Below are 57,106 nucleotides of genomic sequence, written 5' to 3'. Positions count from 1 at the left end.
GATCGCTCCGACGACGACTGGTCGATGCGGTGTGTCCGGCTCTCGGCCAGGGGCGGCCAGCCTAGAGCGCGAGTGATCGTCAGACGGCTGCTCGCCTTATTCAGATCTCAAGGAACGCGTGGCCGATGCGGCTGCAGGTAACGCGTGCGCAATGGCGTGTCGTTGTGTGCAAGCGTGGCTACTGACCGCCAGCGAAATTCCATTGCCGCCAGGCTTCGAACACCATCACTGCGACGGTGTTGGACAGATTGAGGCTGCGGTTGTCCGGGCGCATCGGCAGACGGAGCCGGTGCTGCGGCGGAATCGACTCCAGCACCTCGGCTGGCAGGCCGCGGGTTTCCGGACCGAACAAAAACGCATCGCCATCGGCAAATTGCGGTGTGTCGTAGCGCACCGTACTGCGGGTGCTCAGTGCAAACACGCGCCTGGGCGCGATCGCGGCCAGTGCGCTGGGCAGGTCGGCGTGCACCTTGAGCGGTGCGTATTCGTGATAGTCCAGGCCGGCGCGCTTGAGTTGCTTGTCGCTGAGGTCGAAACCGAGCGGCTCGATCAGGTGCAGGCGCGCGCCGGTGTTGGCGCACAAGCGAATCACATTGCCCGTATTGGGCGGAATTTCGGGCTGAAACAGGATGACATCGAGGACGGGTGCTGACATGCGCGCAAGTGTAGCTGCGCGCGTGCTTAAAGGCGGATGGCAGCGTTGACCAGCGCTTCCATCTCGGCCGGCGAGGGCTGCAGCGTCGGTGCCGGCAGGTTCACGAGGACCCGGCCCATCAGCGCGCCGATGGCGCCAGCTGCCTGGCTGGAGGCGGTCTGTGCGCTGGCGGCGGCGCTGCGCACGACGAGGTCGGCGCGCTGTTCGGCCGAAGGACGCACCTGCACCGCCGCCAGGGTGACGATACGCGGGCCGGCCTGTTCGGCTGTCAGATCCGCCAACTGCTCGGCCGACGGACGCACCTGTACGGCGGCCAGGGTGCGGATGTCGCTGTTGCGCTCCAGCGTCTGCTGGGCGATCTGGTCGGCGGCCGGGCGCACCTGGACGGTCTCCAAGGTAGTCAGGTTGGCGGCCTGGGCAAACCCGGCCAGGGTGGCGCCTGCGAACAGGGCGGTGGAGAGGGCGATGCGGAGAGTCTGGGTGTTCATGACGGAGTCTCTCGGTGTTGTTTGCAAGTAGTGTGGTAGTAATGTATTACACCGTCTCGCTACGAGCAAGAACTTTCGTGGTGCTTTTTGTTTTATTCAGCAAAAAGTCATTTTCAGGTGTGGCAATGGCTGCGAGAAACACCAGAGCAAACGGTGTGTCAACGAAAGAGCGTTGTTTCTAAAGAGTTTTTAGGCTCGTAAAAGTGTCCGCGTCCGGACACCCGGACGCGCCACAGGACGGCGGACATCGCCGCCAAGCGGTCTCTGCGTTCAAGCACAAGAGTGGTTCAGTGCGCTGAATGGGCGTATTGCTGGTACCGCTGCGCGTCGGATTGCCGGCAGGCAACTGCGGCACAATCCGGCTTTGCCCTTTTAGGTGTGGATGACTTATGCGCGTGCTGATGCTGTCTGTTCTGGTTGCCACCACCACCGCGGCCTGCACCTGGGTGCCGATCGAGCAAAGCGGCAAAAGCGTGCAGGTGCTGCCTGCAGGCCCGGTGCCGGCGGGGTGTCAGCAGCAGGGCGAAGTGGTGGTGACGGTCAAGAGCAAGGTCGGTTTCTACAACCGCAACCCGCTGCGCGTGCAGGAAGAACTGGAAACCCTGGCCCGTAACGAGGCGCCGGGCGCCAACGCCAACACCGTGCAGGCGCAGGGCCAACCGGCCGACGGAAGCCAGCGCTTCAGCGCCTTCCGCTGCCCGCCGCGCTGAACCGTTGGGCTGGGGCGGGCGTCATTCAAATGTAAAGATGCGGTAAAACCAGCCAGCGGCTAGACTAGCGCCCCCTCGCCTGACGCCATGGCGCTACTTCGATGCTCTTCCAGAATGTCTCCATCGCGGGACTGGCGCATATTGATGCGCCGCACACGCTGACTTCCAAGGAAATCAACGAGCGCCTGCAACCGACCTACGACCGCCTCGGCATCAAGACCGACGTGTTGGGCGACGTTGCCGGTATCCATGCACGGCGCTTGTGGGACCAGGATGTCCAGGCATCGGACGCCGCCACCCAGGCCGCGCGCAAGGCGCTGATCGATGCCGGTATCGGCATCGAGAAGATCGGCCTGCTGGTCAATACCTCGGTGAGCCGAGATTACCTGGAGCCGTCCACGGCCTCCATCGTGTCCGGCAACCTGGGCGTGGGCGACCACTGCGTCACCTTCGACGTGGCCAACGCCTGCCTTGCCTTCATCAACGGCATGGATATCGCTGCACGCATGCTTGAGCGCGGCGAGATCGACTACGCCTTGGTCGTCGATGGCGAAACCGCCAACCTGGTGTACGAAAAGACCCTGGAGCGCATGACCTCCCCGGACGTCACCGAAGAGGAGTTCCGCAACGAACTCGCCGCACTGACCCTGGGGTGCGGTGCAGCAGCCATGGTGATGGCGCGCACCGAGCTGGTGCCCGACGCGCCCCGCTACAAAGGCGGCGTGACCCGCTCGGCCACCGAGTGGAACAAGCTGTGCCGCGGCAACCTGGACCGCATGGTCACCGACACCCGCCTGCTGCTGATCGAAGGCATCAAGCTGGCCCAGAAGACCTTCGTTGCCGCCAAGCAGGTGCTGGGCTGGGCGGTGGACGAGCTGGACCAGTTCGTCATCCACCAGGTCAGCCGTCCGCACACCGCCGCGTTCGTGAAGTCCTTCGGCATCGACCCGGCCAAGGTCATGACCATCTTCGGCGAGCACGGCAACATCGGCCCGGCCTCGGTGCCGATCGTTCTGAGCAAGCTCAAGGAACTGGGCCGCCTGAAGAAGGGCGACCGGATCGCGCTGCTGGGCATCGGGTCGGGGCTGAACTGCTCGATGGCGGAAGTGGTTTGGTGAACCGCACGGCCATCCCAGAGATGGGATGGCCGCTTTCTGGCGAGCGGTCGCCACGTTTCATCCCGCTCCAGGCACTGACTGCGCTCACGGCAGTCTCGCCAGGTATGAGATTCCAGTTTTTTCGACATGACGCTGGCATCATGTCGATTCCGTCGACATGAGCGCATCGCATGGATCCCCAGCGTCCGTATAACGAGCTGCCTCCGTTGCCGCCTGCGGTGGAGCTTGAAACCCGGGGGTTGCTGAAGGCGTGTATTGAGGCGCACAAGGCATTGGCATCGCTTCGCCAGGCCACCGGACATTTGCCAAACCCGGCCGTGTTGATCAATACCATTCCTATCCTAGAAGCACAGGCGAGTTCGGAGATCGAGAACATCGTCACCACCACGGATGAGCTGTTTCGCTACGCCGAGCATCAAGACGCTGCCAATCCAGCAACGCGAGAAGCCTTGCGCTATCGCACCGCGTTGCAGGAGGGCTTTATTTCGCTGCGTACGCGCCCGCTCTCCACCCGCACAGCAGAGATCGTGTGCACTCGCATCAAGAATGCAGAAATGCAGGTGCGGCGTGTACCTGGCACGGCATTGGCCAATCAGCAGACCGGTGACGTGATCTATACGCCCCCAGTCGGCGAGGCGGTGTTACGCGAAAAGCTGGCCAATTGGGAGCGCTTCATCCATGAGGCGCCCGAGATCGATCCATTGATTCGCATGGCAGTGGCGCACTATCAATTCGAGGCTATCCATCCGTTCACCGACGGCAATGGGCGTACTGGACGTGTGCTCAATCTCTTGATGCTGGTCGAGCAGGATCTGCTGGACCAACCTGTGCTGTACCTGTCGCGCTACATCATCGAACGCAAGGCGGATTACTACCGCTTGCTGCTGGCCGTCACGCGCGACGGCGCATGGGCCGAATGGGTTGCTTACATGCTGGATGCGATTGCCGATACCGCACGCTGGACCGGCGCCAAGATTGAGGCCATTCGCCAACTGCATGAGCATGCATGTGATTGGGTTCGTGCAGAGCGTCCGAAAACCTACAGCCGCGAACTGGTGGATGTGCTTTTCAGCCAGCCTTACTGCCGCATTCAAAACGTCGTGGATGCCGGTATCGCCAAGCGCGAAACTGCGGTGCGTTATCTTCGCGACTTGGTGGATATCGGCGTACTGCACGAGCAGCGCATGGGGAAAGAGAAATTGTTCCTGCATCCGGCGTATCTGCGCCTGTTGTCCGACAATGCGCGCGCAGCGCAGCGGTATACGTTGCCACAAAGAGTTCAGCACTGATGCCGAGTAAGCAAAGTAGCGAGCTTGCATCGCCTGTCTTGCTGGAGCTTGCCGACATGCGCGAAGCCGTTGCTGTACATGTGCCAGGTCAGCGTCTGAGCCGTGCAGACCCTCTTGAAACACATCGGATACGTTTTTCATGAACTACCCCGGCTATCCCTTTACTCCCAAGCGCCTTGAGGTGCGTCCCGGCGTTGCGATGTCGTATCTGGACGAAGGTCCACGCGATGGCGAAGTGGTCGTGATGCTGCATGGCAATCCATCGTGGAGTTATCTGTGGCGGCATCTGGTGAGCGACCTGTCCGATCGCTACCGCTGCATCGTGCCCGACCATATCGGCATGGGCTTGTCCGACAAGCCGGACGATTCGCCCGATGCGCAGCCGCGCTATGACTACACTTTGCAATCGCGCGTGGACGATCTGGATACGCTGCTGCGGCATCTGGGCATCACCGGTCCGGTCACGCTGGCGGTGCACGATTGGGGCGGCATGATCGGGTTCGGCTGGGCGCTGTCGCATCACGCGCAGGTCAAGCGTCTGGTGATCACCAACACCGCTGCGTTTCCGCTGCCGCCGGAGAAACCGATGCCGTGGCAGATCGCGATGGGCCGGCACTGGCGGCCGGGCGAGTGGTTTATCCGCACCTTCAATGCGTTTTCGTCCGGCGCATCCTGGTTTGGCGTATCGCGACGGATGCCGGCCGCCGTGCGTCGCGCGTATGTGGCGCCATACAACAATTGGCGCAACCGCATCTCCACCATTCGCTTCATGCAGGACATTCCGCTGTCGCCGGCCGATAAGGGCTGGTCGTTGCTGGAACGCTCGGCGCAGGCGCTACCTTCGTTCGCGGATCGCCCGGCCTTTATCGCCTGGGGTCTGCGCGATGTCTGCTTCGACAAGCACTTTCTGGCGGGGTTTCGTCGCGCATTGCCGAACGCAGAAGTGACCGCATTCGACGATGCCAATCATTACGTGCTGGAAGACAAGCACGAGGTGCTGGTACCGGAGATTCGCGCGTTTCTGGAGCGCAATCCGCTGTAACGCCTCACCGGCAGCAGAGGGCGGATGCGCATTGGTGCACGGCACTCGAGCACTGACGTGACTGCATTGGCGTCCGATGTAGCAGTAATACCGGCAACGTGTCTGACGACGTTGTTGCCAGCAATCCACACGTGCTGCGCTACACCGGCGGCAACGGGTTGCGTTGCGCATCGTCCACGCCCACCCAATCGGCGTCGGTCAGTGCGTGCAGGCCATGCGCCAAGCGCGACTTATCGCATTGCGCACTACGCTCGCCGAATTCCAGCGAGGCTGGCACCGCAGCGCAGGACGAGGGGCGGCGGTCGTGGATGCTGCAGCGGCTGTAGCGGCCGATGTCCGCATCCAGGGCGATGCAGCGCGGCTGCGATTGCGAGGTGCCGCGCATGACGCGCTCGTGCGTGCGCAAGGAGTCGGTCAGTTCGATCGGCACCCTGCCGCCCAATGCGGGGTCGGCTTCGCTCCAGTGAAAACTGACGCGGAAATAGGCGCAGCAGGCGCCGCAGGTAAGGCAGGGGTGTGCCATGGAATGCCGGGCCTGGCGCGGCGAAATCGCGTGGAGAGCGCGGCATTCTGACCGAACCACGCCGCGATACAAGTGGCGCGCAGCGGTGGCCGGTTAGCGATTCAGATGCGCCCTGCAACGCATGGGCGCGCCACGGCCGGTGAGTGAGGTTGCGGCTGTGGCATGCAGGACGGTCACGCTGCAGTCGCATGGCCGGTGACTGCCACGCATCGATGCGCCATGAAGCTGCGCGCCGATGGTCAGCGCTCTCGCTGCAGCGTTCTCAGGTTTCCTCTAAACCGACTGCAAACGGTCGGCGCCATTGGCGCATGGGTAATAATGCGCAGATGACGACCCTCTGCAATATCGCCGCCACCCTCCCACAACTGGCGCGCGAGCGCCCCGATCAGATCGCCATCCGCTGCCCGGGCGGTCGGGGTGCCAACGGGTTTGCTGCCTACGATGTGACCCTGAGCTATGCCGAGCTGGACGCGCGCAGCGATGCGATCGCCGCCGGTCTGGCACGCCACGGCATCGGGCGCGGTGCACGTGCGGTGGTGATGGTGCGGCCGTCGCCGGAATTCTTTTTGCTGATGTTCGCTTTGTTCAAGGCTGGCGCGGTGCCGGTGCTGGTGGATCCGGGCATCGACAAACGTGCGCTCAAGCAGTGCCTGGATGAAGCGCAGCCACAGGCATTTATCGGTATTCCTTTGGCGCAACTGGCGCGGCGCCTGCTGCGCTGGGCGCGCTCGGCAAAGCAGATTGTCACCGTCGGCGGACGTTACGGCTGGGGTGGGGTGACGCTGGCGCGCGTGGAGCGCGATGGTGCCGGCGCCGGCAGCCAACTGGCCGACACCGCGCCCGACGATGTCGCGGCGATCCTGTTCACCAGCGGCTCCACCGGTGTGCCCAAGGGTGTGGTGTACCGGCACCGGCATTTCGTCGGGCAGATCGAATTGCTGCGCAATGCGTTTCACATGCAGCCCGGTGGCGTGGATCTGCCGACGTTTCCCCCGTTCGCCTTGTTCGACCCGGCGCTGGGGTTGACCTCGGTGATTCCGGACATGGACCCGACGCGCCCGGGCAGCGCCGATCCGCGCAAGCTGCATGATGCGATCGCGCGCTTCGGTGTCACCCAGTTGTTCGGTTCGCCCGCCTTGATGCGCGTGCTGGCCGACGATGGGCAGCCGCTTCCCAACGTACGCCTGGCCACCTCCGCCGGTGCGCCGGTGCCGCCGGATGTGGTGGCGAAGATCCGCGCGCTGCTGCCGGCCGATGCGCAGTTCTGGACCCCGTACGGCGCCACCGAGTGCCTGCCGGTGGCCGCGATCGAAGGGCGCACCCTGGAAGCGACGCGCGCCGCCACCGAAACCGGTGCCGGCACCTGCGTGGGCCATGTCGTGCCGCCCAACGAGGTGCGCATTATTGCGATTGACGATGCGGCCATTGCCGACTGGAGCGGCGTGCGCGAGCTGGCGATGGGCGAGGTCGGCGAGATCACCGTTGCTGGCCCCACCACCACCGACACCTATTTCAACCGCGATGCGGCCACGCGCATCGCCAAGATTCGCGAGCGCCGTAGCGATGGCAGCGAGCGCATCGTGCACCGCATGGGCGATGTGGGTTACTTCGATGCCGAAGGACGCCTGTGGTTCTGTGGGCGCAAGACCCAGCGCGTGGAGACCGCGCAAGGCCCGATGTACACCGAGCAGGTGGAGCAGATCTTCAATGCGTTACCGGGGATGGGGCGCAGCGCGTTGGTGGGCCTGGGCGAGATGGGCCGGCAGCGTCCGGTGCTGTGCTACGAACCGGACGCCTACGCCTGGATGTCCAGTCCAAGGGAACAGGAAGACTTCAGGCAGCAGCTGCGCACTACCGCTGCGGCACATCCACTGACCGCTGGCATCGCCGATTTCCTGTGCCATCCAGGCTTCCCGGTGGATATCCGCCATAACGCCAAGATCGGCCGCGAGACGCTGGCGGTGTGGGTGGCGCAGCAGCTGCATAAGAGCGGCTAACAACAGGTAGCGCGCAGTCGTCAGGCGAGCGTGGATGGCGCACTCAGAAATGGCAGTGTGCGAGTGGTCGGTTCCGAGCACCGGACACGCCTGCCTGGCGGTAAGCACAGTCGTTCGTTGGTAGCTCCTGGTTTCAGACGGCAGACTGCACGGCCGCGTGTCCACGCAGGATCGCCAAGTCGGGTGTGGCCGGCTATGGTGTCGTCCCTCAGAGGCGAGGTCTGGTGCGATGAAGGTATTGGTAACCGGTGGTGGCGGCTTTCTCGGCCAGGCGTTGTGCCGCGGCCTGCGCGCGCGCGGGCACGCGGTGGTGAGTTTCCAGCGCGGCGATTACCCGGTGTTGCAGACGCTGGGCGTGGGCCAGATCCGCGGCGACCTGGCCGACCCGCAGGCGGTGCGGCATGCCTTCGCCGGCATCGATGCGGTGTTCCACAATGCCGCCAAGGCCGGTGCGTGGGGCAGTTACGACAGCTATCACCAAGCCAATGTCGTGGGCACGCAGAACGTGCTCGACGCCTGCCGCGTCAATGGCGTGCCACGGCTGATCTACACCTCCACGCCCAGCGTCACCCATCGCGCCACCAATCCGGTGGAAGGGCTCGGTGCCGATGAAGTGCCGTATGGCGACAATCTGCGCGCCGCCTACGCGGCAACCAAGGCCATTGCCGAGCGTGCAGTGCTGGCGGCCAACGATGCCCAGTTGGCGACGGTGGCGTTGCGTCCGCGCCTGATCTGGGGGCCGGGTGACAATCACCTGGTGCCGCGTCTGGCAGCGCGTGCGCGTGCCGGACGGCTGCGCATGGTCGGCGACGGCAGCAACCTGGTCGACAGCACCTACATCGACAACGCCGCGCAGGCGCATTTCGATGCGTTCGAGCACCTGGCAGTCGGCGCTGCCTGCGCAGGCAAGGCGTACTTCATTTCCAACGGCGAACCGTTGCCGATGCGCGAGTTGCTCAATCGTTTGCTCGCAGCGGTGGATGCGCCCGCGGTGACGCGCTCGCTGTCGTTCAAGACCGCGTATCGCATCGGTGCGGTATGCGAAACGCTGTGGCCACTGTTGCGTCTGCCAGGCGAAGTGCCGTTGACGCGGTTCTTGGTAGAACAGTTGTGTACGCCGCATTGGTACAGCATGGAACCAGCACGTCGCGATTTCGGCTATGTGCCGCGCATCAGCATCGAAGAAGGCCTGCAACGGCTGCGATCCTCATCTTCCAACGACATCCCCGTCACTCGCTAAAGACCGGCACATCCTCAAGATACGTCTGCGCCGATTCGGCACGACAACTTTTGGAACCCTTGCCATGCTGCATTACGCCATCATCTTTTTCGTCATCGCCATCATCGCTGCTGTGCTGGGCTTCAGTGGTATCGCCGGCGCGGCGACCAACATCGCCTGGATCCTGTTCGTGGTGTTCCTGATCCTGGCAGTGATCTCGATGTTCCGTCGCGGCAAGGTGTAACGCTTAAACGCGATACGTCACGGCAGCGGCGCTGCTGATCGGCGCTACATGGCCCGCTTTCGCAAGGAAGCGGGCCATGTGCGTTTACGGCGGGATAGAAACAAGGTTTCGCCGGCGACAGGCGCTTTTCCAAATATTGCACCTACTTGCCATTGGCCAGCACTGCATCGCCGATCGCAACGAAGCGCAGCGGCGATGCCGCGTGAGCGATCTGGGATTGGCAGGGATCACATTGACCTTGCACACGAATGGCAGCTGTCCTGTTGCACCTGCTTTTCGGATGAGTCCGTCATATAGCCGCGTGGCAATACCACCCCGACGTGCGTGCGCGGCAATGACGATGCGATCGACAAACACAAGCCGTGCAAAGCGAGCGGCCCTCCAGACCAAGCGCGCGTTGGCATACGGCGCGTCTTGATCCAGCGCACGCAGCAGGCACTCAGCCGATGTGGCATGCATGCGTGTCAGGCGATCTGCAGCAAGGCAGTCAGGCCGTCGACGTCGGGCAACGACTATTCGGCGGCATGCGCATGAGCGAGCGCCAGCACTCCGGCGTGGTCGTGCGGTTGTACGGCGCGCAACTGCGGCAGCGCCATCAGTGTGGCTCGACCGCGCTACGCAACAGGCGATCGTCGGCGTGGCGTTGCAGTGCCAGTTCGATCAATTGCGTGATCAGGCTGCGATAGTCCAGCCCGCTTGCCTGCCATAATTTCGGATACATGCTGATGCGGGTGAAGCCCGGCAGCGTGTTGACCTCATTGATCACGATGCGTCCGTCTGCGCACAGGAAGACATCCACGCGCGCCATGCCTGCGCAGTCCAGTGCCTGATACGCCTGCACCGCGATCTGCCGGATGCGCTGCTGGGTCTGCGCATCGATGGCGGCCGGGATCACGATCTCGGCACCGTGGTCGCTGATGTATTTGGTTTCGTACGAATAGAACGCATCGTGCACCACCACTTCGCCGCACACGCTGGCCTGGGGTGCGGCATTGCCGAGCACGGCGCATTCGATTTCGCGCCCGGCAATGGCCGCTTCCACCAAGACCTTGTGGTCATAGGCCAAGGCCAAGCCGAGTGCAGCGGCGAACGCGTCTGCCGTGCGCACCTGGCTGACGCCGACCGACGAGCCCTGGTTGGCCGGTTTGACGAACAGCGGCAAGCCCAACTGTGCGATCAACGCATCCACATCGGCCTGTGCGGCGGTGTGGCGGTTGAAGCAGACGAACGGTGCCACCGCCAGCCCGGCATCGCGCAACACGCGCTTGGCCATGTCCTTGTCCATCGCCACCGCCGAGCCGAGCACGCCGGAGCCCACGAAGGGCAGGTTGGCCATGCGCAGCAGTCCCTGCAGCGAGCCGTCTTCGCCCAGCGTGCCGTGCACGATGGGAAACACCACATCGATCTGCGCCAGCGCCTGCTCCGGCTGGATGGGGCGCAACTGCTGCTGTTGCGCGCCTGGCAGCAGTGCCACACCGCGACCACTGCGATGCAGCGCAATGCGTGCCGGGTCGTCGGCATGCAGCAGGAAGCTGTCGGGGTCGTTGACGTGCCACTGGCCTTGCTTGTCGATACCGATCAGCACCGGCTCGAAGCGCTGCGGGTCCAGCGCATCCAGGATGTTGCGTGCCGATTGCAACGAGACCTCGTGCTCGGCCGATTTGCCGCCGAAGATGAGGCCGACCCGAATCTTGCGCATTGCCCGCTCCTGCCATCGTCAATGGAAGGCGCCAGGATGCCCGTGGCATGCGTACCGAAGGAAGTGCTGCAACGCCAGTCAGTGCTGCCACAGCGTCGTCAAGCAGCTGCGACATGCAGGGACGGTAGAATGCAGGCATGCCCGGATCACTCTTCAATTCACTCAAGCCGCTCGCCGGCCAGGCCCTGCAGGCAGCGCTCAACCGTGCGCTGGCGCTGGACCCGGATACCCGCGACGCCCTGCTGCCGCTGGAAGGCCAGCGCATCGCGCTGACCCTGGACGCGCCCGCGCTGGCCCTGCAGATCCGCGTGCACGAGCGCCGCTTGCTGGTCGGTCCGGTCGATCCGGCGCAGGAACCCGATCTTGCAGTGCGCAGCAGCCTGGCCGGCTTGCTCGGGCAACTGCCGTTCCTGGCCAACGCACGTCGCAGCGGTGCGCCGGCTGGCCGGCTCAAGGTGTCTGGCGATGCCGAGCTGGCGCGCCAGCTACAACAGCTGGCCGGTCGCTTCGACCCGGATTGGCAGCTGCCGTTCGTGGCGGTGTTCGGCGAGATCCTCGGCGTGCAGATCGCCGGTGGGGTGCGTGCAGCGCTGCAGCAGGCGCGTCGCAGCGCAGTGGATCTGGCGCACAGCGCGGCCGAATTCGTCACCGAAGAATCGCGCGATGTGGTGCCACGCGCCGAACTCGACGCCTTCCACGACGATGTGGACGAGCTACGCGACGACGTCGAACGGCTGGCCGCGCGCGTGAGCCGCCTGCGCGCGAGTGGGGGCGCGGCATGAAGGCGATCCTGCGGGCCAGCCGCATCGGCCGGGTGATTCTGCGTTACCGCCTGGATGCCTTGCTGGAAGGTACTCCGGCCGAGCGCTGGTTGCGCCTGGCCAAGCCATTCGTGCCGCGTGCCAGCGCCGAAATCGCCGCGCAATCGCGTGGTGCGCGGTTGCGGCTGGCGCTGCAGGAACTGGGGCCGATCTTCGTCAAGTTCGGGCAGATTCTTTCCACCCGTCGCGATCTGATCCCCGCCGATGTGGCCGAAGAACTCACCTTGCTGCAGGACCGGGTCAAGCCGTTCGATGGCGAGGCCGCGCGGCTGATCGTGGAAGGCGCGCTCGGCCTGCCGGTGAGCGTGGCGTTTGCCAGCTTCGACACCGTGCCGCTGGCCTCGGCCTCGATCGCGCAGGTGCATGCGGCCACGTTGCCGCCGGATGCCGACGGCGTGCGCCGCGAGGTGGTGGTCAAGGTGCTGCGCCCGGACATCGAGCGCCAGATCGATGCCGATATCGCGTTGCTGCACTCGCTGGCCACGCTGGTGGAACGTACCCATCCGCGTGCCGACAAGATCCGTCCACGCGAGGTGGTGGCCGAGATCGAAGGCACGCTGTCGGCCGAACTCGATCTGCAACGCGAAGGCGCCAATGCCAGCGTGCTGCGTCGGTTCTGGGAAGGCTCGGACGATCTGTACGTACCGGAAGTGATCTGGTCGCACACCGCCGAGCGCGCGCTCACGCTGGAGCGCGTGTACGGCATTCCCTCCGACGACATCGCCAAGCTCGATGCCGCCGGCATCGATCGCAAGGCGCTGGCAGCCAAGGGCGTGCGCGTGTTCTACACGCAGGTGTTCCGCGACAATTTCTTCCACGCCGATGCGCACGCCGGCAACATCTGGGTCGATTCGGATCCGGAGCGCCGCCTCAATCCGCGTTTCATCGCGCTGGATTTCGGCATCATGGGCCAGCTCTCGCAGGAGGATCAGTATTACCTGGCCGAGAACTTCATGGCGATCTTCCACAAGGATTACCGACGCATGGCCGAGCTGCACGTGGAGGCGGGCTGGATGCCGTCCAACGTGCGCATCGACGAACTGGAAGCGGCCGCGCGCTCGGTTTGCGAGCCGTATTTCACCCGGCCGCTGTCGGAAATTTCGCTGGCGCAGGTGCTGATCAAATTGTTCCGCGTGGCCCAGCGCTATGAGCTGACGCTGCAGCCGCAGTTGATCCTGCTGCAGAAGACCTTGCTCAACATCGAAGGCGTGGGCCGTCAGCTCGACCCCAAGCTGGATATCTGGGCGGTGGCGCGACCGGTGCTCGAACGCATCCTGCGCGAGCGTTACAGCCCGCGCCGTGCGTTGCGCGAGCTGGGCAAGCGGCTACCGGAAATCATGACCCATGCGCCGGACATGCCGCGTCTGGTGCACAGTTGGTTGGAACAGCAGGTGGAAGGCCGGCATCAGATCGATATCCGTTCCAGCGAATTGCGCGCGTTGGACCTGAGCCTACGCAAGCTGCAGACGCGCGTGGTCACCGCCATCACCGGCAGCGGGTTGTTGGTGGTCGCCGCTGTGCTCTACGGCCTGCACCCGGATGGCTGGTACCTGGGCACGGTACCGGTGTGGAGCTGGATCAGCGGCGGCGCCGGCACGGCCGCGTTGCTGGTTGCGTGGCTGCGTCGCTAGCCATCGCGTCGCGCGCGACACGCATGCCCATCAGTGTCACTGACGTGGTGGCTCGCCATGCACGCGCCGCGGGACACCGGTGACAGCCCATCGCACGCGGGTGATGGTGAGCGTCTGCAAGGAGTCGCTGCAGCGCTCTGGCAGCGGCAACCGGTTGCGTCGACACGGCGGGGTCACCGACGCATGCCGATACCGCGCCGGACAGAGGTACATGTCCGGCCACGCTGCGCGTAAGGTCGGCAGGCCCTAAACCGCGTTGGCGGTCAGCAGCGGCACGCCCCGCGCGCGCACCGGCCTTGCACACCATTGCATCAAGGTGCGTGGTCGGCGTGCGCCACGTGGTCGAAGAACTGGTAGATGCCGTCGTCGCTCATCCTGCGCGCATTGGCCAACTCGCCGGCACGCGTGGTGTAGAGCAGCTTGCCTGCGGGCGATACCACCACGGCGGCCGGGATGCCGTTCTGGATCGGGTCGCCGTAGCGCTGGCTGATGTCCAGGTTGCGGTCGAAATTGCCCACGTCCACCTTGACCACGACGAACGACCGATCGATCAGTGGTGCGTTCTTGGCGGTATGCAGCGAGGTGTCCAGCGCACGGCAGTCATGACACCAGTTTGCGCCGAAGATCACCAGGACGGGTTTGTGCGATGTCTTACCGGCTGCCAGCGCATTGCGTAGCTGCACGTTGACATCTGCGTGTTCGTCGTAAGGCAGGTTCGAGGCCTGGGCCAGCGGAACGACCGCCAGCAGGCAAAGCAGGAGCCAGGGACGCATGGCACGCTCCGCGAAGGGGAATCTGCATGCTCCGCCAGTACATCGGTGTGGTCAATGGGTGTGGTCAATGGGCCCATGTCCGCCGCGACGCAGTGGCATGCGGTGTCAGCGATGCGGATAATCCGCCGGTGAGCATATCCCCCAAGCATCTGCAGATTCTTTACCAGGACGATGTCCTGGCCGTCGTCGACAAACCCGCGGGCCTGATGGTCCACGACAGCAAGCTGGCGCGCGGAGAAGACGACTTCCTGGCCGACCGCCTGCGCGAGCAGTTGGGCAAGCCGATCTTTCTGGTGCACCGGCTCGACCGCGCCACCAGCGGTTGCCTGTTGCTGGCGTTCGACCGCGATAGCGCCAGTGCGCTGGGCAAGGCCTTGATGGCCGGTGAGGTGGATAAACATTATCTGACCGTGTGCCGCGGCTGGCCGGCTGAGGAGCGCTTCATCGTCGACCATGATCTGGATGGCGGCCCTGGCAAACCGGTCAAGAAGCCGGCAGTGACGCATTTCCAGCGTCTGGCCACCAGCGAGCTGGAGATTCCTTCCACCGGGTTCGCCACCTCACGCTACGCACTGCTGCGCTGCCAGCCCCAGACCGGCCGCTTCCGGCAGATTCGCCGGCACATGAAGCACCTGTCGCACCACATGATCGGCGACACCAGCCACGGCGACGGACGCCACAACCGCAGCTTCCGCATGCTTGGCATCCACCGCATGCTGCTGCACGCCGAACGCCTGGCATTTCCGCATCCGGCCGAAGGCAGGCGTATCAGCGTCATCGCGCCGCTGGATGCGGAATTCACCAAGGCCTGCGCGTTGTTTGGTTGGGACATGGCGCAGCTGCAGGCGACGGCACAGGCATAGTGCTGGTGGGCCGTGACCCGAGGCGGGTGGGCGCTGTGCGCGCAAACGCTCCACGTGTCAGGCACTGCACCCGTCTCCAGTTCCGCCGGTGCTTCAGCCGCGCAAGCGTGCCGAGTCAAGCGAGGGTCGTGGCGGGCACGCTAGCCCTGTCATGCTGCATGCGAGGCGCATGGTCAGCACCAGCGGTCGTTTTCCGCAGCGGTCGTTTTCGCAGCACACGCGCGATCACCGAAGCCGTCGCTCCCTTCTCACACTGGGACATGTCCTCCTTTATTGGGGAGAAGGTGCCCCGCAGGGCGAAGGAGGGTACGGAGCGAAGCCATGCGCGTTCGCATTCTGCGCGGGCTTCGCCTTCCGACCCTCACCCCACCCCCTCTCCCGCGGGGAGAGGGGCTTGGCATGCGCGAGTCGTCGTCCACTCATCAGGCGGCAGGTTCTCGAGCAACGCGCTTGCCACTCTTCACGACGGATCTAGACGCACCAGCACAGCACGCTCTCACGATTCCCCAATCCCGATTCCCCGCCCATCAGGGCTTCTTGGCCGGAGCAGGTTCGTTGACGATCTTTTCCAGATCCTTCTGCAGGTCGGCAAACAGCGGCAGCATCTTCTGCTGGATCGCGCCCATCAGGTTCTGGGTCAGCGCCGGGGTCTTGTCCAGCAGGCTCTGGCCGGCCGAGCTCTCGTAGAACTCGGCCATGGCCAGCACGTCCTCGCGCGAGAACGAGCGCTTGTAGATGTCCACGTACATCGGGCGCAGTTCCGACCAGGACAGCGCCTTGCGCACGGTCTGGCGGGTGCGTTCCTGGATGCGCTGCAGCTGCGCCTGTTGCTCGGCATCGAGCTGGCGTTGCGCGGTGAGCTGGGCGAATTGCTGCTGCTGCATCGCTTCGATCTGCGGCAGCATCGTGTCCAGCATGGTCTGGGCGCGCGAGGCGGCCAGCAGGCGGTTGATGTCGGCATCGCTGGGCGCCTGCGCCAATGCGGCCGGGGCGGCCACGGCCAGCAGGGCGGCCAGCAGCAGCCGGCGAGCGAGGCTACGCACGGCAAAGAGCGAAGAAGTCGGTGTCATCGGAGCATCCTGCAAACGGGAGACCGGCCGCAGCATACGGGAAGCCGGCATTCGCGCGCGTCCACGCCGCTGCCGATACAATCGGCGCACATGGCCAGCGACCCGATCCAGATCAGCCCCAGCCTGACGATTCCGCCCAGCGAACTCGTCGAACGCTTCGTGCGTGCCAGCGGCGCCGGTGGGCAGAACGTCAACAAGGTCTCCACCGCGGTGGAACTGCGTTTCGACGTGGCCGGCTCGCCGTCGCTGCCGGAGCCATTGCGGGCGCGGCTGCTGTCGCGGCGCGACCGCCGCATGACCGCCGACGGCGTGCTGGTGATCGACGCGCAGCGCTTCCGTACCCAGGACCGCAACCGCGACGATGCGCGCGAGTGGCTGGTCGACATCATCAGTGCGTGCCTGTCGGTGCCCAAGCGCCGGGTCGCCACCAAACCGAGTCATGGCGCCAAGCTGCGGCGATTGGATGCCAAGCGTGAGCGCAGCCATATCAAGCGTGGACGCTCTGCGTCCCACTGGGAGTAAGTGTGAGTCAACCCGACCCGTCGTTGCCACCGGTAACACAGGCCAACATCCTGCTGCAGCCATCGCCGCCCCGAATGCCGCGTGCCCATGGCCGCTTCATCCGCTGGCTGGGCCGCACCGTCTTGCGTGTGGCCGGTTGGCGCCTGTTGGGGCGGCTGCCCGACGAGCCCAAGCTGGTGATGATCGTGGCCCCGCATTCCTCCAACTGGGACGGCTTCCTGGGCTTTGCGGCCAAGTTCGCGCTGGGCTTCGAGGTGCGCGTGCTCGGCAAGTCGCAGTTGTTCTGGTGGCCGCTGGGCCCACTGCTGCGCAAGCTCGGCGCCATCCCGCTGGACCGCAGCTCGCCGCAGGGCACCATCGGCCAGGCGGTGCGGCTGATCCGCAACTCCGAGCAGATGTGGTACGTGATCACGCCAGAAGGCACGCGCAAGCGGGTGGAGAACTGGAAGGCCGGTTTCTGGAAGATCGCCTCCGATTCCAAGGTGCCGATCCTGCCGGTGTATTTCGACTACCCCAGCAAGACCGTGGGTATCGGTGAGCCGTTCTGGACCGGGCCCGACATGGCTGCCGACATCGCCGCCATCCGCACCTGGTACCGGCCGTGGCGCGGGAAGCATCGCGATACGTTGTGAGGCCGGCGGCGCGCGGTTGCCGGATCGCTGGCGGTGATTGGCGCATCCGGTAAATCTGTCGTCGAATGTTCACCTGTCGGGAAACCGCATGATGGCCCTGTCTCCACGCGCGTTGTGCCTATCGCTCTCGCTGCTGCTCATCGCCGGCCCCGCGCTCGCAGCCACGCCGATGCTGGTGATCCATGGCGGTGCGGGCGTGGAGAAATCCAGCCTTTCCAAGGACGAACAAGCACAGGCACGTGAGGCGATGCAACGCGCGCTGCGCGCCGGGCATGCGGTGTTGAACCGCGGCGGCAGTGCGGTGGATGCGGTCGCCGCTACCATCACCGTGCTGGAGGACGCGCCGCAGTTCAACGCCGGGCGCGGTGCAGTGTTCACTCACGACGGCAAGAACGAGCTGGACGCGGCCATCATGGACGGCGCCAGCGGCAAGGCCGGTGCGATTGCCGGCGTGCATACGGTCAAGACCCGATCCTGCTGGCGCGCCGCGTCATGGACCGCTCCAGGCACGTGATGCTGGTCGGCGACGGCGCCGAGCAATTCGCGCGCGAGCAGGGCATCACGCTGGTGGACCCGAGTTATTTCCGCACCGACAAACGCTGGCAGCAGCTGCAGAAAGCGCTCAAGGCCGAGGCCGGCGACCGCCAGGCGCAGGCCAACCTGGAGCTGGAAACCGCCAAGCATTTCGGCACCGTCGGCGCACTGGCGCTGGACCGCGACGGCCATCTGGCCGCTGGCACCTCCACCGGCGGCATGACCAACAAGCGCTACGGCCGCGTCGGCGATGCGCCGATCATCGGCGCCGGCACGTATGCCAACAACCAATGCGCGGTGTCCGGCACTGGCTGGGGCGAGTTCTACATCCGCGCCGTGGCGGCCTACGACATCTGTGCGCGGATGAAATATGCCGGGCAATCGCTGCAACAGGCGGCCGAGACCGTGATCGATCAGGACATTCCCAAGGCCGGCGGCGACGGCGGCGCCATTGCGCTGGATGCGCAGGGCAATGCCGCGTTTCCGTTCAATACCGAAGGGATGTACCGCGGCTGGATCGGTGCCGACGGCACCCCGCATGTGGCGATTTTCAAGGACGAGACGTTGTAGCGATCCTGCTCGGTCGCGATTTCCCAGCGGTCCAGCGCGACCACGATCCCCGACGTAACGCCACCCGCGCTACGGATGCTGCCCAGCGTCGCGCACCATCCCCAACCGCGCCAGTCCAACCAATCCAACGGCACATGCCAGCCGCTGCAAAACCCGCTAGCGTAGCTGGCTGCACTACCCACTCAGGAATCACACGCCATGTCGCGTACCGTCGTTCTGGCCGCTGCCATCACCCTGGCACTGGCTGCTTGTTCTGGAAAAGAGTCGTCCGGCCAGGAGTCCACCACCGTGCCCGAGAAAACTGCCCCGGCCCCGGCCGCAGATGCTGCATCCAACCCGCTGCTGACCGCCAGCACGCTGCCTTTCCAGGCGCCGCCGTTCGACAAGATCAAGGACGCCGACTATCTGCCGGCCTTCGAAGAAGGCATGCGCCTGCATCTGGCCGACATCCGCAAGATCGCCGATAACCCCGAAGCGCCCACCTTCGACAACACCATCGAAGCGATGGAGCGCAGCGGTGAAACGTTGACGCGGGTCTCGCGGATTTTCTTCGGGCTGGTGCAGGCCGATACCAGCGACGCACGCCAGAAGATCCAGGAAGAGATCGCGCCAAAGATGGCCGCGCACCAGGACGAGATCAATCTCGATCCCAAGTTGTTCGCGCGGGTCAAAACCATCTACGACCAGCGCGACACACTGAACCTGGACCCGGAGCAGAAGCGCCTGGTCGAACGCGATTACCAGCAACTGGTGCGCGCCGGTGCGCAGTTGTCCGATGCCGACAAGGACAGCCTGCGCAAGCTCAACGTGGAAGAAACCACGCTCTCCACACAGTTTCATACCCGTCTGGTCGCCGCTTCGGCTGCCGGTGCGGTGGTGGTGGACGACAAGGCCAAGCTCGACGGCCTGAGCGAGGGCGACATTGCCGCCGCGGCCGATGCCGCCAAGGCACGCAAGCTCGACGGCAAATATCTGCTCGCCCTGCAGAACACTACCCAGCAGCCGGTGCTGGCGTCGTTGAAGAATCGCGAGATGCGTGCCGAGGTGTTGAAGGCCTCCGAAACACGCGCAGAAAAGGGCGATGCCAACGACACCCGCCAGACCATCCAGCGTCTGGCCCAGCTGCGCGCGCAGAAAGCCAAGCTGCTCGGCTTCGACAACTACGCTGCCTACAGCCTGGGCGACCAGATGGCCAAGACGCCGGACGCCGCGCTCAAGCTGCTGACCGACACCGTGCCGGCCGCCACTGCCAAGGCACGCCGCGAAGCGGCCGAGATTCAGAAGGTCATCGACGCGCAGAATGGTGGCTTCAAACTTGCCGCTTCCGATTGGGACATGTACGCCGAGCAGGTGCGCAAGGCCAAGTACGACCTGGACGAATCGCAGATCAAGCCGTATTTCGAGCTGGACAACGTTCTGCAGAACGGCGTTTTCTACGCCGCAACGCAGCTGTACGGCATCACCTTCAAACAGCGCACCGACATTCCGACTTACCACGCCGACATGAAGGTGTATGAAGTCTTCGATGCCGACGGTACCTCGATGGCGCTGTTCTACACCGACTATTTCAAGCGCGACAGCAAGTCCGGTGGCGCGTGGATGGACGTGTTCGTCGAGCAGAACGGCCTCACCGGTGCCAAGCCGGTGGTCTACAACGTCTGCAACTTCACCAAGCCCGCTGCCGGCCAGCCGGCGTTGCTGAGTTTCGACGACGTCACCACGCTGTTCCATGAGTTCGGCCACGCGCTGCACGGCATGTTATCCAAGGTGAAATACCCCTCGATCGCCGGCACCAGCACCTCGCGCGACTTCGTGGAATTCCCTTCGCAGTTCAACGAGCACTGGGCGTCCGACCCGAAGGTCTTCGCCAACTACGCCAAGCACTACCAGACCGGCGCGGCGATGCCGGCCGAGTTGGTGGAAAAGATCAAGAAGGCCAAGACCTTCAACAGCGGCTACGCCACCACCGAATACCTGTCGGCGGCGCTGCTGGATCTGGCCTGGCACACCCAGCCGGCCGACGCGCCGTTGCAGGACGTGAGCAAGTTCGAAGCCGACGCGCTCAAGCGCTTCAAGGTGGACCTGGCCGAAGTGCCGCCGCGCTACCGCAGCAGCTACTTCGATCACATCTGGGGCGGTGGTTATTCGGCCGGGTACTACGCGTACTTCTGGTCGGAAGTGCTCGACGACGATGCGTTCCAATGGTTCAAGGAGCACGGTGGCCTGACCCGCAAGAACGGCGACATCTTCCGCGCCAAGATCCTCTCGCGCGGCAACACCGTCGATCTGGCCACGCTCTACCGCGATTTCCGCGGCAAGGATCCCAGCGTCAAGGCGCTGCTGGAAAACCGTGGGTTAACCGAGTAAGACAGCCGCGTGCACGACGCACGCGAATGCCGACGATGATCCAAAACGGGATGGCCTTGCGCCATCCCGTTTGCTTGCGTGGTTTTTGATGCATCGCAGTAGATGCATCGCAATCGTGGGCGCCGGATCAGGCAGGCGGCGGTGCCCGATCGTCTCCGATCTGCACGATCACCTCGTGCGCCTGCGATGTGGACGCCACGCCTGGACGCAGCTGTTCCACCGCCTCCGGCAGGGTCAGCGAGGGCGTGGCATGCGTCGCAGATGACGAGGCCTCGGATGGCTGGGTGAGCGCTTTGGCTTGACTCAACAACGCTTCCACATCGCTGTTTTGCACCAGCGCATTGATGGCTCGACTCGCCCTGGTCGCCCGCCGTTGGGACAGCGCTTCGCTGGCGCCCCCCATCACGCCGCGCAAGACTTGCCGCTTCAATCCGATGTCCGTCTCGCCTTCGCGGCGATTGTTCTTGACGGTGATGGCGGTGTGCTGATTCAACGCGCCGACCGCAGCCATGCCTCCCGACAGGGCGGAGATCCCCAGTGTCTGCGCGGTCGGCACGTTGCGGGTTCCGCCCTGCGCCGCGGAGCTGGCCTTGCCGATCACCGAGGAGGCCGCGCTGCCCAGCACGCCGAGATGGAACATCTGGCCAATGCGTTGGGCGGTCTGTGCCGAGAACTCGCGTGGGGTATATTTCTTCACGATATCGTTGATCAGTTGCTCCGATACCACCGATTTCTCGGCGCCGAGAAGCAACTTTGCCGCGATGCCGTCCGGCTCCAGTTCGTCCAACCTGCCTTCGCGCAAGGCGGTCAGATCCTGGTTCAGCAATTTCAGTTTCTTCGCCAGGCCGGCGCCGTGGCCCGCTTCCAGATCCAGATCCTCGTCGCCCGTCGTCGCCTGCGGCGTACCCGACGCGGCGCGTTTCGCCTGGCGCTCTTGTTCCGCCTTGAGTTCTTTTTGTATCTCCTTTTCCATCGCCACCAGTCCGTTGGTGACGCGTTTCACCAGCGCCTGCGTCGGCGATTGAATCAGTTTGCGCAATTTGCCCTGATCGATCTCCTCGGCCGCCACTGCCTCACCGCGTGCAAATTTCGACTTGCCCGTCTCGGTCAATACATCGGCGTACAGCAGATTGAGCTTGTTGTTGTAGTCCTGTTTTGCCTGTTCGTCGAAGCCAGCGGCCACGTGCTGCGTCGCGGTCATCAGCAGGGCACCGATGGTCTGCGCGGTCGGCGACAGCGCCCGCATTGCGCCGGTCTTGCTGATCAGGCCCAGCGAGCCCGCCAATGGCGAGCGCAGAATGCGCGGGACGGCCTGCCAGCGATTACCCATCCATTGCCGTTCGTGCGCGCCCTGGGTCATGACAAAGTCGTGCTGTGCCTGATGCAAGCGCGTTTCGGCTTGCAGCAAGTTGTGAGCCGCGGCGATGAAGTCGGCAGTTGCCGGCGCCGCGGGGTTCTGGTCTGCGGCGGCCTTGAGTTCACGGAACCTGTCGCAGCACCCGCCGAATTCTTCGATATGCCTTTCCAGCGCCTTCGCAAGGTCCGGTAGCCAATGCTTGTCGCTGATCTGCGCCTTGTCCGGCACGATGACGTGACCGCCATGCTCGCGGATGGATTCGCACAGGCTCACCACCGCCGACTGCTGGGCCGCATTCATGGGCGCGGCGAGGGCCGCTGTCCCAAAGCCGAATCCCGCGCCTATCCAGGGCTTACGGGTTGCGTAGTTGATCCAGGGCGAGACGATGTACTGCATTGCATTGTTGAGAAAACTGCCACTGGGGTTGGGCATGCCCGACAGCAATGCGGTGCGCCGCAGGTTGGACACCTCGCTTTCGCTCAATCCCTGCGCCCTGTACCACGCCATCGCATCCGTTTCGCGGATGCGGCCCAACAGATCCGCGTGTGTTGCTGCGCGTTCCTCCGGGCCGGTGGCATCCGGCAATTTCATCGGCCTCACCTTGTTGATGAGTTCGGCGGCCAATTGCGGCTCGACCGGCCGCTGCTTGTCGGCGGCCAGTTGCTCTTTGAGTCGCACCAGCGACGCCGTGGCGGGGTTTGACGACGTTGCAGGCTGGGACACCTGCAGATCAACCACGTTCGCTTGGCTAGCCGTCTGGGATGCATGCGCAGCGGCATCTGCGGGCTCCTTGCCGCGCTTGCTCGGGCGGCGCGAGAGCATGCTCAGTGCAGCATCGGGCTGCGCAGACGAAGGACTGGGCGATGTGTGCGGGGAAGCTTCTTCCTCAATCTCATGGGTGCCCGCAGTTGACACTGACACGGGGCGAGTGAGCGGATTGGCGGATGCAGCAGGTTTCATCAGATTTCTCCCGGTGCTTGATGCAGTGGCAGCATCGGTCAACGGCCGGTGCCGATGAATGCGATCGTCCACCAACCTGGAGTTGGGCGCATTGTCCAGTGGCGGCGTCGTCGCGATGGCGCAAAGGGAGCACCGCGTTCAACCACGCGACGCAGCCGTTGCAGACAGGAAAGCCCAAAGCGGCAGACCGCATTGCATCAGCATTGAATCAAACAGCGTGAGCCATCTTGGCCGCACAACAGAATTGACGTCGCTGCATCCGAAACCTTCGGATTGGCGGCTTGCCCCTGGCAGGATGAGGAACCGTGTCACGCGCATCTGCGTGCGTGGTGCGTCATCAAAACGTGATGGCAACGCATCGGCATGCCCCAGCCAGTTATCGGGGCGCCCCCAACCCTTCCGACGCTTGCGCCGCAGCGTCCTGCCGCCACCAGCGCACGCGCTTGCCGGGCGCAGTCAAATCCACCCGCTCGCCCATGCACGGTGTGGCCAGGGCAACGCCAGCGACGTCGGCCAGCGCCACGCTGCGGTCCAACGGTTCCTGCCACGCATGCATGGCAAGATCGAAGGTGCCGTTGTGGATCGGCAGCAAGGTGCGTCCGCCGACATCGATAGACGCCTGCAGGCTCTGCTCCGGTTGCATGTGCACGTCCGGCCACAGGTGGTCGTAGGCGCCGTTTTCGATCAGCGCCACATCGAACGGCCCCAGGCGCTGGCCGATCGCCTTGAAACGCGGGCCATAACCCCCGTCGCCGCTGAAGAACACGCGCAGGTCGGCATCCTGGATCGCCCACGAGCACCACAGCGTGCGGTCGCGGTCGAACAGGCCGCGGCCGGAAAAATGCCGCGACGGCGTGGCGGTGAGCGTGAGGCCACCCACTTCCACCGATTGCCACCAATCCAGTTGCCGCACCTTCCCCGGATCCACGCCCCAGCGCACCAGCAGATCGCCCACGCCCAGCGGCGCGACGAACACGCCGACGCGGTCGGCCAACGCACGGATGGTGGCGCAGTCCAGATGGTCGTAATGGTTATGCGACAGGATCACCCCGGCCAGCGGCGGTAGCGCGTCCAGTGCGATCGGCGGTGCGTGGAAGCGCTTTGGCCCTGCAAACGGAAACGGCGAGGCGCGCTTGGAGAACACCGGGTCGGTCAGCCACAAGCCGCCGCGCAGCTTCATCAGCACCGTGGAATGACCCAGCCGGAACAGGCTGCGATCCGGCGCGGCCTGCAGTTGCGCCGCGCTCAGTGGTGCGACCGGCAGCGTTTGCGACGGCACGGTGTGCGCGGGCTTGTTGAACAGCACCTCCCACAACAGGCGCAAGCCGCCCAACACGCCGGGCTGACTCAAGCGGGTGGGCAATGCGTTGCGGAACCGGCCATTGCGGAACTGCGGCGAAGCGACATGCGAGGTGGGGCGTGGCAGGTGACGGGACTGGGTGAGCACGACGGCTTCCATCGTTTGAGGGCGGGCGAACCGGCGTTGCCGGTGGGATTTTTACACTACACAGTGTAGTTTTATCTTGGGAAATGTAAACTCGGCGGTGTAACATTGCGCCATGTCCAGCTCATCCGACGCGGCGCCGGCGCCGCAGCGGCTCACCGACCGCAAGCGCCACGCCATTCTCGAAGCGGCCATCGCGCAGTTCCGCCAGCACGGGTTCCAGGCCACCAGCATGGACCGCCTGGCCGCCGCCGCAGGCGTGTCCAAGCGCACCGTCTACAACCATTTCCCCAGCAAGGACGCGTTGTTCGGCGAGATCCTGCGCGGGCTATGGCAACGCAGCGCCGATGCGGTGAGTCTGGCCTATCGCCCCGACCAATCATTGCGCATGCAGTTGACGCACTTGCTGCAGCAAAAGCTGCGGTTGCTCGACGATGCAGCATTTATCGACCTGTCGCGCGTGGCGATTGCCGAAGGTATCCACTCGCCCGAACGCGCCCGTGCACTGCTGGCGCAACTGGGCAGCAAGGAGGAGGGCACCACCACCTGGCTGCGTGCGGCGCAGGCCGATGGACGCCTGGCCGAGGTCGACCCGGAATTCGCTTCGCAACAGCTACAGGCGCTGGTGAAGGGGTTCGCGTTCTGGCCGCAGTTGGCGATGGGCCAGCCGCCGCTGTCGCCCGCCCAGCAGACACAGGTGGCGGAGTCGGCGGTGGAGATGTTTCTGGGCCTTTACGGGCGCGAGTAAGTGCTGTGGTAGCACGGCGGCGCCTGCGCCAGGCGGCGTGGCCGATGCCCGGAATCGGCACTGTTGCCCAAACACTGTCGCTGTTCCGGGTGATCCTGCGCACCTCACTCACTCCCGCTCTGTTCTGTTGGCCGCTCAGCTGCGCCCGTGCACGCGGGCAGGCGTGACCAAACGCGCAGTGTCATCGCGTGGCGCATGCGCGCGCACTGCCGACGCAGACGGGGATCCCGAGTAAGCCCATGCAATTCATCGCGCGTGCGACGGTTTCTTGCAGGCGGTGTCAGGGTGTTGGAGATCATCAGCGTCCGGCGCGGTGCGAAGGCGACGCTGCGCAGGGAATCGTCAAAGCAGTCATCGCTGGTCGCGTCGCTTGTTGCGAGCGCGTTATTGCTAGCGTTCCGAATCGCCGCTTTCGTCGTACCCGCGTGGCGTGAACAGATCCGGTTGGATCAATTCGATAAACGCGCGTGCCTGCGGCGACAGATACTTGCCCTTGCGTACCACCACGCCATAGCTGCGGGTGGGGAAATATTCCTTGAGCGAGCGCGTGGCCAGCTTGTCGCGATCGGCATCGGTCACGCAGATCGCGGTGACGATGGAAATGCCCATGCCCATCGCCACGTATTGCTTGATCACCTCCCAGCCGCCGACTTCCAGCGCCACGGTGTAGGGCACGCGCGCCTGCTGAAAGATCAGATCCACCAGGCGGTAGGTCACCTGCCGGCGCGGCGGCAGGATCAACGGATACGGCGACAGATCCTGCAACGAGACCTCGGCCTTGCTGGCCAACGGATGGTCGGGTGGAGTGATCAGCAATTGCTCGAAACGGTAGACCGGCGCGTAGTTGAGGTCGGCCGGCACGTCCAGCATCGAGCCGATGGCCAGGTCCACCGCATCTTCGCGCAGCAGGTCGGTGCCGTTGGCACTGATGGCGTTGTGCAGGGTCAAGCGCACATCCGGATGCCGCGCGCGGAAGTTGGCCACGATGCGCGGCAGCAAATACAGGATGGTGGAGCTATTGGCGGCAATCGTGAGCTCGCCGGCGTCCAGCCCACGCACCTTTTCGCGAAAGCTGGCCTCCAGCCCATCCAGGCTCTCCACCAGTGGTAGCGCCATGTCGTACAGCAACTGGCCCTCGCGGCTGGGCGCCATGCGTCGCCCGGAGCGTTCGAACAGGGGCACACCCAGATCGCGTTCCAGGGCCTGCAACTGCAGCGTCACCGCTGGCTGACTGACGTAAAGCGCCTCAGCCGCCCGCGAGACCGAACCCAGGCGGACCGTCTGGCAAAATGCGCGCAGCGGCTTGAGACGGTCGGATTTGTAGGAAAATCGGGGGGTTGGCGCCATTTAAAGCAACTTCCCGGCATAAGTATAAGCCCGGCTTATTTACAGAATTGATAAAACTGCTTTGTCAAATAGTTGCCAGAAGAGCACGGTGGAGCTCCGGATGCACAAGGACCTTCACATGGCTGCCATCGCGTTTGCTTCCCGTTCCACCGACCACGCCACGCCCGGCATCGCGTTGACCACCCAGGTCGCCGGCCAGGCAGAGTTGCTGCCGGCCGCTGCCCTCGCCCTGCTGGTCTCGCTGCACCGGGCGATCGAGCCCGGCCGTCAGCAGCGTCTGGCCCAGCGGCGTGAGCGCCAGGCCGCGTTCGACGCCGGTCAGCTGCCCGACTTCCGTACCGACACCCGCGCCATCCGCGCCGGCGATTGGCGCGTGGCGACCTTGCCGGCGGCGCTGCAGGACCGCCGCGTCGAAATCACCGGCCCCACCGACCCGAAGATGGTCATCAACGCGCTGAACTCCGGCGCCAAGGTGTTCATGGCCGACTTCGAAGATTCCACCGCGCCGACCTGGCGCAACCTGCTGGCCGGCCAGCGCACGTTGGCTGCCGCGGTACGTGGCGATCTCAGCTTCGATGCGCCCAACGGCAAGCACTACGCCCTGCGCCCGGAAGCCGAACGTGCGGTATTGATCGTGCGCCCGCGCGGCTGGCATCTGGACGAAAAGCACGTGCTGATCGACGGTCAGCCGCTGGCCGGCGGTCTGTTCGATGCGGCGCTGTTCGCTTTTCACAATGGCCGCGCGCTGCAGGCCAAGGACCGCGGCCCGTATCTGTATCTGCCCAAGCTGCAGAGCATGGAAGAAGCCGCACTGTGGGACACCGCGCTGGCGCATATCGAAGCGATGCTGGGCCTGCCGCATGGGCAGATCAAGGTCACCGTGCTGATCGAAACGCTACCGGCGGTGTTCGAGATGGACGAGATCCTGCACGCGCTGCGCGATCGCATCGTCGGGCTGAATTGCGGACGCTGGGACTATATTTTTTCCTACCTGAAAACCTTTCGTGCGCACCGCGACCGCGTACTGCCCGAACGCGGTCAGGTCACCATGACCCAGCCATTTTTGAAGGCGTATTCGGAGCTGTTGATCAAGACCTGCCATCGCCGCGGTGCGCATGCGATGGGAGGCATGGCTGCACAGATTCCGATCAACCACGACGAAGCCGCCAACGAGCAGGCCAGGGCCCGCGTGCGCGCGGACAAGCTGCGCGAAGTGACCGCAGGTCACGATGGCACCTGGGTGGCGCACCCGGCGCTGATCCCGGTGGCCATGAAATTGTTCGACGAACACATGCCCACCGCGCATCAGCATCATGTGCTGCGCAGCGACGTGCAGGTGACGCGCGACCTGTTGATCGCCCCCTCGCCAGGCAATGTCACCCGCGTCGGGTTCGAAGGCAATGTCGAAGTGTGCGTGCGCTATCTGGCGGCCTGGCTGGACGGCAATGGCTGCGTGCCCATCCACAACTTGATGGAAGATGCCGCCACGGCCGAAATCAGTCGCGCGCAGCTATGGCAGTGGTTGCATCACGGCCAGCATCTGGACGATGGCACGGCCATCGATCAGCACCTGCTGCAAGCCACATTGCGTGCGCTGCCTGCGCGGTTGGGAAGCGCTCCTGCACTGCCCGGCGCCGCACGGATCGATGAAGCGATCGCCTTGCTGGAAGAACTGAGCCGCGCCGATGAATTGGCGGATTTTCTCACCGTGCCGGCCTACCGCCTGATCGACTGATCGCACCGCTGCAGCGTCGCCTCGCCATAGGCGTCCCCGCAGTCCTCACTTGAACGTATGACACCGCCCGTTGCGCACACACGCGCAACGACGGCTTCGCCATGCCGCATGCCTTGGCACACCCGCCATTGCTTCCTCGTTCCATCCGTCGTCCCTCTCAGGAGAACGCAAGATGAGCACCACACTGCAAAGCACCGAACAACTGCAGCAGGACTGGGCCAAGAACCCGCGCTGGAGCGGCATCACCCGTAATTACAGCGCCGCCGATGTGGTGCGCCTGCGCGGCACCGTGCATGTCGAGCATTCGCTGGCGCGGTTGGGTGCGGAAAAATTATGGACGTCGTTGCACGCAACGCCGTTCGTCAACGCGCTGGGTGCGTTGACCGGCAATCAAGCGATGCAGCAGGTCAAGGCCGGCTTGAAGGCCATTTACCTGAGCGGTTGGCAGGTGGCAGCCGATGCCAATCTGGCCGGGCAGATGTATCCGGACCAGTCGTTGTACCCGGCCGATTCGGTGCCGGCGGTGGTCAAGCGCATCAACAACACCTTGCTGCGTGCCGATCAACTGCATCACGCCGAAGGCAACGATGCCATCGACTTCCTGCAGCCGATCGTGGCCGATGCCGAAGCCGGCTTCGGCGGCGTGCTCAACGCCTTCGAACTGATGAAGGCGATGATCGAAGCCGGTGCGGCGGGTGTGCATTTCGAAGATCAACTGGCGTCGGTCAAGAAGTGCGGCCACATGGGCGGCAAGGTGCTGGTGCCCACGCGTGAGGCGATCGAAAAATTGAATGCTGCGCGTTTGGCCGCCGACGTGCTGGGCGTGCCGACGGTGCTGATCGCACGTACCGACGCCGAGGCGGCGGATCTGATCACCAGCGATGTGGATGCCAACGACCAACCGTTCACCACTGGCCAGCGGACGGTCGAGGGCTTCTTCAAGACCCGCAATGGCCTGGGCCAGGCGATCAGTCGCGGCTTGGCTTATGCACCGTATGCCGATCTGATCTGGTGCGAAACCGGCAAGCCGGATCTGGAATTTGCGCGCGCGTTTGCGCAGGCCATCCATGCCAGGTTTCCCGGCAAATTGCTGGCCTACAACTGCTCGCCGAGCTTCAACTGGAAGAAGAATCTTGACGACGCCACCATCGCCAAATTCCAGACCGAGCTGGCGAGCTACGGCTACAAGTTCCAGTTCATCACCCTGGCCGGTTTCCACGCGTTGAATCACAGCATGTTTCAGCTGGCGCACGGCTATGCGCGTCGGCAGATGAGCGCATTCGTGGAGTTGCAGCAAGCCGAATTCGAAGCGGCGCAGATGGGATTTACCGCAGTCAGGCACCAGCGCGAAGTAGGCACCGGCTATTTCGACGCAGTGACGCAGGCGATCCAGCAGGGGCAGTCGTCCACCACCGCGTTGCGTGGTTCCACCGAAGAAGCGCAGTTCCACGGAGACAAGGCCGCCTGACCGCCGGCAACACGGCAAGGTCGCCGGGCGTGCGTTGAGCGTTGAAGTGCCGCAATGCCGCAGCGCTTGAGCGCCTGGCGAAAACGGCTGTCGTTACAGCACCGGACGAAGACGCGGATGCAACAGGTGCGATCTGCGCCACCCTGGAAGGAAGAGGGCTCGGGAAACCGGGCCCTCTTTCATTCATGAAATACCCGTCCAGTCGTCTCTTTTGCGTTGAGAAATAATGTGACCTGGTGCTGAACAAGGGGGTCCTGTAGGCTAATGTCGCAGGCTGGCCTAGGGAAAAACTGATGACTTGCCACAACACCGCGGGCGTAGGTGAGCCGTCGGGGAGCGTTGCCAAGACGCTCCCCGACGGGCTGCATGCGCTGATGACAGCTGAAGAACTGGCGTTTTTCGCCCGTTTCGGTCGTTCGCGCGAAGTGTCTGCGGGCCAGTCGCTGTTCGATCGCGGTGAAGTCGGCACGCAGATGTACATCGTTGTCAGCGGCCAGATCGATCTGGATTTCGGTGAAGATCTGATGCTCAAGCATCTCGGCCCCGGCGAATTCTTCGGCGAGCTTGGCCTGCTGATCGGCGACCACGCGCGCAGCGCGGGCGCCAGCGCCAGCACCGATAGCCGCCTGATCGAGCTGGGACACGCCGATTTTCAGCGCCTGGTGAACCAGGACCCCTCGATGGTGGCGCACTTCCTGCGCCGCTCCATCGTGCGGGTGGTCAACAACGAACAACTGCTGATCCGCCAGTTGCGCCGCCGCAACCACGATCTGGAAGCGGCGCTGGACAATCTCTACGTCACCTCGCACCAGCTCAACCATACCGAAGAACTGAGCCGCACCGACGAGCTCACCGGCTTGCACAATCGACGTGGGCTGGCGTTGCACCTGCAGGAATGCCGGCGCGCCGGCCAGGTGCCGGGCGTTGGCCTGATCCTGATCGACTGCGACCGCTTCAAGCGCATCAACGACGAGTTCGGCCATCTGGCAGGCGACCGCGTGCTGCAGAACGTGGCGCATGCCTTGCGTTCGGTGATCGCCGAAGGCGATCTCGCCTGCCGCCTCGGCGGCGATGAATTTTGCGTGCTCGTCGCACAAGGCACCAGCGAGTTGGTGCACCACATCGGCGAATGCATCGTGCGGGCGGTGGAAGCGCGGCTGTGCAACGGCCAGGGCGAACAGGGCTGCTCGGTCAGCGTGGGCTTGTGCATCATCGATGCGGACGCGGCCTGGAACGACTGGTACACACTCGCCGACCGCGCCTTGTACGAAGCCAAGCGGCAGGGCGGCAACGTGCTGTGCATGCAGGAGACGCTCGCCCTGAATCAACCGCCTGCCTCGGGTCATCGCTGAGCGATGAGCAACCGCACCCACGCACGCAAGGACGCGTCGTCGGAAGCGATCCAGGCGCCGCGTCTGCGGACCTTGCTGCTGACCGATCTGTGCGATTCGACCGCGCTGGTCGAACGTATCGGCGATAACGCTGCTGCTGCTCTGTTCCGCGAGCACGACCGCCTGGTGGTCAAGCTGCAGCAGCACTGGCGCGGCCGGCTGATCGATCGTTCCGACGGCCTGCTGCTGCTGTTCGATCGCCCCATCGATGGCCTGGGTTTTGCGCTGGATTACGCGCGTGGGCTCAAGACGATGGGCGATGCGCACACGCTGACGCTCCGCGCCCGCCAGGGCCTGCATGTCGGCGAAGTGCTGACCTGGCGCAACAGCGAAGAAGCGGTCAGCATCGGTGCCAAGCCGCTGGAAGTCGAAGGCCTGGCCAAGCCCACCGCCGCACGCCTGATGTCGATGGCACGGCCTGGGCAGATCCTGATCTCGGCGGTAGCCGAATCGTTGACCCACCACGCCGCACGCGAACTCGGTGGTCGCGCCGAGCGGTTGTTATGGAAATCGCACGGCCGCTGGCGCTTCAAGGGCATGCCCACCGCGATGGAGATCTACGAAGTCGGCGACGTCGGCCTGACCCCTCTGCGCCTGCCGAAGAATTCGGCAAAAGCCTGGCGCGATGTGCCGCTGTGGCGCAGACCGGCCGCGTTGGCGGCCGAGCTGGGAGTGGTACTGGCGGTGGGAATCGCGGTGTGGTTTTTCATTCGACCGCAGCCTGCGATTGCGTTTGGCGAGCGCGATTGGGTGGTGGTTGGCGATGTGCGGAATCTCACTGGAAATACACTGCTCGATGGCGCGCTGGAACAGGCGCTACGCGTCAGCCTTGAGCAGTCGCGGTACGTCAATGTCCTGAGCGCCATGAAGGTGCGCGATACCGTCGCACGAATGAAGCGCGATCCCAGCACGGTTTTTCTCGATCGCAGCGTAGCGTCGGAGGTAGCGTTGCGTGATGGCGCCCGCGCTGTTCTTCTGCCGACCGTGGCTGAAGTCGGCGGGAAATTACGTCTCAGCGTAGAGCTGGTGGATCCGCGCACGCAAATAACCGTGTATTCGGAGTTTGTACAAGGAGACGGCTTGCCGTCTACCCTGTCTTCGGTGGATCAAATCACCCGTAAGCTCCGGCTGGGGCTGGGCGAGATGGTTGCGTCGATCGACAAGAGTTCGGTGCCATTACCGGCAGTCACAACATCGAGCCTGGACGCGTTGCGTGCGTATGCTCTCGGCGTGGAAGCCACTGCAGACGGTCGTTGGCGTGAGGGCTTGGAGCTGTTCGATCGCGCGGTCAGGGTCGACCCGACGTTTGCGTTAGCGTACCTGGGTGCGGCGCGCATCAAGGTTGCGGTGTCCGACCGCAAGGGCGCGCTTCCGTATCTGGATAACGCGGTTCGGTTACGCCAGCGCTTGCCGGCGCGTGATCAGCTCTATCTAGATGCCTGGATCGCCGAATTGCGGGCGGTGAACACCGCATTGCCACTGTGGAGAACCTTGGCGTCGCTGTATCCGGACAATTTTGCCGGCGCCGCCAATACGTCGTGGCATTTGTTTGTGGCCAACCGCTTTGCCGATGCTCTGCCATATGCGCAGGCTGCCGACGTCGTCCAGGATCCGCTGCGCTCCATTGCATCGGATCGGATCGGACGCATCCTGCTGGCGCAAGGGAAAGTCGAGGCCGCGTTGCAGCGCTTCGAAAACTTGGCCGATGGGGATCGGGCAGGTCCGCTGCGCCGCAAAGCCGATACCTTGGCAGTGCTGGGTCGTTATGCCGATGCACGGCGAGCCCTCGACCGAATTGTAGAGAATGGCTACGCCAATGACGACGTGGTGCCGCTGATCGACCGCACCAGCATCGCGCTGGATCAGGCGAATTGGGCGGATGCGAATGCTGCGATGGCACAGGCCCTGAAACGCAGCAAGCGCACTGATGATTTCAACTATCGTCAATTCCTGGTGATTGGGGCGACTACCGCCGCCATCACTGGCGAAACGGTACCCGTGGGCCCGAAGATGAGTTCGGCGTTTGATGCGCTTGTGGCTGCAATAACGACCAACGGCCCGGCCGAGCCAAACCTGCAGGATGACGCCGCGATGGTGCTGGCCCTGGTTAGCCAGGCCCAGCGTAATGGCGACGATCAGTTCACTGCACGGGCGCTTTCGGCGATCAAGCCTGCGCTCGCGCATGAAACACCTGTACTTGCCGAATTACGCGCGATCGTCGAAGCCCAGCATCTGGCGCTGTCAGGGGATCGCGCAGCAGCCCTGGCCCGCCTGCCTGTCAGGCCTGACGATCTGCTGCAGACACGCGTGACCTTGTACACGTTGTTGCATGACAGCGGACGGCATGCGGAGGCACTGCAGCAAGCACGCTGGCTGTCTCTTCAGCGCGGGCGCGCTTATATCGAAGCGAACGCGTCGCAGACGCTGCAGCCGCTCAATGTGGCGCACACGCGGTTAGCCCAGTTATGGGCCGCCGAGTCGTTGTATGCACTGGGCCGTACCCAGGAGGCCCGCGAGCAGGCGCAGGCGTTCGTGAACGCCTGGCCTGCATCGCGTCTACCTGCTTACCTGCGCAGCAGGGTAGAGCGAATACTTTCGGATTCGAAAGCGAAGATGACGGTGTGATTGGTCGTCTCCGTCAGATAGCTCTGTAACTCGGCACGCGCCAGCGCAATGTCCTCCTTGGGAGCGAGCTGACCGGTCGTCATGCAGTAATAGGGTTCTCCTGCACTGGGCACGCCCTTGTCGGCACTCGCGCCGGCAACCCCGATCTGGGCGAGCGCCTGCGCTGGGTTGCATTGAAAGCGGTCGCGAAAACTGTCGTCGTTGGACAGCAGCTCCAGCAGCCTGTCGGCAGTGGATGCATCGAACGGAAGGTGCGCATTGTCGGCTGAGTCAGTCATCGTCTTGTCCGCAGGGTGAGGGGGCATGTGTGATGGCATACCTGAGACAATATCGACCATGCTCATGTGTCCTTGAGATGTCTCCATGCAGATTCGTCGCTGTGCCACGCTGTTCTTCGAGCTTCGCGACGATGCGACGTTCGATCTTGCCCAATTGCTTGCGGGTGGTGATGGTCTGCGCCGCCGTACCCGTTGGCTGGCGCTCGCTCCCCACCTTGATGACGAAGTGGAAGTCGCGACGCACGAGCGTGACTGGTTAAGTCAACTCAGTCCTACACGCTGGCAGCCGGTCGATCCCTTGCAATCACCGCCAGCCTGGATGGGGCGTCTGCTCGATCAAGGTCTTGCGATCAGCGATCAACCCGAGCACGCAACCCACCGGCAGCATGACGAGCGGGTTCAGCAGCAGCGCTGGTGGCCGTTGGCCGCGCTTTGGCATCGTTCTGCACGCTGGAAAGGTGAGGACAGCGTAGCGACGATGGAAGCGCAAGGCCTGACAACCGCCGAGGGGATGGTGGATCGCCTGGGCGCACCGCCTGCCGAAGTCGTGGAGCGTGGCGTAGGAGGTGATGCTGCACGGATCACGCTGCCGCGTGCGACACCCGGCACCTTCGATGACCTGTTGTCGCGCCGTGTGACCTGCCGCAATTTCGATACGCAGCGCGCGCTATCAGGCGAGTTGTTGAGTCACATGCTCCAACGTAGCGTCATGGCGAGTGCGCGCGTTGCGGTGGGACAGGGGACCGCGTTTTTAAAAAAGCCGGTGCCTTCGGGAGGAAGTTTGCATCCCACGGAGACCTATCTGTTGATTCAGCGCGTCGAAGGCATGCCAAGCGGGCTGTACCACTACCGTCCAATCGACCATGCGCTGCAGCCCATGGCGACGCCGCCTGAGCCGCTGCCAGATCTCGCGCGTCGAGCGCTCTCCGGTCAGCACTGGTTTGCCGAAGCGCCGGTGCTGCTGATTCTGGCGCCTCGTTTTTTGCGTAGCTTCTGGAAGTATCGAAACCACGCCAAGGCTTATCGCGCGATGATTCTCGACGTTGGCCATATCGCGCAGACGCTCTATCTGAGCGCCACCGATCTGGGGCTGGGAGCATTCGTGACGTCGGCCATCAATGAGGTGGACATCGAGCAGGCATTGGGCCTGGATGGCTTGCAGGACGGTCCACTGGCCATCTGCGGATTCGGTTGGCGCGCCGAAGAGATGACGAACACCGAGCTGGATCCCAATGGAGCCGTATGGCAGTCCGATCGCGCTCGGGATCTATCCAACGACCTTGAGCAGCATTAACAGATCTTCCAGATCTCGCGGCACATGACCAATGCAGGGCGGCTGTCTTCGAGTTTGGAGTTGCTGGGCTGTCAGCAGTAAACGCAGCGATGCAATCGAATTGCCTTGGCGCTGATTTGTAATCCAAGCTTCGATAGGTGGGCCAGCGATAGCGTTGCCTGGTCAGAGCATACGCAATCCAAGGGGCAGTCCTCGCGGTAACAGCGAGGACTGCCTTGCACGCAACGCGGGGGTGACCCAGGTCGCCTACTTCCGAATCGCCTGCGTATGCGTCTTCAGGGCATCGCTCAGAGCGTTGATCTTGTCGGCGCCCTCCGGGACGGTGATGCTGGAGCCTTCCAGATCCGCACCGATCGGTTGCACGCGTCCGCCCAGGCATTGGCTCAGGAAACTTTCGGTCACCGCGTTGAAGGCCTTGCTGTTTTCCGGGCGGCGGAAGCCGTGGCCTTCGTCGGGGAACAGCACGTAGGTGACCGGAATGTTCTTGGCCTTCATCGCGTTGACGATCTGGTCGCTTTCGGCCTGTTTGACGCGTGGGTCGTTAGCGCCCTGGCCGATCAATAGCGGCTTGCTGATCTTGTCGGCATGCGTGAGCGGAGAGCGTTCGGTCAGCCACTGCTTGCCGGCCTCGGTGGCGGGGTCGCCCATGCGCCTGGTCAGCTGCTTGTAGAAGCTGGCCCAGTACGGCGGCACCGTGCTGAGCAAGGTGTTGAGATTGGCTGGCCCCACGATATCCACGCCGCATTTGAAGGCGTCCGGGGTGAAGGTCATACCGACCAGCGTGGCGTAGCCGCCGTAGCTGCCACCCATGATGGCAACGTCGTCGGGTTGGGTGACGCCTTGCTTGACCGCCCATTGCACCGCATCGAGCAGATCGTCGTGCATCTTGCCGGCCCACTCGCCGTTGCCGGCGTTGGTAAAGGCCTTGCCGAAGCCGGTGGAGCCACGGAAGTTCACCGACAGCACCGCATAGCCGCGGTTGGCCAGCCATTGCTCGTACGGCCCGTAGCCGTAGCTGTCGCGTGCCCACGGACCGCCGTGCACGAACAACACCAGCGGCACCGGCTTGTCGGCCTTGCCGTCGTGGTTGGCATCGGCTTCGGCGGGCAGGGTGAGGTAGCTGACCAGCTTGAGACCGTCGCGTGCGGTCAGTTCCTGTGGCCACATCGGGACCAGCGGTTTGCCATTCAGCGCGGGTCGTGCAGAGAACAGTTTGGTCAGCTTGCCGCCATCGGCGCGATCGTAGCGGTAGTAGGTCAGCGGCGTTTCTGCTGCGGAGTAGCCAACGATCCAGATGCGGTCGTCGAGCGTGCGTGCAGCAACGCTGGCATCGCCATTGCCGAGCGATTTGAATTTTTGCAGGTCCGCCGCAATGCCGGTGTCCAGCGGCTTCCATTCTTCGCGCAGGTAGTCGGTGGACACCGCCTGCACCTGGCCGGTCTTGGGGTCGTTCAAGGTGGCGCCGACATCGGCATGCGGGTTTTCGAACAGCAGCGTGCGTGCGTTGCTGGCAGTGTCGATGGCATACAGCGCCGCGGTATCGCGGTTGCGCGAATCCTGCATGTACAACGTCTTGCCATCCTCGGTCAGGCCGTTCGGCGCGGTGTTGGTGACATCCTCGAACGGGATGCGGTCCACGCTCTTCCAGCGTTTGCCGTCTGGCACCAGCAACTCTCTGCCGGCATCGTCGGTGGCGCGGGTGGCGTAGCGCAGCAGGTAGTCGCCATCGAGCAGGTACGCATCCAGGTTTTCGGTATTTTTCTGCACCAACGTACGTGTGCCGGACACCAGGTCCACGCGATACAAATCGTGCCACTTGGCATCGCGGTCGTTCATGCCGACCATGATCGATTCGGGATGCTGCGCGCTGACGCGATACACCTCGGCATTGGTTTTCTTGAACGGGGTGAGGTCCTTGCTGCTGCCGTCGGCCAGATTGACCGAGAACAGGTGGAAGTCTTCATCGCCACCGGTGTCGCGCAGGTACAGCAAGGTATTGGCTTGATAGGTCCAGAAGTAATTGCGGATACCGCGTGCGGTGTCCTTGGTGATCGCGCGGGCCTGATCGGGCGCATCCACCGGCGCAATCCAGACATTGAGTACGCCGTCCAGCGGCGCCACCCAGCTGAGATACTTGCCGTCCGGGCTGATGCTGACATTGGCACGCTCGGGGTTGCCGAACAGCGCATCGCGGGTGATCAGCGCAGGCGGCGCTGCGGGCGCGGTCGCCGCCGGTGCAGGTGTGGCAGCTTTCTCGGCGGCGGGAGCGGTTTTGTCGCTGCAGGCAGACAGCGCGAGCAGCATGCTGGAAACAAGAAGCAGGCGTTGCATGGGGCCTCCGGTGGCAATGCGGCCGAGCCGGCCGATGTGCCACGCTAGCGGCAGTGCGCGCGCAGCCGAACGTGCCGTTGGTCACGCCGCCATGCGCCGCTACGCAGACGCGGACACAAATTCCACCAGTGCCGCGCCGTCGGACACCAGATCGCCTTCTGCCACCAGATACCCCTGGACGGTGCCGTCGCTGGGCGCGTGCAGTGTGTGCTCCATCTTCATGGCTTCCAGTACCACCAACGCCTGTCCACGGGTGACCGGCTGGCCCACCGTGGCGGGCAGGGAGACGATGCGACCGGGCATCGGTGCGGTCAGCCCGCCGCTGTCCTGCGCCGGTCGATCGGCTTCCACCAGCGCATCGTGGTGACGGAATGCCGCTCGCTGCGTGGCGCCGGTCAGGGTCAGCAGGCTGCCATCGCGCAATGCCTGCGCGCGCCATTGCCGTCCGTCCATTTGCACCCGTACGCCGGTGTCGTGCAGGTGGTAGCGCAAGGTGTGCGTTTCGCCCGCGGAGGTGACTTGCCAGCCATCGGCATCCGGGCGCACCTCGAATTGGCGGCGCTCGGTATTTGCCTCCAGGATGATGCGCTGCGCTGCATGCGCACCGATGCGCCAACCATCCTGCTGCTGCCACGGCGAGTGGGGATCGGCTGGATCGACGTCAGCGGCCGGCACTGTATCGGCGACCAATACCGCTGCCAGGCACCACCATGCGCTATCGGGGCTGCGCGCCTCAGGAAACAGGACAGCATGCTCGCGCTCGATCAGCGCGGTGTCCAGATTCGCGGATGCGAACGACTCGGTCGCAATCAGGCGCGATAGAAATGCACTGTTGGTGGTAACGCCCACCGCATGGAACTGCGCCAATGCTGCGCGCATGCGTGCCAGCGCAGCGGGGCGATCGGTATCCCAGACGATCAGCTTGGCGATCATCGGGTCGTAGTAAGGGCTGATGGTGTCGCCTTGTTCCACGCCGGCATCGACGCGCACATGCGCGCTGGCGACGGGCATCTGCAGCTGCCGTAGCGTACCGGTGGACGGCAGAAACCCTCGCTCGGCGTCCTCGGCATAGAGGCGTGCTTCCAACGCATGCCCGTGGATGCGCAGCTCGTGCTGCCGACGCGGCAAGCGCGCGCCAGCGGCAACGCGCAATTGCCACTCGACCAGATCGGTGCCGGTGATCAACTCGGTCACCGGGTGCTCCACCTGTAGCCGGGTGTTCATTTCCATGAAATAGAAATCGCCGTTCGGACCAGCGATGAATTCCACCGTGCCCGCACCGACGTAGCCCACGGCTTGCGCCGCATCCACGGCCGCCTTGCCCATCGCAGCGCGCCGCGCCTCGCTCATGCCGGGCGCAGGCGCTTCTTCCAGCACTTTCTGGTGGCGGCGCTGCACCGAGCAATCGCGTTCGAACAGGTACACCACCTCGCCATGCGTATCGCCGAACACCTGGATTTCGATATGCCGCGGCCGTTCGACATATTTCTCTACCAATACGTGGGCATTACCGAATGCCGACTGCGCTTCGCGCTGACAGCTGGCCAAGGCCTCTTCGAACGCGGCGCTGGCATCCACCCGGCGCATGCCCTTGCCGCCGCCGCCTGCGCTGGCCTTGATCAACACTGGGTAGCCGATTGCATCGGCTTGCGCACGCAAGAATGCCGGCGCTTGCTCATCGCCGTGGTAACCCGGCGTTAGCGGCACGCCGGCCCGTTGCATCAGTGCCTTGGCCGCGCTTTTGTCGCCCATCGCGCGAATCGCCGCTGCCGGTGGGCCGATGAAGACGATGCCAGCATCTACACAGGCCTCGGCAAATGCCGCGTTTTCCGAAAGAAATCCATAACCCGGATGAATCGCCTGCGCACCGGTTGCGTGTGCCGCTTTCAGAATGACTTCGCCGCGCAGATAGCTTTGCTGCGCCGGAGAGGCACCGATGTGGACCGCCTCATCGGCCAGGCGCACATGCCGTGCATCGCGGTCTGCATCCGAGTACACCGCTACCGTCGCAATGCCGAGAGTGCGGCAGGTCGCGATCACTCGGCACGCGATCTCACCGCGATTGGCGATCAGGATCCTGTCGAAGGGCGCTTGCGTTGCTGCGGCGATGGGGTCGCGCTGGGTCATCGGATCAGTCTCTGCACGTCGCCGTGGTGGCGGGTCGTCCTGCGAAGAAAAAGTTTTGTCTGTTTCACAGCTACATCGAAGGCAGGGCAGGTTTGTTGCGAAAAGGTGCTGTATTGCTTCCAGACCAGCTACGCAAACTTCAGCGATTGCCAGCGCGGACAGGACAGAACCTCACCATCAGCGCCTACCTACCGCAGCACACAGGCTTGCGGCTGCTAGGCACTCAATCCACTCACATGCGGAACACGCCAAAGCGCGTCGGCTCGATCGGCGCATTCAATGCCGCCGACAACCCCAGACCCAGTACACGACGCGTGTCGGCCGGGTCGATGATGCCGTCGTCCCATAGCCGCGCACTGGCGTAATACGGATGGCCTTGCTGCTCGAACTGCGCACGGATCGGCGCCTTGAACGCATCCTCGTCTTCGCCCGACCACGCACCGCCCTTGGCTTCGATGCCATCGCGGCGCACCGTGGCCAACACGCTGGCCGCTTGTTCGCCACCCATCACGCCGATGCGCGCGTTCGGCCACATCCACAGAAAGTTCGGCGAGTATGCGCGTCCGCACATGCCGTAGTTGCCCGCACCGAACGAGCCGCCGATTACCACGGTGAACTTGGGCACCTTGGCGCAGGCCACCGCCATCACCAGCTTGGCGCCATCCTTGGCGATGCCGCCATGTTCGTATTTGCGCCCGACCATGAAGCCGGTGATGTTCTGCAGGAAGATCAGCGGAATGCCGCGCTGCGTGCACAGCTCAATGAAGTGCGCGCCCTTGAGTGCCGACTCCGAAAACAGGATGCCGTTGTTGGCAATGATGCCCACCGGATAACCATGCAGATGCGCAAATCCGGTGACCAGCGTGCTGCCATAGCGCGGCTTGAATTCGTCCAGGCGCGAGTCGTCGACGATGCGCGCGATCACTTCGCGCACATCGAAGGGCTTGCGGGCATCGGCTGGAATCACGCCATACAGTTCGTCGGCGGCATGGCGCGGCGGCAGTGGCTCCTGCAGCGCCAACGATGCGGCAGGTTTACGCCAGTTGAGCTGCGCGATGATGGCGCGCACGCGCGCCAGCGCCTGCAGATCGTTGTCGGCAACGTGGTCGGCCACACCCGAGATGCGCGTATGCACATCGGCGCCGCCCAGTTCTTCGGCACTGACTTGCTCGCCAGTGGCTGCCTTGACCAGCGGCGGGCCACCCAGAAAGATGGTGCCCTGCTCGCGCACGATCACTGTTTCATCGCTCATGGCCGGCACATATGCACCGCCAGCGGTACACGACCCCATCACGCAGGCGATCTGCGCAATGCCGTTTGCCGACAGGTTGGCCTGGTTGTAGAAGATGCGCCCGAAGTGGTCGCGGTCCGGGAACACCTCGTCCTGCAGCGGCAGGAACGCGCCGCCGGAATCGACCAGATAGATGCACGGCAGCCGGTTTTGCTGCGCGATTTCCTGCGCCCGCAAATGCTTCTTCACCGTCATTGGGTAATAGGTGCCGCCCTTGACGGTGGCATCGTTGGCCACGATCACGCATTCCACGCCAGACACGCGGCCGATACCGGCTACCACGCCCGCGCACGGCACCTGATCGTCGTACATGCCATGCGCTGCCAGCGGCGCGATCTCCAACAGGGCGCTGCCCGGATCCAGCAACGCGTCGATGCGCTCGCGCACCAGTAATTTGCCGCGCGCAGTGTGCTTGGCGCGTGCCGCCTCGCTGCCACCACGCGCCGTTTGTGCAAGTGTGCGGCGCAGGTCGTCGACCACCGCACGCATCGCGGCGGCGTTGTGTTGAAAACTCTCGCCGCTGACCTGCAGCTGGCTATCGATCACGCTCATGGTGGCTCCGTCAGGCGGTGCGTTCGAACAACTCGCGGCCGATCAGCATGCGGCGGATTTCCGAGGTGCCCGCGCCAATCTCGTACAGCTTGGCATCGCGCCACAAGCGGCCAGTGGGGTAGTCGTTGATGTAGCCATTGCCGCCCAGCACCTGGATCGCCTGGCCGGTGAGCCAGGTGGCTTTTTCGGCGGCATACAGGATCGCGCCGGCGGCGTCCTGGCGGGTGGTGCGCCCGGCATCGCAGGCACGCGCCACCGCATACACATACGCGCGGCAGGCATTGAGCCCCACATACATGTCGGCCAGCTTGGCCTGCATCAACTGGAAGCTACCGATCGGCTCGCCGAACTGCTTGCGCTCGTGCACGTACGGCAGCACCACATCCATCGCCGCGGCCATCAGCCCAAGCGGGCCGCCCGCCAGCACCACCCGCTCGAAATCCAGCCCGGACATCAGCACGCGCACGCCGCCATTGAGCGTGCCCAGCACGTTCTCTGCAGGCACTTCGCAATCGGTGAACACCAACTCGCAGGTGTTGGAGCCGCGCATGCCCAGCTTGTCCAGCTTCTGTGCAGTGGAAAAACCCGGCATGCCCTTTTCGACGATGAAGGCGGTAATGCCGCGCGCGCCAGCGTCGGGGTCGGTCTTGGCGTACACCACCAACACGTCGGCATCCGGTCCGTTGGTGATCCACATCTTGCTGCCGTTGAGCACGTAGCGGTCGCCACGGGCATCGGCGCGCAACTTCATCGACACCACGTCCGAGCCGGAGCCGGTTTCGCTCATCGCCAGCGCGCCCACATGCTCGCCACTGCATAATTTGGGCAGGTAGCGCTGCTTCTGTTCCGGGCTGGCGTTCTTGCGCAGCTGATTGAGGCACAGATTGGAATGCGCGCCGTAGGACAATCCGATCGCACCGCAGGCGCGCGAGATCTCTTCCATCGCCACCACATGCGCCAGGTAACCCATGCCGCTGCCGCCGTACGCTTCTTCTACCGTCAGGCCGAGCAGGCCTTGCTCGCCGAGCAGGCGCCAGAGCTGGGAGGGGAACACGTTATCGTGATCGGCGGCCGCGGCCAGCGGGGCGATATGGTGGCTGGCGAAGGTCGCCACGCTTTCGCGCAGCAGATCGATCTCTTCGCCAAGCTCGAAGTTCAGGGACGGCACATGCATGCAACAACTCCACAGGAATCGGGACGTGCCGGGTGGGAGCGGGCGGGCCGCGCGGCGAATGTTGCCAGCCTAGCGGTTTGCAACAAAGAAGTGAACTAAAATTCAACTATTGAACCAAGAATCACACCATGGCTTATCGACGCTCCGCCCTGATGGAAGAACGCCTGGCCGGCAACCGTGAACGCATCCTGCACGCGGCCCGCGTCCTGATCGCCGAAGGCGGCTACCGCAACGCACCGATCGCCGCGGTGGCAGCTGCCGCCGGCGTTTCGACTGGGCAGATTTATCGGCATTTCCCGTCAAAGTCCGAACTTTTCGTGGAAGTTCTCAACGAAGCCGTGCAGCGCGAGATGACTATCCTGCGCGCTGTCGCCGCCACTCAGGCCAGCGCTGCCGAGCGCTTGCGCAGCGCGATCGCGACCTTCGTACGACGTGCCTTGGCGGGCCCGGCGCTGGCCTACGCCTTTATCGCCGAGCCTGTGGAAAGCGAGGTGGACGCCGAGCGGATCCGTGGCCGGCGTCTGTTCGGCGAGGTGTTTCGTCAACTGCTTGCCGAAGGCGTGGCGGCCGGGGAGTTCCCGCAGCAGTCTCTGGACACGGCGGCGGCCTGCATCGTCGGCGCGTTCACCGAAGCGCTGGTGGGGCCGATCGCCCCCAGTCGCGGCGACCCGCAGCAAGGCGAGCAGTTGGTCGAGGCGATCTGCGGCTTCTGTCTGCGTGCGGTGGGCGCAGCGCAACCGACCAGCTGACAGTGCACTGCCCGTGCGCATGAAGGTGCAACGCAACTTGGCCTGACTGTGCATATACTGTGCACACCCCTTGCTGGAGCCGCGCGATGGTTGCCGTTCTCAATCCCCTTGCCCTGACCGAACGCCTGCGCGTGCCGGACCGGACCATCCTGTCCCCCTCGGCCATGGCCGGCCTGCTGGATCTGTCGCAACAGGAACTGGCCGAGCTGGCAGGCGTACACCGCAACAGCCTGCGCGTGCATCCCGAAAGCCCGCGCGTGCAGGACCTGCTGCGCAATCTGTCACGCCTGCTGGTGGCGATGGCCCAGGTGCAGCCGGACGAGCGCCAGGTGGTGTTCCATCTCAAAAACACGCCGATCCCCGCGTTTGAGTTCGCCACCTTGCTGGAAGTGGTCAAGCAGGGGCGCACCGACGATGCGCTGACTTATCTGCGCACGGTCGCCGCAGGGGCCGCCGGTTGAAGCTGAGCGCCCCGGCGCACTGCACGCTCTATCGCGCCTTCACACCGCGCTGGGCCGCCGAACCGCTGAGCGGTGCCGGTGCGGCGCGCTCGGGCGGGCGCTTCAATCGCTTCGGTCAGCCGGCGCTGTATCTGTCGCTGCAGCTGGAAACCGCCACGGCCGAATACGCGCAGGCTGCCCCCATTCCTGCCGCCGTTGACGCTGGTCAGTTATGCCGCCGATCTTCCGGCGCTGGCTGATCTGCGTCTGCTCGATGCCAGCTGGGATGCGTTGTGGGCAGAGTGGGCCGACGACTGGCGCAAGGCCCTGGTCAACAAGATAGAACCGGTGAGCTGGGTGCTTGGCGATCTGCTGCGCGAAGCGGATATTCCCGGCGTGATCTTCCCCAGCATGGCGCGGCCCGAAGGCGTCAACGTGGTGCTGTTTCTCGACATGCTGCAGCCCGAGCGCGTGCTGCAGCGCACCTTTCAACCCACCAATACCTGCACCAAGCCTGCCAGCACCGGTGCGGCCACCGCTGCCGGCACGATCGCACCACGCCGATACGGCAGCAGCCACAGCGACAACACCGCTGCAGCTGCGGTCAACGTGCCCAGCCACAGCACCGAGCCGATGCCCCAGCCCTGCGCATGCACCGCCAGGCCGCACGTCAGCAACAGCAGCAACCAACCCAGCACACGCAGTTGCCGTGAACGTGCCGCGCCCAACAGGTGGCCGCGTAGCGCCTGCTGATGCTTGTCCATCGCCAGGCACAGCGCCGCAAAGCCGGAAAAATTCAGCGCCAGCAACAGCACGACGCTCATGCGCTTTCCTGGATCGGCGCGGTGTGCTGCGCGGGCGTTGCGGACGCAGCAGCACGCGCACGGCGCGCCGAAGCAGGCTGCGGTCCCTTCCAACGCTGCAAGCGAAAGCCGGCGATGCCCAGGCAAAGACCAAGGACCAGGCACACCAGATCCACACCGGCCAGCGCCCATTGCCCGGCCGGCAGCGTCACGCCCAGATGCACATCGGTGGTGATCGCGTTAAGCACCGGCAGCAGCGCGAACAACGCCGCGCCCAGATACAACTGCCAGCTCCACATCGCACGCCGCGGCCACACGAAAGCAGCCAGCAACGCCGCAGCCCATGCGGCGAAAAACAGATTGGCCTCCATCGCTGCGCGGGCTTCCAGGTTCACCGGCAACACGCGGTTGGCCCAGAAAAAACTGGCGAAGGCGATCGGCAAGCCGGCCACCGTGCCGATGTTGAGTGCGTCCACCAGGCGCAGGCCGAAACCGATGCGTCCGGCTTTCAGATGCTTGGGGCGTTCTTTCACCGCCCACATCACCACGCCGCTGGCCACCATCAGGCAACCGAGCAGGCCGGAGCCGAAGAACAATGCGCGTAGCCATGGACCGGCGAAGTGGGCCAGATGCAGCCCCACCATCACACCGTGCGTCTGGCTGGCACTGCCCGGCGGTCCGCTACGTTGCAGCCGCTCGCCACTCACTGCATCGAACAGGATGGACGGCGTATCGGTGGAGAGGTGGTCGGCCAACTGACTTACCCCCACGGCGGCATGCGCATCGTTGGGAAACGACACCGCGACATTGCCCACATCGCCACCACGCCAGTCGCTGCGCGCACGTGCCACAAACTGCTCCAGCGGCAGCATGTGCGCCGGTGTGCCGGCCGCCTTGCGCGTATCGACCACCCGATTGGCCGCCTCGTCGTAGAAGCGCATTTCATCGCCCGCATAGCGCGCCTTGATGCCCCACGGCAGGTACATGAACATCAAGGTCACGATGCCGGTGTAGGTGATCATCGCGTGGTACGGCAATGCTGTCACCGCGCTGACGTTGTGGAAATCCAGCCACGACCGGAGCCCTTTGCCCGGGCGGAACGTAAAGAAGTCCTTGAAGATTTTCTTGTGCGTGATCACCCCGCTGATGATCGCCACCAGCATGAACATCGCGCAGAAACCCACGATGTAGCGCGCCCACATCACCGGCACGTAATGCAGATCGAAATGCAGCCGGTAAAAGAACTCGCCGCCCAGCGTATCGCGTGCGGCGATGTCCTTGCCGGTGGCCGGGTCGATGATGGCGTTGCCGTACATCTGCCGGCGCTCGGCCGGTTTGCCGTCGGCGGGCGGGGGATTCTGCCAGTACATGCTCACCACCGGAGTGCGCGTATCCGGCAAGGTGATGTTCCAGTTCACTGCATTGGCTGCGTGCGTCTGCAGATACTGCTCGGCGCTGCGCAGTGCCGTGGCGGTGCTCACCGTGGTAGTGGGCAGTTCCGGGCGCATCCAGCGGCTGATTTCGTCGCGGTAATAACTGGCGGTGCCGCCCATGAAGATCAGCAGCAACACCCAGCCGACCAGCAGCCCGGTCCAGGTGTGCAGCCACGCCATCGACTGGCGAAAGCCCTGCTTCACGCTGCGCTCCGTTGCAGCCAAGCCGACAGCGCGAACATCAGCGCCGCCGGCACCGCAATGCCGGCCCACGCACGCCACACACTGGCGGTGGCGAAGGCCCACAATGGCGCACACGCGCACACCACGATACCGACCAGCATGCTGGTCAACACCGCTTCGCTGCGCGGCATCGGCAACGTCAGTGCCAATAGCAAATTGGTTGCGCTGGCCAGCGCGTAGCCGCCGAAGATCGCTGCCAACGTGCGCGCAAGCACCCCCAGCCAGGGACGTTTGAACCAGGGAAGCGGCAGGAGCGGTGCGCTGGACATCAGACCCACTGCACGCGCGGCCGAGGGGCAGCAACCGGCCCACAGCAGCGCACTGCTGAAAGGCCGGCAGGGTCACCAAGCGCTAGCGGCTTCCGGCTGCGGCGAACGAAGCGCGAAGTGGGCGGCGCAGCTTCCGCGGCAGGGCACCGGCCACACCTGTTCCATAACTGCGCGGGAGCCGCGTCGACCATGCTCACTCGGCCAGGAATGTCAGCGTGCTGATGTGATGCACCATCGACACCTGCTTGCCGGCGATCTCGCGCTTCACCGGTTCCTTGTTGGTGGCGACCAGGATGTGGCGGCCGGCACGCAGCATCGGCAGGGTGACCTGGCCCTTGGCATCGGAGGTCAGCGTCTTCTGCCACTTCTGTGGATCGATCAGCGTGACTTCGACCTTGGGCAGCGGCTTGTTGCGATAAAGCACGGTCAGCGTATTGCTGTTGGCAGCGGTGGGCACCAGTTCGAAATCGAGTTTTGCTGCCGGCGTGGTGCGGCCGGCGCGTGCGTAGTAGCTCACCGTCTCGAAACCGCCAGCTTCCCCTTTCCATGGCTCGAACACGCTGTCGTCGCTGAGCCAGGCATCGCCGCTGCCGGCAAGGGGGGCGGTCAGGAACTCGGTGCCGCGCTGCAGCGGACCGGCCTTGCCGGCGGTGCCGAACACGGTCGGCTTGACCACGCGCTTGATCTCGTCTTCGCCATGGTCGAGGGCGTCCTGCGCCGGCTCGCCGAAGAAGATGCGCACCGGGCCGCTGCCGTCGCGCTCGATCCAGATTTCGTGGGCCTGGGCGGAAAGGCTGAGGCTGGCCAAGGCCAGGCAGGACAGGAGAAAAGATTTCATCGCGGCGACTCCTCAAGGCGGGACCGGGCGAGGCGGGAACCGCGTCACCGTGTGTTATTGGGAATGATACGCAATTCCCTCGGCGGAGACCAATGCACCGCATGCGGCGCTGCGGCAATTATCCAAGCGACGCACGTGTGCCTGCGGACAGAAGCATCCGCCCACCAGGGGCGCAGCGCACATCGTTACGAAAAGTGTCATGCAGGCTGGTCAGACTGGCCTGCACTGTGCTCTATACTCCGCGCTAGCAGAGGTCTTCGACCAACAGCCAGGGGTGAGCGCGTGCGGAATTACGACCTCGAGTTCCTGAAAAAATTCTCGATGGTGATCGGATTACTCGTGGTGATCACCCTGGGCCTGATCGCCCTGGCAGCCTATTTGCAACGCGCTATCCCCGACGACGTCTCGCCCACGGCCGCCAAACGCATGCAGCAACGCATTGCGCCTGCCGGTGCGGTCTATGCCGGCGCCACCGGTGCGTCCGCGCAGGCCGCGGCCCAGGCCGCAGCGCTGGCCAAGGCCGCCTCGCAGTCTGCTTACGGCGGCACGACCGACGGCAAGACCATCTTCAACAACCTGTGCACCGCCTGCCACACCACCGGTGTAGGCAAGGCGCCAACATTGGACCATTCGCATTGGGACGCGCGCATCGCCCAGGGCAAGGACACCTTGTACAAGCACGCGATCGAGGGCTACAACGGTCCGGATGGCGGCATCATGCCCCCCAAGGGCGGCAATCCGGCCCTGACTGAAGAGCAGGTGCGCGCCACCGTCGATTGGATGCTGGGTAATCTGAAATAAGGTTCTGGCGAGGCGTCGGCGACCTGGGCTGCGGTGTTCCAACCGGCGCGGTTTATCGCGTGCCATGTTCGTCTTTATCGAATGCGTCGCGTGCAACTCTGGGCGCCGGCAAGAACGGCGCGGCGCCGATGCAATGCATTGGCCGCATCGGGTTTGCGTAGCGGACGCGCCTGGCAATAATTCACCGTGATTTGCTAGCCTGCCTTCGCGCTTTCCTTGATCACGCGCCGCCTTCCGGGCGGCGTTTGCGTTTGATCCACCTTCCTGGAGTCGTTCGATGTCGCGTCGCCCGCTGGTTGTGCTCGGTTTAGTTGGTCTGTTGGCTCCGTTGCTCTGCAGCGCCTCCGACGGTGCCGCGCAGCGGCTCTCGATTGCCGATGTACAGGGCGAAGACAGCCGCAGCCCGTACGACGGCCGCGTGGTGGAGGTGGAAGGCATCGTTACCGCCGACACGCGCGTTGGTCTGGCCGGCCTGTTCGTGCAGCAACCCGGTTTCGAGCCCCGGCGCTCGCATGGTCTATTCGTCACCGGTGCCGGTGATGCCGAGCTGGCGGTGGGCGACCGCGTGCGCATCGTCGGCACCGTGCGCGAGGTCTCGGCAGGCGGCGAGGCCAGCCTGACCACATTGGACGCCAGCAGCCTCGAGCGGCTCGCCAGTGGCCAACCGGTGCCGGTGCGCATGCTCAGTGGCCCGCCGGCCAATTGGGAAGCGCTCGAAGGCGAGCACGTACGCATCGCTGCGCTCGCGCTCAATGGCAGCGACCGCCTGGACACGTACGGTGAATTGGTCGCCGCGTTCGGCGGACGCCTGTGGCAGCCGAGCGAGGTGGCCGCAGCCGGCACGCCGGCGTTCGCGCAGGTGCAGGCCGATAACGCACGCCGTCGCGTGCTGCTGGACGATGCGCGCAACGGCCGCAGCCCCAAGGCGGTGTCGTATCTGCCTGCCGATCCGGTCCTGCGCAGCGGTAGCCTGCTCAAATCGGTCGATGGCATCGTCGATCAACGCTACGACGGCACCTACCGCATCCAGGTGCTGAGTCCGTTGACCTTACCGTCGATGCCCACAGCCGTTGCGCCGCAGGTGGGCGGCGATCTGCGCATCGCTTCGTTCAACCTGGAGAATTTCTTCAACGGCAATGGCCGTGGCGGTGGCTTCCCGACCAAGCGCGGTGCGCGCACGCACGAACAGTTCCAGGCGCAGCTGGCCAAGCTGGTCGCCACCATCGTGCCATTGGGCGCCGATGTGGCCGCGCTGATGGAAGTGGAAAACGACGGCAGCGGCGCCGATACGGCGATCGCGCAGTTGGTGGCCGCGCTCAACGCTGCCGGCAAGGACAAGGATTGGCAGTTCATCGATACCGGTAACGGCTCGGGTGACGATGCGATCCGGGTCGGCATCGTGTACCGCAGCACGCAGGTCACCCCGGTGGGCAAGCCGGCCACGCTGACTGGCGGGCCGTTCGACAATCACAGCCGCGTGCCCTTGGCGCAGGCGTTCCGCAGCACGCGCGGAGCCACATTCGTTGTGGTGGCCAATCACTTCAAGTCCAAGGGTTGCGGCAACGCCAGCGGTGCCGACGCCGATCAGCAGGATGGCCAGGCCTGCTGGAATGCCACCCGCACCGAATCGGCCAAGCGGTTGCACCAGTGGCTGCAGACCGACCCCACCGGCGCGCAGACCAAACTCGCGGTGCTGTTGGGCGACTTCAATGCCTACGCGATGGAAATGCCGATGCGTAGTCTGCGTGCCAGCGGCTGGCAGGACGCGTTTGCGGTGGCCGGGGTGAAACAGCCCTACAGCTATGTGTACGACGGCATGAGCGGGCGCCTGGATCACGCTCTGCTCAGCCCGGCGATGGCCAAGCAACTGCGTGGCGCGGCCGAATGGCATATCAATGCCGATGTCATGGACGCGGCCGGCTATGCCAAGCGGAACCTGCCAGGGCCCTGGCGCAGCTCCGATCACGACCCGGTGCTGCTGGGTTTCTCGCTGTAGCACCAGCACCTGTCGGCCATCATTGATGCCTGCCTGTCGTGCGCTTGCACAGGGCGCTTCATCGCGCGCCGGCGCCTGCTGCAAGCCGGCACGCGCATTGACGACGGCATAGGTCCTTCAGGCCAGGTGGACGCGCCCGCACAGCGCGCAGCAGTGCTCACTGCTGCAGCAGGTCGCAGCCACGCCGCAGCTCCGGTATGCGGCGACATGTGCGACCGCCTGCCGGGCGCTTGTCGATCGATGTGCGCGTGTCCGCAACCTGGCAACCTGCCCATGCGCGCCGCGCCAACAACTGCGCTGTGCGCTGATCGTGGTGCGGTTAGCTCGCGCATCCTGCATGTCGGCGACGCAGCCGCAGATTGAGCAGATGCGTGCTTGCCAGCAGCAGGCTGCCGATCACCGTGATCGGCGTTTCCAGCGCGTCGCCGGCCAGACCACTCGCGCCAACCACCAGCCCGGTGAGCCCGCAAAGCGCCAACACCCAGACCGGTGCCGGCAGCGCATGCCGACGGTGCGTGCTCCACAGCGCGTAGCCGCTCAGGGGCAGCGCTGCCATGGCGAACACCACGTGTACCCATTCGGCCCGGCTCCAGGCGCCCAGCAGCGGTAGCGCTGCTGCCAGTAGCGGCAGGGCAAGGCAATGCAACAGGCATAGCCCGGACAGGGCAATGGCTGAGCTGTCCAGCAGCGAGACGGTGGCGCGCATCTGAAATGACCTGTCGAGTAATTGTTATATAGTAACACTTCACTTCAGCCAGGCTCTCAGGATGTCCCTGTCCCCCAAGCGCGATCCGCGTCTTCCCGTCACCGTGCTGTCCGGCTTTCTGGGCGCGGGCAAGACCACCTTGCTCAACCGCATCCTGCACAACCGCGAGGGATTGCGTGTGGCGGTGATCGTCAACGACATGAGCGAGGTCAACATCGACGCGCAATTGGTGCGCGATGGCGGCGCGGAACTGCGGCGTACCGAAGAGACGCTGGTGGAATTCAGCAACGGCTGCATCTGCTGCACGCTGCGCGACGATCTGCTGCAGGAAGTGCGGCGGTTGGCCGAGCAGCGCCGCTACGACTATCTGCTGATCGAATCGACCGGTATCGCCGAACCGATGCCGGTGGCGGCCACCTTCGCCGTGCGCGACGCCGACGGTTTCAGCCTGTCGGACATCGCCCGGCTCGATACCATGGTGACGGTGGTGGATGGCAGCCGTTTTCTGGAGGATTTCGGCTCGGCCGCCACGCTGGCCGAACTCGGCCAACAAGCCGGCCCTGACGACACGCGCGGGCTGGTGCAGTTGCTGGGCGAACAGGTGGAATTCGCCGATGTGCTGGTGATCAGCAAGTGCGACCGCATCGAGGCGCAGCAGCTGCAACGCCTGCGTGCGGTGCTGCGTGCGCTCAACCGCGAGGCAGTGATGATCGATGCGGTGCATGGGGAAGTGCCGTTGCAGCAGCTGCTGGACACCGGGCGTTTCGATTTCACCCGTGCGCAGCTGGCGCCGGGCTGGATGCAGGAGTTGCGCGGCCAGCACACGCCGGAAACCGAGGAATACGGCATCAGCAGCTTCGTGTATCGCGCACGTCGGCCATTCCATCCGCAGCGCTTCGCGCGCATGGTGCACAGCGGCCTGCCGCAGGTGATCCGCAGTAAAGGCTTCTTCTGGCTGGCAAGTCGCATGGATTGGGTGGGCGAACTGTCCAGCGTGGGCGGTGCCACCCAGACCAACGCAGCCGGTTTCTGGTTCGCTGCGCGGCACCGGGTGGATACGCAATCGATCGGCCAACCCCTGCAAACTAGCATCACGCCGTTGCCCTACACCGACATCGGGTGGCAGCGGCAGCAGACGCACTGCTGGAGCGCGCCGCTGCCGCAACCGCACGAGGTGGGCGATGCCAGCGAATACGCCGCGATGCAGCGGCTATGGCATCCGCTGTGGGGCGACCGCCGCCAGGAGCTGGCGGTGATCGGCGTGGAGATGGACGCGCCGCGCACGCGCGCTGCGCTGGACGCGTGCCTGCTCAACGACCAGGAACTGCGTCAGGGGCCGGCGCAATGGCAGCTGCTGGACGACCCGTTCCCGCACTGGGAGCGTTGACGGCGCGTTGCGCTTGCTGATCGCCCGCCAGGTTTGCATGCGGGCGCGATCGCCTCGGAGCGGAACCGCAACCTGATCTGCAGCGCGCGCCGGCCGTCGGCGCGCAAGCGATGCCACTTCCGCCACGGACACACAGCGCGCCCGGTGTTGCCCGCAGCTAGCGAATGTAGTCGTCCGCCGCGCGTTGGTCGTCCAGTTCTTGCTCATACGCCAACCGACGTTCTTCGGCTGTCGTAGGCCTGCTGTCCATCAGCCGCGGTCCGCCCATCCGTTCCAACTGATCGTCGGTGCTCTTGACGATCTCCTGCAACGCCAGGAAGTTCTTGTAACCCTGCATCATGCGTTCCAGACGCGCGGTCTTTTTGTAAGGCGCCCCGCTGTCCTTCAGAGACTGCAGGCGCCGCTGCGCCCGTGCGTAATGGCCCGCTATCAAGTCCATGTCGAGGTTCTGCTTTTGCACGGCGAGCAAGGCGCGTCGATTGCCTTGCACCACGTCCCGCTGGACGCCGCCTATCGAACTGGTCGTTGTGCGCGGTGCATTGATCGTCTCCATGGGGGCAAGCCCTTCCAGCATCGTGCTGAGCTGAATGTCGCGAACCTCATTGCGCCTGGCGATCAGCTCCGCACGCTCGGCGAGCACCTGTTGTTCCTCCGCCGTGGGCGGGCGATCCTCAGCGAATCGTCGCTGGTCGATCTCGTATTTCTGCTTGTCGAGCAGCGCCAACTTTTTATTCAGGTTGCGCAACGCCGGCAGCGGTGTGTGTTGCGCCGTCGCGGCAGGCTGCGGCGACACGCTGTGCGCCACCGGCGTGGCGCGCGACTGCCTGGAGGACGGTTGCGGCTGTCTCATCCGATCGACGTTGACCGGGCTGGGTGCCGGCCGTTGCCGTGCTGGGCCGGTGCTGCTTTCGCGTACCGGTACGCGGCCCGTAGCACGGGTGGGTGCCGATTGCCTCGGCGGCGGCGCTTGGGTCGGATCACGCCGCTGCGAAACCCGATCGGACGGTGCGGGCGCGGCCGCTTGCCATTGCGCATCGACGCGCGTTGGCGGGACTCGCAGCGGCGGCGCCGGATCGCGCCTTGCGCTGTGGGGCGCGGCCGAGGTGCGCGGGAGGGGGTTCTGGCTCGCCTTGGTGGTGGGCGAACCCAGGCACATCGAAGGCAGCTGCTTGCGCAGTGTCGCCAGTGACTTTCGCGCCGATGAGAGCATGCCCTGGCGCGACTTGGACGCGCCAGCCGTTGCATCGGTCTTCGGCGCTTGAGCGAGCGGGTGCTGCGAACACGCACCCGGTGCATCCGCCAGCTTATCGGTGGATGCCGGGCTTGGCGGTTCTGCAGCGACCCGATGATAGTTGCTCGAAAATAGGCTCAAGCGCATCACACACTCCTGTCGGAACTGTGAGTCCATCGTAGCGATCGCGTCCCGGCGCCGGAGCCGGGCTGCGAACCGGCGTCGCGTAGTCCGAAAACGTGATCGTCACCCCAGACGCATTCCCCAGGCGATCGCCGCGATCGCGGGGGCCGCCAGTCCCAGCCCCAACCAGCCGCGCCGACCCAGGCGTTCGGCAAACCCCAGCTTGCCGACCAGCGCACCCAACACGACCACGCCCAGATTCATGCCCGCGAACACCATCGCGGGGCGATCCGGCAACAACTGGTGGGCCCGCACGTAGCACAGGATGTTGCCGAAATTGAGCGCACCCAGCAGCACCCCTGCAAGCATGCTGCGGGCGCTCAGCCGCACACCGCGGGTCCGACGGACGCCGTGCAACGCAAGCATGAGCGCGAAGGCCAGGGCAAAGCAGAGCGTCAACGACGTCAGCGACGACGTTCCTGCTTGCGCGATGTGCTTGAGCAGCAGATCGATGAGCGCAAAGCCCATCCAGACGCCCACCAACCAGGGCAAGCCGACCGTCGCCGACGGCGGGTCCGCAGCGCCGCGCTGTGGCGGTCGTTGCACGAGACACACGATTGCCAGCAGACCCAGTGCCAGCCCTGCCAGTTTCCAGCCATTGACCGGTTCGCCGAAGACGGTGAAGGCTGCGGCCAGCGAGAGCAGCAACGACAAGCGCTGTGCGATATCGGTACGTACGATGCCGGCAACCGCGACCGAACGTGCCAGCAGCAGGAAAACGCAGGGCAGTGCCACGGCCAACAGCAGCAGTGCCAACCAGGGCGTGGTGGTGGCATGCAACGTGCCCAACGCCGGATGCAGCGTCAACCACGCAAGGAGCGCGGCAGTGGCGTAGTTCCAGGTAATGGCATGAAACACGTCGATCTGGCGGCGTGGCGCAAGCTTCAACAGCACCGACACCAGGACACTGCAGACAACGGCAAACAGCAGAAAATGCATGGGCAACGCAACGAAGTGTGCAGGCCGGGCGATGAACGCGGCCGGCGGGGCAGCTATTATGACGGTATGTCCAATCCCCCATTCCCCACCGAATCGGCTGCGTTGACGCTGGAGGGGCCGGTCGGCCCGCTGGATGTCGCGGTCGATCTGCCCGAGCCGGATGTTGCCGCACATGCGGTCACCGCCATCTTCTGCCATCCGCTCTCTACCGAGGGCGGCAGCATGCACAACAAGGTCGTCACCATGGCCGCGCGTGCGCTGCGCGAGCTGGGCATCACCGTGGTGCGTTTCAATTTCCGCAGTGTCGGCAATTCGGCGGGCGCGTTCGATCATGGCGATGGCGAGCAGGACGATCTGCGTGCGGTTGCCGACTGGGTACGGACGCAGCGCCCGGGCCACACGCTGTGGTTGGGCGGTTTCAGCTTCGGCGCGTATGTGTCGTTGCGTGCTGCCGGATCGCTTGAACCGCAGGTGCTGATCTCGATCGCGCCGCCGGCCGGGCGCTGGGATTTCAGCCATATCCAGCCGCCGGCGCAGTGGTTGGTGATCCAGGGCGATGCCGACGAAATCGTCGACCCGCAAGCGGTTTACGATTGGCTGGACACCCTGGAGCAGCAGCCCGAGCTGGTGCGCATGCCCGATACCAGCCACTTCTTCCACCGTAAATTGATCGACCTGCGCGGTGCGATCCAGCATGGTGTCCGGCGCTGGTTGCCGGCCGCAGTCTGACCGCGGCACGGCCCATGCGTATCGCCCGGCGATGCGCTGTTGAGCGAGCCAGGCAGCAGCCGGCGCGCGGAGAATGCAATGAGTGAGATGACCCCGTCGCAGCGCTACGCCGCCGGCGTACAACGCGGCGACTGGCGCGCCGATCCTGCGCAGCTGGCAGCCCTGGCGGAACTGGACCGTATCCACGAAGCGCTGGTGGACAGCGAACAGGACGGTTGGCTGGATCGGCTGTCGGCGTTCTGGAAAAAACCCGAACCGGTGCGTGGCCTGTACTTCTGGGGCGGGGTGGGGCGCGGCAAGACCTTTCTGGTCGATCTGTTCTACGACGGCCTGCCGATCAAGCAGAAGTACCGCACGCATTTCCACCGTTTCATGCGCGGCGTGCACGAGCAGTTGCGCGAGCACGCCGGGCAGAGCGATCCGTTGGCCAGGATCGCCCAGCAGTGGCGCGAGAATCTGCGCGTGTTGGTGCTGGACGAATTCTTCGTCACCGACATCGGTGATGCGATGCTGCTGGCGCGCCTGCTCGAGCGCCTGTTCGCCGAGGGCGTGACGCTGGTGACCACGTCCAACACCGCGCCGGAAAACCTGTACGCCAACGGGTTGCAGCGCGACAGTTTCATGCCGGCGATCGGGTTGCTGCAGAAGTTCTGCGTGGAACTCTACGCAGAAGGCACCGAGGACTACAGAATGCGTGCACTCACGCGCTCGCCGGTCTATCGCGCGCCGCTGGATGCGCAAGCCGATGATTGGCTGCTGCAGCGCTGGGGCGAATTAAGCGGCAATGCCGAGGCACGCGCGGGCAATATCGAAATCGAGGCGCGCAAGATTGCGGTGCGCGCGCGTGGCAAGAGCATCGCCTGGTTCGATTTTGCCGCGCTGTGCGAAGGCCCGCGCGGACCGGGCGACTACATCGAGATCGCACGCGAATTCACCACCGTGTTGCTGGGCGGCATTCCGCACTTCGACCGCATGAACGAAGATGCCGCGCGCCGCTTCGTCAACTTGATCGACGAGCTGTACGACCGCCACGTCAATCTGGTCTGCACCGCGCAAGATGCGCCTGCATCCTTGTACAGCGGCCAGCGCCTGGCCGGCGCCTTCGAACGCACCGCCTCGCGGCTGATCGAGATGCAGAGCGCGGAGTATCTGGCAACTGCGCATCGCGCGTGAGCTGGTGATAGGGGGCCAGGGGCCGGTGCGATTGCCACTGCCGTGCGTGTGCGGTGGCGGCACTGCGCCGCACACGTAGTGGACCGCTCAGCGCGTCGGCTGACCGTTGTTCGGTGCTGCCGCTAGTCAACTTCCAATTGCTTCGTGGCGCTATCGAGGCACCGCGAGCATGACCGTATGCGCCCGGCGCCCGTGATGCCTGCAGCAGGTGTGTCGTCGGGCGATTGATGCCTGTCGACGCTAGCGCTCAGCCCGCAGTGCGCTACTGCGACGGTCGCAGCCCTGGCCCTAGCTCCT

At 64.5% G+C, this 57,106-nt stretch carries 47 protein-coding genes and 3 pseudogenes; 28 read left to right on the top strand and 22 right to left on the bottom strand.

The window, feature by feature from the left end; translation table 11 throughout:
• Positions 1-178: 178 nt before the first annotated feature.
• Both XBLMG947_RS16390 and XBLMG947_RS16385 read right to left on the bottom strand, forming a co-directional pair.
• Positions 179-655: a tRNA (cytidine(34)-2'-O)-methyltransferase gene (locus XBLMG947_RS16390; protein WP_065469687.1), complete on the bottom strand. Its 477-nt coding sequence runs from the start codon at positions 653-655 to the stop codon at positions 179-181.
• Between the two features lie 26 nt (positions 656-681).
• Positions 682-1,143, bottom strand: coding sequence for an XAC0231 family protein (locus XBLMG947_RS16385; RefSeq protein ID WP_065469686.1), 462 nt, complete (start codon positions 1,141-1,143; stop codon positions 682-684).
• Positions 1,144-1,532: 389 nt separating this feature from the next.
• Between XBLMG947_RS16385 and XBLMG947_RS16380 the strand changes: the two genes are divergently transcribed.
• The 4 genes from XBLMG947_RS16380 (at position 1,533) to XBLMG947_RS16365 (ending at position 5,302) form a co-directional block, all read left to right on the top strand.
• Positions 1,533-1,853: a DUF4156 domain-containing protein gene (locus XBLMG947_RS16380; protein ID WP_065469685.1), complete on the top strand. Its 321-nt coding sequence runs from the start codon at positions 1,533-1,535 to the stop codon at positions 1,851-1,853.
• Between the two features lie 101 nt (positions 1,854-1,954).
• Complete coding sequence (locus tag XBLMG947_RS16375) at positions 1,955-2,971, top strand: 3-oxoacyl-ACP synthase III (RefSeq protein ID WP_065469684.1); 1,017 nt, start codon at positions 1,955-1,957, stop codon at positions 2,969-2,971.
• A gap of 170 nt (positions 2,972-3,141) precedes the next feature.
• Entirely contained in the window at positions 3,142-4,260 is a 1,119-nt protein-coding gene (gene fic, locus XBLMG947_RS16370; protein WP_065469683.1) for a protein adenylyltransferase Fic, read from the top strand.
• Positions 4,261-4,399: 139 nt separating this feature from the next.
• Complete coding sequence (locus XBLMG947_RS16365; protein ID WP_065469682.1) at positions 4,400-5,302, top strand: alpha/beta fold hydrolase; 903 nt, start codon at positions 4,400-4,402, stop codon at positions 5,300-5,302.
• Positions 5,303-5,441: 139 nt separating this feature from the next.
• Here XBLMG947_RS16365 and XBLMG947_RS16360 read toward each other — a convergent pair whose 3' ends face one another.
• Positions 5,442-5,825, bottom strand: a complete 384-nt coding sequence (locus XBLMG947_RS16360) for a YkgJ family cysteine cluster protein (RefSeq protein WP_065469681.1) — start codon at positions 5,823-5,825, stop codon at positions 5,442-5,444.
• Between the two features lie 326 nt (positions 5,826-6,151).
• On the opposite strand from XBLMG947_RS16360, the gene oleC reads away from it, so the two are divergent.
• From oleC to XBLMG947_RS16345, 3 genes are all read left to right on the top strand, one after another.
• On the top strand, positions 6,152-7,822 hold the full coding sequence (oleC, locus tag XBLMG947_RS16355; RefSeq protein WP_065469700.1) for an olefin beta-lactone synthetase: 1,671 nt from the start codon (positions 6,152-6,154) through the stop codon (positions 7,820-7,822).
• 229 nt (positions 7,823-8,051) lie between these two features.
• Positions 8,052-9,062, top strand: coding sequence for a 2-alkyl-3-oxoalkanoate reductase (gene oleD / locus XBLMG947_RS16350; protein ID WP_065469680.1), 1,011 nt, complete (start codon positions 8,052-8,054; stop codon positions 9,060-9,062).
• A gap of 64 nt (positions 9,063-9,126) precedes the next feature.
• Positions 9,127-9,285, top strand: coding sequence for a DUF1328 domain-containing protein (locus XBLMG947_RS16345; protein ID WP_003468167.1), 159 nt, complete (start codon positions 9,127-9,129; stop codon positions 9,283-9,285).
• A gap of 595 nt (positions 9,286-9,880) precedes the next feature.
• Here XBLMG947_RS16345 and ddlA read toward each other — a convergent pair.
• Positions 9,881-10,984, bottom strand: a complete 1,104-nt coding sequence (gene ddlA / locus XBLMG947_RS16335) for a D-alanine--D-alanine ligase (protein ID WP_065469679.1) — start codon at positions 10,982-10,984, stop codon at positions 9,881-9,883.
• Between the two features lie 137 nt (positions 10,985-11,121).
• On the opposite strand from ddlA, the gene XBLMG947_RS16330 reads away from it, so the two are divergent.
• The gene (locus XBLMG947_RS16330) at positions 11,122-11,766 is read left to right on the top strand and encodes a ubiquinone biosynthesis accessory factor UbiJ (protein WP_065469678.1); all 645 of its coding nucleotides are present in this window, start codon (positions 11,122-11,124) and stop codon (positions 11,764-11,766) included.
• Positions 11,763-13,436: a ubiquinone biosynthesis regulatory protein kinase UbiB gene (ubiB, locus tag XBLMG947_RS16325; RefSeq protein ID WP_065469677.1), complete on the top strand. Its 1,674-nt coding sequence runs from the start codon at positions 11,763-11,765 to the stop codon at positions 13,434-13,436. Before XBLMG947_RS16330 ends, ubiB begins: the two co-directional genes overlap by 4 nt.
• Before the next feature lie 311 nt (positions 13,437-13,747).
• Here the strand turns inward: ubiB and XBLMG947_RS16320 are convergent, their stop codons facing one another.
• On the bottom strand, positions 13,748-14,209 hold the full coding sequence (locus XBLMG947_RS16320) for a thioredoxin family protein (RefSeq protein WP_065469676.1): 462 nt from the start codon (positions 14,207-14,209) through the stop codon (positions 13,748-13,750).
• 92 nt (positions 14,210-14,301) lie between these two features.
• Here XBLMG947_RS16320 and XBLMG947_RS16315 point away from each other — a divergent pair, with 92 nt between their 5' ends.
• Positions 14,302-15,072, top strand: a complete 771-nt coding sequence (locus XBLMG947_RS16315) for a pseudouridine synthase (protein WP_065469699.1) — start codon at positions 14,302-14,304, stop codon at positions 15,070-15,072.
• Between the two features lie 527 nt (positions 15,073-15,599).
• Here XBLMG947_RS16315 and XBLMG947_RS16310 read toward each other — a convergent pair.
• Positions 15,600-16,178, bottom strand: a complete 579-nt coding sequence (locus tag XBLMG947_RS16310) for a DUF2059 domain-containing protein (RefSeq protein WP_065469675.1) — start codon at positions 16,176-16,178, stop codon at positions 15,600-15,602.
• A 54-nt stretch (positions 16,179-16,232) separates the two neighbouring features.
• Between XBLMG947_RS16310 and arfB the strand changes: the two genes are divergently transcribed.
• The 3 genes and pseudogenes from arfB to XBLMG947_RS16295 all read left to right on the top strand — a co-directional run bounded on the left by arfB (position 16,233) and on the right by XBLMG947_RS16295 (position 18,400).
• Positions 16,233-16,664 carry an alternative ribosome rescue aminoacyl-tRNA hydrolase ArfB gene (gene arfB, locus XBLMG947_RS16305; protein WP_065469674.1) on the top strand — a complete coding sequence of 144 codons (432 nt, stop codon included), beginning with the start codon at positions 16,233-16,235 and terminating at the stop codon, positions 16,662-16,664.
• A 2-nt stretch (positions 16,665-16,666) separates the two neighbouring features.
• A complete protein-coding gene (locus XBLMG947_RS16300; protein WP_065469673.1) occupies positions 16,667-17,296 on the top strand; it encodes a lysophosphatidylcholine acyltransferase in 630 nt (209 codons plus the stop codon).
• Positions 17,297-17,384: 88 nt separating this feature from the next.
• A pseudogene (locus tag XBLMG947_RS16295) lies at positions 17,385-18,400 on the top strand (isoaspartyl peptidase/L-asparaginase family protein).
• Here XBLMG947_RS16295 and pyrE read toward each other — a convergent pair.
• Positions 18,358-18,486 (bottom strand): annotated as a pseudogene (gene pyrE / locus XBLMG947_RS24150) (orotate phosphoribosyltransferase); the annotation flags it as partial. The pseudogenes XBLMG947_RS16295 and pyrE overlap by 43 nt on opposite strands.
• A gap of 112 nt (positions 18,487-18,598) precedes the next feature.
• Here pyrE and dcp point away from each other — a divergent pair.
• The gene (gene dcp / locus XBLMG947_RS16290) at positions 18,599-20,767 is read left to right on the top strand and encodes a peptidyl-dipeptidase Dcp (RefSeq protein ID WP_065469672.1); all 2,169 of its coding nucleotides are present in this window, start codon (positions 18,599-18,601) and stop codon (positions 20,765-20,767) included.
• Between the two features lie 127 nt (positions 20,768-20,894).
• Here dcp and xopN read toward each other — a convergent pair whose 3' ends face one another.
• Together xopN and XBLMG947_RS16280 are read right to left on the bottom strand one after the other, a co-directional pair.
• A complete protein-coding gene (gene xopN / locus XBLMG947_RS16285; RefSeq protein WP_065469671.1) occupies positions 20,895-23,084 on the bottom strand; it encodes a type III secretion system effector XopN in 2,190 nt (729 codons plus the stop codon).
• Positions 23,085-23,460: 376 nt separating this feature from the next.
• Positions 23,461-24,543, bottom strand: coding sequence for an MBL fold metallo-hydrolase (locus tag XBLMG947_RS16280; RefSeq protein WP_065469670.1), 1,083 nt, complete (start codon positions 24,541-24,543; stop codon positions 23,461-23,463).
• A 100-nt stretch (positions 24,544-24,643) separates the two neighbouring features.
• Here XBLMG947_RS16280 and XBLMG947_RS16275 point away from each other — a divergent pair, with 100 nt between their 5' ends.
• On the top strand, positions 24,644-25,276 hold the full coding sequence (locus tag XBLMG947_RS16275) for a TetR/AcrR family transcriptional regulator (RefSeq protein ID WP_065469669.1): 633 nt from the start codon (positions 24,644-24,646) through the stop codon (positions 25,274-25,276).
• Positions 25,277-25,666: 390 nt separating this feature from the next.
• On the opposite strand, the gene XBLMG947_RS16270 is transcribed toward XBLMG947_RS16275, so the two are convergent.
• On the bottom strand, positions 25,667-26,623 hold the full coding sequence (locus XBLMG947_RS16270) for a LysR family transcriptional regulator (protein ID WP_065469668.1): 957 nt from the start codon (positions 26,621-26,623) through the stop codon (positions 25,667-25,669).
• 118 nt (positions 26,624-26,741) lie between these two features.
• Here XBLMG947_RS16270 and aceB point away from each other — a divergent pair, with 118 nt between their 5' ends.
• The 4 genes from aceB to XBLMG947_RS16250 all read left to right on the top strand — a co-directional run bounded on the left by aceB (position 26,742) and on the right by XBLMG947_RS16250 (position 33,842).
• Positions 26,742-28,358, top strand: coding sequence for a malate synthase A (aceB, locus tag XBLMG947_RS16265; RefSeq protein ID WP_065469667.1), 1,617 nt, complete (start codon positions 26,742-26,744; stop codon positions 28,356-28,358).
• A 172-nt stretch (positions 28,359-28,530) separates the two neighbouring features.
• Positions 28,531-29,826, top strand: coding sequence for an isocitrate lyase (gene aceA / locus XBLMG947_RS16260; protein ID WP_065469666.1), 1,296 nt, complete (start codon positions 28,531-28,533; stop codon positions 29,824-29,826).
• Between the two features lie 293 nt (positions 29,827-30,119).
• Positions 30,120-31,178: a GGDEF domain-containing protein gene (locus XBLMG947_RS16255; RefSeq protein WP_065469665.1), complete on the top strand. Its 1,059-nt coding sequence runs from the start codon at positions 30,120-30,122 to the stop codon at positions 31,176-31,178.
• 3 nt (positions 31,179-31,181) lie between these two features.
• Positions 31,182-33,842 (top strand): putative peptide modification system cyclase, encoded by a 2,661-nt coding sequence (locus tag XBLMG947_RS16250; protein ID WP_065469664.1) that lies wholly within the window; start codon positions 31,182-31,184, stop codon positions 33,840-33,842.
• On the opposite strand, the gene XBLMG947_RS16245 is transcribed toward XBLMG947_RS16250, so the two are convergent.
• Positions 33,782-34,120 carry an NHLP-related RiPP peptide gene (locus XBLMG947_RS16245; protein WP_065469663.1) on the bottom strand — a complete coding sequence of 113 codons (339 nt, stop codon included), beginning with the start codon at positions 34,118-34,120 and terminating at the stop codon, positions 33,782-33,784. The genes XBLMG947_RS16250 and XBLMG947_RS16245 overlap by 61 nt on opposite strands.
• 85 nt (positions 34,121-34,205) lie before the next feature.
• Here XBLMG947_RS16245 and XBLMG947_RS16240 point away from each other — a divergent pair, with 85 nt between their 5' ends.
• Entirely contained in the window at positions 34,206-35,414 is a 1,209-nt protein-coding gene (locus XBLMG947_RS16240; protein ID WP_065469662.1) for a putative peptide maturation dehydrogenase, read from the top strand.
• Positions 35,415-35,660: 246 nt separating this feature from the next.
• Here the strand turns inward: XBLMG947_RS16240 and XBLMG947_RS16235 are convergent, their stop codons facing one another.
• The 4 genes from XBLMG947_RS16235 to XBLMG947_RS16220 form a co-directional block, all read right to left on the bottom strand.
• Positions 35,661-37,745, bottom strand: a complete 2,085-nt coding sequence (locus tag XBLMG947_RS16235; protein WP_065469661.1) for a S9 family peptidase — start codon at positions 37,743-37,745, stop codon at positions 35,661-35,663.
• A 99-nt stretch (positions 37,746-37,844) separates the two neighbouring features.
• Positions 37,845-39,872 carry an acetyl-CoA carboxylase biotin carboxylase subunit gene (locus XBLMG947_RS16230; RefSeq protein WP_065469660.1) on the bottom strand — a complete coding sequence of 676 codons (2,028 nt, stop codon included), beginning with the start codon at positions 39,870-39,872 and terminating at the stop codon, positions 37,845-37,847.
• A gap of 232 nt (positions 39,873-40,104) precedes the next feature.
• Positions 40,105-41,715, bottom strand: a complete 1,611-nt coding sequence (locus XBLMG947_RS16225) for a carboxyl transferase domain-containing protein (RefSeq protein ID WP_065469659.1) — start codon at positions 41,713-41,715, stop codon at positions 40,105-40,107.
• Between the two features lie 10 nt (positions 41,716-41,725).
• Positions 41,726-42,889, bottom strand: coding sequence for an isovaleryl-CoA dehydrogenase (locus XBLMG947_RS16220; protein WP_065469658.1), 1,164 nt, complete (start codon positions 42,887-42,889; stop codon positions 41,726-41,728).
• A gap of 128 nt (positions 42,890-43,017) precedes the next feature.
• On the opposite strand from XBLMG947_RS16220, the gene XBLMG947_RS16215 reads away from it, so the two are divergent.
• The 3 genes and pseudogenes from XBLMG947_RS16215 to XBLMG947_RS16205 all read left to right on the top strand — a co-directional run.
• Positions 43,018-43,638: a TetR/AcrR family transcriptional regulator gene (locus XBLMG947_RS16215; RefSeq protein ID WP_065469657.1), complete on the top strand. Its 621-nt coding sequence runs from the start codon at positions 43,018-43,020 to the stop codon at positions 43,636-43,638.
• 86 nt (positions 43,639-43,724) lie between these two features.
• Positions 43,725-44,099 carry a hypothetical protein gene (locus XBLMG947_RS16210; RefSeq protein ID WP_017156918.1) on the top strand — a complete coding sequence of 125 codons (375 nt, stop codon included), beginning with the start codon at positions 43,725-43,727 and terminating at the stop codon, positions 44,097-44,099.
• Positions 44,096-44,558: pseudogene (locus XBLMG947_RS16205) on the top strand (RES family NAD+ phosphorylase); the annotation flags it as partial. The gene XBLMG947_RS16210 and the pseudogene XBLMG947_RS16205, both read left to right, overlap by 4 nt.
• 8 nt (positions 44,559-44,566) lie before the next feature.
• Here XBLMG947_RS16205 and XBLMG947_RS16200 read toward each other — a convergent pair.
• The 4 genes from XBLMG947_RS16200 to XBLMG947_RS16185 form a co-directional block, all read right to left on the bottom strand.
• The gene (locus XBLMG947_RS16200) at positions 44,567-44,902 is read right to left on the bottom strand and encodes a DUF3325 domain-containing protein (protein WP_065469656.1); all 336 of its coding nucleotides are present in this window, start codon (positions 44,900-44,902) and stop codon (positions 44,567-44,569) included.
• Positions 44,899-46,518, bottom strand: a complete 1,620-nt coding sequence (locus tag XBLMG947_RS16195; protein ID WP_065469655.1) for a PepSY-associated TM helix domain-containing protein — start codon at positions 46,516-46,518, stop codon at positions 44,899-44,901. The genes XBLMG947_RS16200 and XBLMG947_RS16195 overlap by 4 nt, the downstream gene beginning before the upstream one ends.
• Positions 46,515-46,826: a DUF3649 domain-containing protein gene (locus XBLMG947_RS16190; RefSeq protein WP_065469654.1), complete on the bottom strand. Its 312-nt coding sequence runs from the start codon at positions 46,824-46,826 to the stop codon at positions 46,515-46,517. Before XBLMG947_RS16190 ends, XBLMG947_RS16195 begins: the two co-directional genes overlap by 4 nt.
• A 193-nt stretch (positions 46,827-47,019) precedes the next feature.
• The gene (locus XBLMG947_RS16185) at positions 47,020-47,664 is read right to left on the bottom strand and encodes a hypothetical protein (protein WP_065469653.1); all 645 of its coding nucleotides are present in this window, start codon (positions 47,662-47,664) and stop codon (positions 47,020-47,022) included.
• A 282-nt stretch (positions 47,665-47,946) separates the two neighbouring features.
• Here XBLMG947_RS16185 and XBLMG947_RS16180 point away from each other — a divergent pair, with 282 nt between their 5' ends.
• Complete coding sequence (locus XBLMG947_RS16180; protein ID WP_065469652.1) at positions 47,947-48,465, top strand: c-type cytochrome; 519 nt, start codon at positions 47,947-47,949, stop codon at positions 48,463-48,465.
• 277 nt (positions 48,466-48,742) lie between these two features.
• Positions 48,743-50,461, top strand: a complete 1,719-nt coding sequence (locus XBLMG947_RS16175; protein WP_065469651.1) for an ExeM/NucH family extracellular endonuclease — start codon at positions 48,743-48,745, stop codon at positions 50,459-50,461.
• Positions 50,462-50,780: 319 nt separating this feature from the next.
• Here XBLMG947_RS16175 and XBLMG947_RS16170 read toward each other — a convergent pair whose 3' ends face one another.
• A complete protein-coding gene (locus XBLMG947_RS16170; protein ID WP_065469650.1) occupies positions 50,781-51,167 on the bottom strand; it encodes a MerC family mercury resistance protein in 387 nt (128 codons plus the stop codon).
• A 61-nt stretch (positions 51,168-51,228) separates the two neighbouring features.
• On the opposite strand from XBLMG947_RS16170, the gene XBLMG947_RS16165 reads away from it, so the two are divergent.
• Positions 51,229-52,554, top strand: a complete 1,326-nt coding sequence (locus tag XBLMG947_RS16165) for a GTP-binding protein (protein ID WP_065469649.1) — start codon at positions 51,229-51,231, stop codon at positions 52,552-52,554.
• 157 nt (positions 52,555-52,711) lie between these two features.
• Here the strand turns inward: XBLMG947_RS16165 and xopR are convergent, their stop codons facing one another.
• Positions 52,712-53,932 carry a type III secretion system effector protein XopR gene (gene xopR, locus XBLMG947_RS23970; RefSeq protein WP_083993178.1) on the bottom strand — a complete coding sequence of 407 codons (1,221 nt, stop codon included), beginning with the start codon at positions 53,930-53,932 and terminating at the stop codon, positions 52,712-52,714.
• Positions 53,933-54,031: 99 nt separating this feature from the next.
• Positions 54,032-54,907 (bottom strand): EamA family transporter, encoded by an 876-nt coding sequence (locus XBLMG947_RS16150; RefSeq protein ID WP_065469648.1) that lies wholly within the window; start codon positions 54,905-54,907, stop codon positions 54,032-54,034.
• A gap of 66 nt (positions 54,908-54,973) precedes the next feature.
• Between XBLMG947_RS16150 and XBLMG947_RS16145 the strand changes: the two genes are divergently transcribed.
• Positions 54,974-55,636: an alpha/beta hydrolase gene (locus tag XBLMG947_RS16145; RefSeq protein WP_065469696.1), complete on the top strand. Its 663-nt coding sequence runs from the start codon at positions 54,974-54,976 to the stop codon at positions 55,634-55,636.
• Positions 55,637-55,714: 78 nt separating this feature from the next.
• Positions 55,715-56,809, top strand: a complete 1,095-nt coding sequence (gene zapE, locus XBLMG947_RS16140) for a cell division protein ZapE (RefSeq protein ID WP_065469647.1) — start codon at positions 55,715-55,717, stop codon at positions 56,807-56,809.
• Positions 56,810-57,106: the final 297 nt, after the last annotated feature.

Origin of the sequence: Xanthomonas bromi (assembly GCF_900092025.1) — a bacterium.
Taxonomy (GTDB): domain Bacteria; phylum Pseudomonadota; class Gammaproteobacteria; order Xanthomonadales; family Xanthomonadaceae; genus Xanthomonas; species Xanthomonas bromi.
The sequence above is the reverse complement of the archived record's forward strand: the minus strand, read 5'-3'. Positions and strand labels throughout refer to the sequence as shown.

Coding starts and splice junctions, on each gene's coding strand:
- XBLMG947_RS16390 (WP_065469687.1), bottom strand. CDS start 655: ATGTCAGCACCCGTCCTCGATGTCATCCTGTTTCAGCCCGAAATTCCG.
- XBLMG947_RS16385 (WP_065469686.1), bottom strand. CDS start 1,143: ATGAACACCCAGACTCTCCGCATCGCCCTCTCCACCGCCCTGTTCGCA.
- XBLMG947_RS16380 (WP_065469685.1), top strand. CDS start 1,533: ATGCGCGTGCTGATGCTGTCTGTTCTGGTTGCCACCACCACCGCGGCC.
- XBLMG947_RS16375 (WP_065469684.1), top strand. CDS start 1,955: ATGCTCTTCCAGAATGTCTCCATCGCGGGACTGGCGCATATTGATGCG.
- fic (WP_065469683.1), top strand. CDS start 3,142: ATGGATCCCCAGCGTCCGTATAACGAGCTGCCTCCGTTGCCGCCTGCG.
- XBLMG947_RS16365 (WP_065469682.1), top strand. CDS start 4,400: ATGAACTACCCCGGCTATCCCTTTACTCCCAAGCGCCTTGAGGTGCGT.
- XBLMG947_RS16360 (WP_065469681.1), bottom strand. CDS start 5,825: ATGGCACACCCCTGCCTTACCTGCGGCGCCTGCTGCGCCTATTTCCGC.
- oleC (WP_065469700.1), top strand. CDS start 6,152: ATGACGACCCTCTGCAATATCGCCGCCACCCTCCCACAACTGGCGCGC.
- oleD (WP_065469680.1), top strand. CDS start 8,052: ATGAAGGTATTGGTAACCGGTGGTGGCGGCTTTCTCGGCCAGGCGTTG.
- XBLMG947_RS16345 (WP_003468167.1), top strand. CDS start 9,127: ATGCTGCATTACGCCATCATCTTTTTCGTCATCGCCATCATCGCTGCT.
- ddlA (WP_065469679.1), bottom strand. CDS start 10,984: ATGCGCAAGATTCGGGTCGGCCTCATCTTCGGCGGCAAATCGGCCGAG.
- XBLMG947_RS16330 (WP_065469678.1), top strand. CDS start 11,122: ATGCCCGGATCACTCTTCAATTCACTCAAGCCGCTCGCCGGCCAGGCC.
- ubiB (WP_065469677.1), top strand. CDS start 11,763: ATGAAGGCGATCCTGCGGGCCAGCCGCATCGGCCGGGTGATTCTGCGT.
- XBLMG947_RS16320 (WP_065469676.1), bottom strand. CDS start 14,209: ATGCGTCCCTGGCTCCTGCTTTGCCTGCTGGCGGTCGTTCCGCTGGCC.
- XBLMG947_RS16310 (WP_065469675.1), bottom strand. CDS start 16,178: ATGCTGCGGCCGGTCTCCCGTTTGCAGGATGCTCCGATGACACCGACT.
- arfB (WP_065469674.1), top strand. CDS start 16,233: ATGGCCAGCGACCCGATCCAGATCAGCCCCAGCCTGACGATTCCGCCC.
- dcp (WP_065469672.1), top strand. CDS start 18,599: ATGTCGCGTACCGTCGTTCTGGCCGCTGCCATCACCCTGGCACTGGCT.
- xopN (WP_065469671.1), bottom strand. CDS start 23,084: ATGAAACCTGCTGCATCCGCCAATCCGCTCACTCGCCCCGTGTCAGTG.
- XBLMG947_RS16280 (WP_065469670.1), bottom strand. CDS start 24,543: ATGGAAGCCGTCGTGCTCACCCAGTCCCGTCACCTGCCACGCCCCACC.
- XBLMG947_RS16275 (WP_065469669.1), top strand. CDS start 24,644: ATGTCCAGCTCATCCGACGCGGCGCCGGCGCCGCAGCGGCTCACCGAC.
- XBLMG947_RS16270 (WP_065469668.1), bottom strand. CDS start 26,623: ATGGCGCCAACCCCCCGATTTTCCTACAAATCCGACCGTCTCAAGCCG.
- aceB (WP_065469667.1), top strand. CDS start 26,742: ATGGCTGCCATCGCGTTTGCTTCCCGTTCCACCGACCACGCCACGCCC.
- aceA (WP_065469666.1), top strand. CDS start 28,531: ATGAGCACCACACTGCAAAGCACCGAACAACTGCAGCAGGACTGGGCC.
- XBLMG947_RS16255 (WP_065469665.1), top strand. CDS start 30,120: ATGACTTGCCACAACACCGCGGGCGTAGGTGAGCCGTCGGGGAGCGTT.
- XBLMG947_RS16250 (WP_065469664.1), top strand. CDS start 31,182: ATGAGCAACCGCACCCACGCACGCAAGGACGCGTCGTCGGAAGCGATC.
- XBLMG947_RS16245 (WP_065469663.1), bottom strand. CDS start 34,120: ATGACTGACTCAGCCGACAATGCGCACCTTCCGTTCGATGCATCCACT.
- XBLMG947_RS16240 (WP_065469662.1), top strand. CDS start 34,206: ATGCAGATTCGTCGCTGTGCCACGCTGTTCTTCGAGCTTCGCGACGAT.
- XBLMG947_RS16235 (WP_065469661.1), bottom strand. CDS start 37,745: ATGCAACGCCTGCTTCTTGTTTCCAGCATGCTGCTCGCGCTGTCTGCC.
- XBLMG947_RS16230 (WP_065469660.1), bottom strand. CDS start 39,872: ATGACCCAGCGCGACCCCATCGCCGCAGCAACGCAAGCGCCCTTCGAC.
- XBLMG947_RS16225 (WP_065469659.1), bottom strand. CDS start 41,715: ATGAGCGTGATCGATAGCCAGCTGCAGGTCAGCGGCGAGAGTTTTCAA.
- XBLMG947_RS16220 (WP_065469658.1), bottom strand. CDS start 42,889: ATGCATGTGCCGTCCCTGAACTTCGAGCTTGGCGAAGAGATCGATCTG.
- XBLMG947_RS16215 (WP_065469657.1), top strand. CDS start 43,018: ATGGCTTATCGACGCTCCGCCCTGATGGAAGAACGCCTGGCCGGCAAC.
- XBLMG947_RS16210 (WP_017156918.1), top strand. CDS start 43,725: ATGGTTGCCGTTCTCAATCCCCTTGCCCTGACCGAACGCCTGCGCGTG.
- XBLMG947_RS16200 (WP_065469656.1), bottom strand. CDS start 44,902: ATGAGCGTCGTGCTGTTGCTGGCGCTGAATTTTTCCGGCTTTGCGGCG.
- XBLMG947_RS16190 (WP_065469654.1), bottom strand. CDS start 46,826: ATGTCCAGCGCACCGCTCCTGCCGCTTCCCTGGTTCAAACGTCCCTGG.
- XBLMG947_RS16185 (WP_065469653.1), bottom strand. CDS start 47,664: ATGAAATCTTTTCTCCTGTCCTGCCTGGCCTTGGCCAGCCTCAGCCTT.
- XBLMG947_RS16175 (WP_065469651.1), top strand. CDS start 48,743: ATGTCGCGTCGCCCGCTGGTTGTGCTCGGTTTAGTTGGTCTGTTGGCT.
- XBLMG947_RS16170 (WP_065469650.1), bottom strand. CDS start 51,167: ATGCGCGCCACCGTCTCGCTGCTGGACAGCTCAGCCATTGCCCTGTCC.
- XBLMG947_RS16165 (WP_065469649.1), top strand. CDS start 51,229: ATGTCCCTGTCCCCCAAGCGCGATCCGCGTCTTCCCGTCACCGTGCTG.
- xopR (WP_083993178.1), bottom strand. CDS start 53,932: ATGCGCTTGAGCCTATTTTCGAGCAACTATCATCGGGTCGCTGCAGAA.
- XBLMG947_RS16150 (WP_065469648.1), bottom strand. CDS start 54,907: ATGCATTTTCTGCTGTTTGCCGTTGTCTGCAGTGTCCTGGTGTCGGTG.
- XBLMG947_RS16145 (WP_065469696.1), top strand. CDS start 54,974: ATGTCCAATCCCCCATTCCCCACCGAATCGGCTGCGTTGACGCTGGAG.
- zapE (WP_065469647.1), top strand. CDS start 55,715: ATGAGTGAGATGACCCCGTCGCAGCGCTACGCCGCCGGCGTACAACGC.